Source organism: Acinetobacter sp. 24-47-39, from assembly GCF_056783825.1.
In genome coordinates this window covers 115,343-173,013 of sequence record NZ_JBWYIP010000004.1, presented here as the reverse complement: position 1 = coordinate 173,013, position 57,671 = coordinate 115,343, and the positions used below count along the sequence as shown (strand labels likewise).

Here is a 57,671-nt window from a genome sequence, read left to right as displayed (position 1 = left end):
GCTTACGAGCGTGTCACGCTTTTGAACGCGATGAAAACTATATGGTAAGGCATTATAATCGCGTAGTAATTGAATACCACCTAAACGCTTAAAGTTCGATTGAATCGATTGCTTCTTTTGAGCAAGATGTTCACGAAGTTGAGCGCGATTATTTTCTAAATGATTAATGTCAATATGATATTCAACGATTAGATCATTTGAACTGTTGTTCAATAATGCCGACAGATTAATACCACCTTTCGACACTTTTTGTTTTGCCTGATTGTTCAATTTAGCGTTAGCTGCTACAGGACTCATTTGAGCCATTGCAGTACCGACCATCAAAACACTCAAACATGCGCTTAATGATAAAGTTTTAAACATAATTGTTCTCCGTTGTTATGTTTTTAGTGCGCAGGGTAAAAAATTACACTTGATTGGCTGGATCAGTTTCTGGATCAATAGGCTTAATCGAAAAATCGCTCTTCGGATCTACTAAATCTGGAGAATCAGTAACAGGCATCTTCTCAGACTCATTTAAATCTTCGACTTGATCTTCGTTAGGCGATATTGGCGTTTGCTGTCCACTCTCAGGAGCAGATAGAGAATCAATCTGAGCGACTGAGGAAGTGTTTTGATCTGCAGGCTTAAAACATTTATACAACCCAAACAGAACAACACTCACCAAAATGATTAAAATTATGAATTTTTTCATGGTTTTTTTGTAAAGTGATAATTTTTACTCACTTTAATAGAATCGTTAAGTCAAAACAAGTATAAAGATGCCTAAAAATTAAGATTGAGATAAACGGTTAAAAAAGGCCCTATGACAAGTCATAGGGCCTTTTTTGCGCTGTAGATTCTTATATTTTAGTTATGATTCTGTTATTTATATTTTTATTGTAAGTGCTGCACACACATTTATTATTAATACGGTCCTTGTTCTTAAGGTTTCATTTCCTTATATGACTATTTTGCCAGATTCATTATGCAACACAAGTCGCAGTTTTCTGATCTTTATGTAAGAAATTGCGTACATTATGTAATCAATTTAATCTTATATGTATATAAAAAAGCCCTGTAGTCTCTCCCAAAACTACAAGGCTTAGCGGCTGTAAGTTTCCTCTTTTATCACTTACATCATTGTAAGTTCGCAGTCTCTCGACTATAAATTATTGTAATTATGCGATATTGCTCAACTTTCCGTGTTGAACCTTTTATGCAAGCAATCATCGCAAAAAATTGTACGAAGCTCTATGCGCCAATTTCTCGAATCCTTGTAAGATATTTCCTACAAAGGTTTTCTATTTTCAACCAATCGTTAAACATTAGATATAAATAAAGTGTTTAATTTATTCAATAAACCTGTTTTTCTTATTGTTTTAACGTTTATTGCCTCAAATAAAGCATCAGTATCCACCAATAAACTGACTGCTTTTTTTGCCCTCGTAATCGCGGTATACAATAATTCTTGGCTCAATAGACGTGACGCAAACTCATCTAACACAACTGCAGTGTGTTTAAATTCAGAACCTTGCGACTTATGAATGCTCAGCGCATAACAGGTTTGCATTGACTTTGGTAAACGTGATGCTGGAAACCATTGGTCAAGACTTGGAAAATATACTTCAAATTGATCAGCAAACTGGCGATGTCTGAGACATATCCCAATATCACCATTAGAAAGCCCGAGTTGATAATCGTTATATGTCATCATGACAGGGCGGCCAATATACCAAAGGTCGTGTCGTGATATCCTCATATATTGAAATAGCTCCCTCTCAATTTCATCATTCAAACAATTCAAACCCAAATATCCATGTCTCACTGCAGCTAAGACCCTATAATCATCAAATTTTTGAATAATATCAGCTACATCCTGCTGCTGATATCCATTTCTGACATAAAGGTTGAGTGCTTTAAAGTAATCCGTAAACCCCGAGCTTAATTTAAGATAATAGGCTTTTAAATCTTGATCTGAATATGCTTTATTCAAATACTCTAGTTGAACAAGATCCTCTTGAAGCTCAGCTAAATTAATCTGTTGGATTTCAGATGCTCTACAAATCTCCTTCTCAAATTTAGCCAATACCTCAACTTTAGAGCTTTGTGGTGAGCATTGATGTGACTGGATGAACCTTGCCAAATCACCGATTTTTGCACCTGCTTTGAATCTTCGACTGGTCACTAAATTGACGTGATGGTCTTTAAGCGCTTTTACTTGTTGTAAATCCGCCAATACCATCCCCACATCAACCGAGGCCAACTGCTGTGCATCCCCTAACAAGATCAAACGACATTGGTCTGGAATCGCTTCAAAAAGCATCGTCGCGAGATTGAGATCGAGCATTGAGGCTTCATCAATCACCACCACATCATAGGGTAATGGCTTTTTCAGACTGTATTTAGGTTGAGCGCTATGCCCTAAACCTAGAAGACGGTGAATCGTTAACGTATTTTGCTGCTTTAAGTGGGCAATATCCAAACCCATATTGAGCATTGCATCGTCATTTAATGAGTTTTGCAATGCTTCTTTCATTCGCTGTGCAGCTTTCCCTGTCGGTGCAGCCATTGCGATTCTTAACTGATGATTCGACTCATTTAATACAGCAATAATACGCGCTAGAGTATACGTTTTCCCTGTACCTGGACCACCCGTAATCATACTCAACGCTTGCCTTGATACCATTTCCAGAGCTTGCTTTTGAAATGGATCGGTTAATAATTTTTCATATTTTGTGCAATCTACAGGCACTATCGTTTGCTGCTTTAAACGATAAACTTGTTGAGCTAAACGCTGCTCTAATTGCCAATAGCGATATAAATACAAATAGTTCTGATCATAAACAAAAGGCGCGACCTGTTGTTCTGCAAGCTCTGCGCTCACGAGTAACCTACTTAGATCTTGGATAGCCACCCCTTTCGAATCAATACAACTATCGCCGATAGTAGATGCCATCAGCACTTGTTCAATGGTGTTAATGGATTGTTCATTTAAATCATCTGATGAAAGATACTGATTTAGGATATATTCAGCCCAAGTTGTTACCCATTGAGGAACATCAACTTTTTCATTCTGATTAATTTCCACACAGTTATCCTCATAGTTATCTACACATTTATCATCAATATTATCCACAAGATAAATCAATGATTAATAATAAATTCATTTAAATATTCATGCTATTTTGCTGTTTTTATCCTCAACAAAATAGCCCAATATTGCATCTAATCTTAGAATAAATTCTGAACTAGGACGCCAATAATTAAATCCATATTTGTCAGTGCCATTCATCCCACGTAAATATAAATAACTAGCACCACCAAGATCTCGATCGATGTTGTAGTCATCAATATGAATACTTAAATAGCGATGTAATGCCACCAAATATAGGGCTGCTTGTAGCCAATAACTTGCATTCGTCATGCTCAGCTGAATAGCTTGAGCTGAATAGTCTTCCACATGATTTCCGAGATAATTACTCTTATAGTCGGCAATGTGATAGCGCTTCCCATCATAATAAACCAAGTCAATTGAACCATTGAGGTAACGTGCTGAATTTGCAGCATTGAATTCGGGCATATCAAGCCCAAACTCTAAAAATAATTGTTGGATACGCTGAATACCAAATATTCGGTCTGCTAAAGCCAAATAGAATGGAAATTCAGCCAAATGTGCTTCAGGTACTAATTGTTTGAGTTGAAATTCAGGTTGAATCGGTGTCTCTAAAATCTCTGCTAACCATTCAGCCATCATTTCTAACAGATGTTGCTCGGCATCATGATGTTGAGGAAAATCTGATTGAAATTTAGCGAATAATTGCTCCCATAAACTCGAATAGGCATTTTTAAAACGGCGGCGAATTTCTAATGTCCAATCTCGGCGATCTTGAAAATCGATATGTTCAAAAATTTCATGTAGGAAATTTCCAGCTAATGTTCCCATCGGAAAATGAGCACGAATCCAACTCAAAGGTTGTTGATGATCCAAATCCTCAAGTTGATATGAAGTCACGAGCGTCACAGCATTGACCTCATCACTCGCATGATGTTCGATTATATCTTGAGCCGCCATACGATCTTTAATTTGTTGATGACTCAAATGTTGTGCGAGATAACTAAAACTGGTTTTGGCTCTAGGATAAAAATGAACTTGAGGAAATTTCTGCGCAATCATTTGAACAGTATGATGTTCTTTTTTTACGATTATTTTCTCAGGGCATTGCTCTAAACATGGCTCATCTAAACTGAAAGCATGCTGAAATTGGTTCGCACCATGACCACGCCAATACGCCAAACCATAAATAGATTGCTCTTTTTGATCACTCATCATTGCATAAACGCGGTGTTGTGCTCGAGTTAAGGCCACATACCATAATCGTCGATGCTCTGCCAAAGCACGTTGGTCATGTTGCTCAACCTCTAATGGTTCCAATAATTCTTCACGCTTTAACGCCACGACACGTTGTGCGACGGACTTTCCAGTTCCATGATCCTGCACTTCACGAATTGAAAAGTTAAGTTCGCTTCGATCTGACAGTTTACGATCTGCGCCAAGCAAGAATACAATCTTAAACTCCAATCCTTTAGATTGGTGAATAGTTAAAAGTTGAACGCCTGCTTGATTACTCAATTGTCTTTCAATTTCCCACTCTCTTTCCATCGGATTTGAAAGCTGTCGCATGTACCAATGATAAAGGGTATGCATACCTCTTAACTCATCACTGTTTTGGCTCAACAACTCTGAAATGTGTCGCAGATTAACCACTTCGCGTTCATTGTCATAGCTGAATTGCTCAACCAAGTTTGTCCAAACTTTGAATTCTGTGAGGAAACTTTGCCATGCTGTTAAAAAGCCTTGGCCCATCCACATTTCACGAATTTCTTCAAATTTCGTGATAAATAAACTTAAGCCATCTGCTTGAATTTGAAGTTGCAAAAAGCGATGTAAATTAAAACCCATCAATCGTGTAAGTAAAGCTCTCTTTAATTTAGCTTCATCAAATGGATTCATGATGGCTGTCAAAATTGCACCAACATCTCGAGCAATTACACTTTTGAAGACACTTTTTCGTGAAGGTCGATTCACAGGAATGCCTAACATCAATAAGTGATGATGAACTTTTTCTAAATCAGGATTGTTACGAGACAAAACAGCGATATCATCTGCCTGAAGCTCAATACGTTGCCCCTGCTTTTCGAAATATAGCTGACGTTGGGCAGCCTGATTGAGCAAATCCCGTATCTTCCAAGCAACCTGCTCTAACTCGTGTTCCTTATCATTTACTTGAATCCAACGAAGCGGAGCATAATTTTTTAAATCGGATTGGATCAATACTGGATGCGGTCGAGTACCTGCTGTAACAGGCGTATATTCAACTTGTTCACCAAAATCCATTTGTTGTTGAAACAAAGCATCGACGACTTCGACCAATGGTTTCACTGAGCGATGATTATGCACAAGTTGGTAAAAACGTCCTGCTTTAGTTTCAACATCTTGATATGCTTTTAGGAACGTGAGCATGTCTCCACCGCGGAAACCGTAGATCGCTTGCTTACGGTCTCCCACCATAATCATACAACCCTGCTTCACGCGACTTGGATGTCTCCAAATCTGCGCCAACATATCATCTTGATCTTGGTTGGTATCCTGAAACTCATCCACTAAAATAAGTGGGTAACGCGCGTGAACGTACTTTGCAAACTCCTGACCTTGCGCTCCCTGCAGTGCTTCGGCCAAAGTTCGAATTTGCTGTGAAAATGTGGTTTCTGATTTTTGCTGTAACAACTCTGGCAAACGTTGTTTTACTTGTTGTGCTAAATAATATTGTAAATAACTCTCCAAATGCTCGAGTTGTTGGTTGAGCTTGTCAAACTGTTTAAAAAACTCAGCAAGTTCAACAATAATAGGATGTTGCTCAAATGCCGCCAAAACATCGACGGGACATTTGTTGAGAACTTTTTTTCTTAATTCATTCAACTGACTAAGATGAGTGCTGAGATGCGACGCAAAAATGACTTCAATGCCTTGGGATTTAACTTGATCAAGGAATTCAGGCAACAACTGCGTGAGTGTCATTTTTAATTTATCTTGATCGCGCCACTTCTTTGCGACTACAGCATAATACTGCCCTTCAGGATCATAAAAGTCTGTTAATGAATCTAGCGTTTCAAGCTCGATCTGTATGAAGCGCTCTGCATGAGTTCTGAAAGCGTCTACATCTATGGTCGGCGCTGGCACTGCTTTGAAATAAGCAGAGGAAAAATTCAAACTCGTTTCAATTAAATCGATATAAGCATCTTGTGACTTAATTTTTTTCTTAAGCAGCAAATAATCTACAGTTGATTGAGGCTGCTGTTGAATCCATGCCCGTAATTCATCATGAATTAACTGAACCGTATATTGTTTTGCATCATTGGTGATTTGCATTCGTTCAATTTTACCGCTCTCAAATGCAAATTCACGAAGAAGCTTTTGGCTAAAGCTATCCAAGGTCCCAACAAAGAGTTCTTCAAGCTGATCTATCACCAATTTTAAACGTGCACATGCATGTGCAATCAAGCCAGAAAATTGATTTAAAATCACTTGATATAAAATATCTGATTCTAATTTTGCACGCGCCTGAACTTGATCTTGAGTTAGCTCACGACATGACTCTAAAAGTCCAAGTACCTCGATTAAACGTGCACGAATTCGACTTTTCAATTCAGCCGCTGCTTTGCGTGTAAATGTCGTCGCAATAATCTGCTTTGGTAAATATTCTTCTAATAAAATTCTGACCATGAGGCTGGAGAGCGTATACGTTTTTCCAGTCCCTGCAGAAGCCTCAATCCAATGCAATCCAGTGAAATGCATATCCACAATTGGCTGATATGAGACTATAGGCTTTTGACTCATATTTCAGCCTCCGATTGATACATATATATCGGCTGATATAAAACATAAGCAAACTGATCACACGCTTGTTTTAATAAGTGCTCAGCATCTAAATCCTGTAAAATATACTGCCAATCTCGGTGCAAATGACTTTCTTCACTGTCATTTAAACTATAACTCAGAAAGGCATCGCTTTTATTCCACTCATTTAATAGCTTATCGAAGTTATTTAACTGCTGATGACCCTCTTCATCAGTGACCCATTCTAATGCTTTTCCATCTACCGCAAGTTTCATCAGCAATGCTGCAGGTAAAACGAGAGGCTCTATTTGGGCTTGTTTATATGCCTGAATCCATTGAGAAAGCATATCCTGAGCTTGTTTCGTCGTCAGGCCAGTACACATGATGGTTTTATCGCTAAAGATTTGGATGCGCTGCATTTCAGTTGCAAGGTGATCTGGTAAGTCTCGATAACTTAACCAAAGTAAGTATTCTAACCACACATGTGCTCGTCGTTGTGCTCGTGCACTGGATGTTGAAACACCCACCCAACTCGTCTCATCCCCTTGAGGAACGGTCACTTGAAGCTGTATATCATCTATTGCTATGACGTGCTGAGTGATTTTGGTCGGCTCATCAACATAGCACTTTTGCCTTTTTAATAACTGTTGATGCTCTAACAGACTCATTTTCAAACTGACTTCTTGTAATTTGCCGACAGGAAGCTGGTCACTGAGTAATTCAGTCTGAAGCTTCGAAACATTTGGCTGCTGTTGTAAAAAGTCACGAATAGAGTATCGTGCTAATCCATCTAATAACAACGGCTCATTCACCTCAGGTAAATCCTGATCCTTTAGATTAGATACGCCTAAGGTTTTTAAATAAACACGCGCAGGAAAACAAATATCTTTGATCCATTGTTCAGCGTCCAAGACCATGATGTCCTGATTCAATTCAAGCGAGGTATTAATCCAGGCCGCTCTATGACCACGTTGATCCTGACGATTGAGGTTAGAAGCCACGGCATACCATTCATCGTCATAGCGCTGATGCTGTTGCTGAAAACCATCAGGATCAAAGGGTTGCAAAGGATGCACCGTATAGAGTGTGCTCAAATTTTGATGAACTTGAATGCCATCTATATCAATGAGAGGATTCGAGGAAGATTGATCTGATGTTTTTATGATCCACGCGAGATGTTGGAGCAATTCCTGAACACTACTTGATGGATCTCGCACTTCACCATCGGCTACATCAAAACCATTATAGAATAGCCAGAGATTATCTTTGGCCAATAACAAAGCGTCTAAAAAAGCACCTTGATCATCATCTAAACGTGATCGATCACCAATCATTGGCTTGAGTAAATCCATTAAATCAAAAGGTAAATGGCTCTCCCGATTTGGAAACTTCCCGCCATCTAAATTCATCATGACAATTAACTTATACGGTATTGGCCGAATCAAACCAATTTGACTAAATGTAATTTGTCCAGTTGGCAATGCATAATCAAGTTGCGATTCAAGGGTGCTTTGGATTTCAGTCAGAATATAGCTCAAAGGCAAACGTATGTTTTTAAGAATGGCTTGATCATGTTCTTCATAGAAATTTGCCAGCGTTAGCATTCTTATTTGCTTTTGAATAATCTCTTTAATCATCTCTAACGAGCTTACACCAGCGCTTTCAAACTCATTAACTTCTAAAATTAAACGATTGAGCCAAAATTCAACATGCTCTGACGTCTCTTGATCATTTTCGATTTCAATCGTCGTGAGCCAATCTCGACGCTCTACAAAGTGCTTATATATTTCAATGAGCGTGGCAATTAAGTGAAAATCACCCGAGTCCACTACATGAGAACTTAAGGTCTCCTGAAACATCGCATGAACTGGAACAGCCACACCCAGCGCCAAACGATCTAAGGCATACTTAAAACTGAACCGATAGTCTTGATCATACTCCGCCAATGTTTTTTGCAAATGTTGCTCATCCAAACCTCGTCGAAATCCCGCTTGTCTCAACAACGATAAGATGCGCTCAGCCCCGTTAATGTCTAAGCAATATCTCACCTGGGTCGCTGCTAAGTTCAACCAATCAGCAAAATCATCAATGGTAAATCGACTTTGTATCAGTTCAATTCGCCCTAACACTGAACGCCATGCCAATACTGTATCTAACTGCGTGATACCAGCTAGCTTTACTGGCAGATAAACACCTGTTGCAGTATTTTTTTGCGGAAACACACTCCGTATCAAAGGCTCAATTTGCTTCAGATCAGGCGCAAGAACTAAAATATCACTCGGACGGCGTGGTGCTTCTGCTGTTGACTGAGCAAGCCATCGGGTCAATTGATCTTTTAAGACTTCAAGCTGTCGTACAGCGGAATGACAAACATGAATGTGGATTGAATCGTCTGCTGGATCTAATACATAACTTTGAGCTTGAGGTTCAACCAAATGTAAAATATCTGATTGCAATTGGCTCAGTAAATGCTGCGGTGCTTCATCCACAAAAGCATCTATCCATTGCCCCTCATCACCCGAGGAAAGGTTAGACAACAGAGAAAAGTGATCACGTGCCTGCTTTCCCATTCGTGTTAATAAGGGATGTCTGGACTCACGTGCCAGCCCATTAAAGCTCAGACTAAAATTCTCAAAAAACTGCTCAACTTCATTATCAGCTGGTTTTCTTTGATGCTTTTGCTGAAACTTTTCGATATATCGCTCTTTGAGCTTTAAGTCATATTGTTTTTTCCAATTCGGATCGACACTATCCGCCCAATATTCTTGTGAGGGATTGTAATGCAAAATCAACACATCAATGTACTGACCCAAACGGCGCAAAAACTGTAATTGACTTGGTGGTAAATCCAAGAGTGTAAAAACGATCAGTTGCTGTGGTAGTTTTTTGAGGGCTATTTTCTGTTGCTGTTCATCACGAAGTACACCCCAAAAATCATGATCAATACTTTGCATTTCAACAAAGTCTTCATGAAAAATATTGAGCCATAACCAACGTTGCCAAGCCTCTAATTGTTGTGCCTGCGAAAATTTAAAACTGGAATCTTGATCATTTAAATATTGTAATTGTTGTTCAATATTGAGTGCTTCATTACGCCCCCATACCTGAATCCAATTTTCAGGACAACGACAATCATATTCACATCCTCGACGACAATCTGCTCGATAAATCATGTAATGGCTGAACAATTTTGACACTTGATCAGACACCCAATACAACATGCTCATTTTTTTTCGATATTGTTCATTTGACTGTTCAATACGTGCTGCGCTGTCATAGATACGTGTGATTAATGGGAATAAAGGATGTTCAACCTCAAGCTGATTATGCCCACACTGTATAAAAGGTTTGAGCGCTTGGAAAATACGCCACTTCATAATCAGACGTGGAATATTCGCTTTACGCACTTTATCTTTGTCACTCAGAATTTGCTGGTAGGCATACCACTGAAAGCCACGAATTCGTTGATGGAAAAATGTATTTGCACTGATGCCTTGGTGCTCAGATAACCGTTGGGTTAACCACTCTTGCATTGCCGCAGAAGGCACCACAAAATGTTGTTGCTGTAGGACTGCAAATGGGTTGTTCGTGGGACGCTTTTGAGTTGTGATGATGCCTTGTACCAAAACTTCAATGCGCTGACTTTGAATTACATGAATTCCCATAAGGTCCCTTTCACCATACAACGAATACGTTATGAAGTTGTGTGAACAAAATCATAAACATAAATTACTATACATCTTAATCTGACTATGTCACTTTTACTTTATGACTTTAATAAAACTTTCATCTCGCGCTATGTTCATCATGTGATGGATCGAGAACCATAGACTTTGATTAGGTGATAAATAAATGAAAATTGATAAAATTCCAGAAACAATCGACCCAAATTTAAATTTAGAACAAATTCGAGATGAATGTCTTGATCTCGTCAAAAAACGCTCTTATGTTTCAGCAGGTGTTGCTGTCATTCCTGTGCCCTTTTTAGATGTTGTGATTGACGTAGGTATGTTGTCAATTTTAATTCCAGAAATTAATGCTCGCTTTGGCTTAGCTCCTGAACAAATCAGCATTTTTGATCCTCAAACCAAAAAAATCCATTGGAACGAACTACGCAAACGCGGTTTCGAGTTTTCTGGTCTAGTCGTGGCTCGTACTGCCGCTAAAGCTTCGCTGAACAATATGGCAGCCAAAGTGTTGACCAAGCAAGTGACTAAGTTTATTCCATTGGGCGGTTCAATTATTGCAGCTAGCTTGGGTTATATTGTCATGAAAAAAGTGGCTGAGGCTCATGTTGAAGAAAACTATAAACTTGCCAAAAGCATTCAACAAAAACAACAAGCAAATGTTGTGAAATACGCTTAACACATAAAACCTTATACGTATAAATAAAGCCCTGTAAGGGCTTTATTTATATCTCTCACCAGTTCTAAACATCTACTTTTAATTGTTTCAAAATTGCCTTCAAAATTTCAAGGCGTGCAGTATATTTATCATTGGTAGCAATGATATACCACGGCGCATCTTCGGTATTGGTTCGATGGAGCATGTCTGCTGCAGCCAATAAATAATCATCCCAACGTTTACGATTACGCCAATCTTCAGCCGTAATTTTAAAACGCTTATGCGGTGTTTCCTCTCGTGCTTTGAAACGATTGGCTTGCTCTTCTTGACTGATAGCCAGCCAAAACTTAATGACTACTGTTTGCGTATCTACTAGATCTTTTTCAAAGCGATTAATCTCATCATATGCACGTTTCCACTCTACATCCGTTGCAAAACCTTCAACTCTTTCCACCAATACACGACCGTACCAAGAGCGATCGAAAATCGAGATTTTTTCATCTTCAAGCAGTTTATTCCAAAAACGCCAGAGATAAGGCCGCGCCAATTCATACTTTTCGGGCGCAGAAATATTATAAATGCCATATTCTCTTGGATCGAGCTTTTTCACAATACGCTTGATCGCACCACCTTTACCTGCGGCATCCATCCCCTCAAAAACGATCACCGTTTTTTGTCCTTCTGCGCGTAATGCTTCAGCGACCTTCTTGGTCAGTTTCTTGAGTTCAGCCTTATACTGATCTTTTTCAAGTGCTGCTTCATTGGGGGAGGTTAAAATTTCTGGGATATCCGCTTGATGCCATTTTGGGCGCATTTTTTGAGGATGATTTGGCAAATCTTTCAGTCGCGCTAATACAACTTCTGCGAATTTCTGATCACGACATACTTCATCTTCACAATCGATAATGACCCAGTCTTGGGTAAATTTTTGACGTAATCGTTGTACATTTTCATATTGTTTTTTATTGCGCCAATCCAGCCCATGCAATTTATGCCAACGCTGCTCCGAAGGTTCAATTTTATCTAAACGCTTCTGTAATGATTTCCACGATAAATCAAACCAAACTTTCACGACATCAACATGATTATTTTTTAAATCCTGCTCAAAGCTTTGCATTTGCTGCAAATAATTTTCGAACATGGTTTCATCAAATGGTTTTGAAACATGTAAGGATGTGGCTAAAAGATCACTATACCAATTTCCAAACATGACGATCATTTGTCCTTCAGCAGGAATATAACGTGCATAAGGTTGCCAATATGGGATATTCGGCTGAATAAGGTGAGGAGGGTCAGCTTTGACTTTCAAATATCGTGGATCGACCCATTCTCTTAATTGCTTAACCGATTCTCCTTTACCAGCTAACTCGATGCCACTTACCAACACCACTAAGCTTTTGGCATTTTTCTTACCGCGTGTATCTTTGAGTGCATATTGTGCTTCAATTAAGTCCAAATTGATCTGATCTGCATCAAATGTTTTGTTCTTATCTTCGGGTTGATCAGTATTTTTATCAGATTGTTGTTTTGGTTCAGACATAGCCCACTCAAAATTATTGTATTTTCGACAGTATACTCAAGGAACAGTATCAACTTAAATCTTCAGGTACAATTTATTGCAATTGTCTTTTCATCCATGACTGACCTGAAAGGTTTTATTTTAGATTTCAACAGTCATAGTCGAGCGCAATCCAACCTATTATGCTTTTTTCAGTCCTTTTAATTGAGCTAGAACATGTCCAAACTTGCTGCATTAGATCAACTTTTAGAACAATACAAACAACTCAATTATCATCAGGATCCGGCACTCAAACAAAGGTTAAATGATGCTCAAAATTGGCTAAAACAGCGCATACTTCACACACATGCTGAGTTATTCGCTGAAGACAAAAATAAGCTGATGGCTCAATATTTTATTAACCGTCTTTATGGTGGCCCAGAATTTGATGACCTAGCATTGCAAATCGAACGTTTACTAAAATACGCACACAAAGCTGAAAAAATCATTCCAGAAAATGCTATTAAAACCGGATTAAAGTCTGTAGGACTAGCGGTCTTGGCAATGCAATTGGATGAACAAGTTGCACAGTATTTACTCCAACATTATCCAAAAGACCAACCCATTACTGATGAAATGATGCGTGAAACTCTAGTGGCTTTAGATCAAGAGCAAGCGCGCCATGAACAACTCAATCTGTTGGATGAGCTCGGTCTGAGTCTGGACAAATACATGCGTTCATTCATCATGCACACAGCGTTTAAAATGTGTAAAGGTGCAGCAAGCAAATATAATTTTGAACTGATGTATGACTTTATTGGTGAAGGCTTTGTCGCTATGAAACCAATGAAATCGGCTGCCACCTTCATTCGGAGTTTTACTGAAAAAGAGCGAATCATTGTAAATAATGTACACTCAGGGAAAGAAAATCCCTTCCAAATCGCTTAATTAAAATTCATCAGCCAAGATTCTGATCAGCCAAAAAAGCGTAAAAGCGTCTGGTCAGAATATCGAAAATAAAAGAACATCTTCTCATTTCATGGATGAAACTTCGCTTTAATTCTGTATATTATTCATATCAATTGCATAATCTAGACTGAAAAAAACTGAAGAATCTGTCATTATGCAGTTTAATTCAGATTTAATATTATTTGTGTTCAGGAGTGACTCGAATGTCTAATGAAAATCAACAGCCTCATGCTCAGGTTGAGCCGGCAAATAATAAAGACAACGTGAGTCCTTTTTTAACAGATCCATTACCAACTGGCGCACCTCAAGGTCAGCAACAATCGCTACAAGAGCAACTGACAGATACGCCAGTACATTCTTCAGTGCCGAAATATAATTTGCCACGTGGTGCGAATACTGGAAACGTTGGACCAACGACACACTTCGGTTATAAAACCGTAAATTCTGAAGAGAAAGCGCAAAAAGTCGCTGAAGTTTTCCATTCAGTTGCCGCGAAATACGACATTATGAATGACTTAATGTCATTTGGTATTCATCGTTTGTGGAAACGTTTTGCCATTAATATGTCTGGCGTTCGCCGTGGGCAACGCGTTTTAGATATCGCTGGTGGTACTGGTGATTTAGCGAAAGTATTTAGCCGTGAAGTTGGTCCTACTGGGCATGTTGTATTATCTGATATTAATGAATCCATGCTGAATGTAGGTCGCGACCGTCTGATCGACGCGGGTTGTACCAACGTTGATTTTGTACTGGCGAATGCTGAAACCCTTGAACCTTTCGAAGATAACAGTTTTGATTTACTCACCATCAGTTTTGGTCTGCGCAATGTAACAGACAAAGATGCAGCGCTTGCAGCAATGTATCGTGTACTTAAACCAGGTGGTCGCTTACTTGTATTAGAGTTTTCAAAACCAGTCTTTGAGCCTTTCTCAAAACTCTATGATTTGTACTCATTCACTGCTTTACCAATCATGGGTAAAATTGTGGCAAATGATGCTGAAAGCTATAAATATCTTGCTGAATCAATTCGTATGCACCCAGATCAACGCACATTGAAAAGCATGATGGAAAATGCGGGCTTCCAAAACTGCGATTATCACAATTTGACAGGTGGTATTGTTGCAGTTCACCGTGGTTTTAAACTCTAACCGCAGGTAGCACTTCGTCATGTGGTCAATCTTAGCACTGGGTGCAGTTGAAAAAACCATACATCATTGGATTAATTTGGATGCGATTACTCGTATCCAATTTAACCAATTACAAGGGAAAATGCTTCGTGTTGTGATTGATACACCACAGCTTTCCGTTGATGTGTTTTTTGATGAAAATAAAGTTCGTTTAGAACCAACAGTAACAGGTCATAGCACTCAACCCTCTATTTTCGAACAGCGACCTTGGGAGCAAGCTCAAACGATTACTGAAGCAGATTCCACATTGCATGTTAATAATGTGGTCGAATTGTGCAAATTATTTCTAGCAGATGACATTGGCAATATCCCTGTTCAAGGTGACTATCGCCTTCTGCAAGACATTCAAAAAATTATACAAAATGCTGAGCCAGACCTCGCTTCGCAATTGAGTGATTGGATCGGACCTAATCTTGCAAGTCAAATCGGCAAGGTTCAATTAGCACCACAACATTTAATTAAGTCTCTTCAATCTCATCTTTTTTTTGCGGAAGACTTTTTAAAAGAAGATACTGGACTATTCGCACCACGTTGGCAAATGGACGATCTTCTCCATGGAACTCGCCAGCTTAATCAAGATATTGATCGACTAGAAGCAAAAATTCAGCTTTTAAAATCAAAATTTAACCCTTCGTAGATTTCAGGTAATTGCATATATGATTCCGCACATTAGACGTTTAATCGAACTTTGGCGTATAGCTGCGCACTATAGACTCGACACGTTGGTTCCTGCGGAAGATATTCCTGCAAAGGTTCGTCCCCTGCTGAATCTTATACGTTTGCATCCTGCTGCACTTTCTAGTCGAGAACGTAAAAATTCTTTAAAGCTTAAAGAAGCTTTAGAAGAAATGGGGCCACTCGCAATTAAATTAGGGCAGCTCCTCTCTACGCGTCGCGATCTAATTCCACCAGAAATATTACAACAATTGGTGTTATTACAAGATCGTGTTAAACCTTTCGATCTTGGAGTGGCTAAGCAAAGAATTCAAGATTCACTTAAAGCAGATGTTTCCACATTATTTGCGCGCTTCGATGATAAGCCACTAGCTGCTGCTTCAATTGCCCAAGTACATACCGCTGCTCTTCACGATGGTCGTGAAGTTGTCGTGAAAGTAACTCGCCCAAATATACGTGCTCAAATTATTCAAGATTTTGAAATTTTAGAATGGCTTGGTCACTATTTAGAAAAAAGGCTAGAAGCTGCCCGTGCTTTACATCTATCTGAAATTATTCAAGATTATCGTCAAATTATTTTAAATGAACTCGACTTGACTCTTGAAGCCGAAAATACACGACGTATGCGCCATTATTTTACTGGCTCAAGCATGATGTATGTGCCTGAAGTGTATATGGATAGTTCGGATGTAATGGTGGCAGAGCGTATCACTGGTGTGCCTATCTCAGATACTGCGACCTTTGATCGTTTAGGAATGAATCGTGCAGACTTAGCAGAAAAAGGCTTAACAATCTTTTTTACTCAAGTGTTTCGCGATAATTTTTTCCATGCAGATATGCATCCGGGTAATGTTTTCGTAGAAACGATTAATCCACAAAACCCAAGATTTATTGCGCTCGATTGCGCCATCATGGGCGAGCTTTCCAAGCATGATCAAATGACGATAGCACGTATGTTGCTGGCAGTCATGAACAGTGATTTCATGCAATTGATTCAGATTGTGCATCAAGCAGGTTGGATTCCACCAGGCACGGATCAAGATGCTTTAGCACGTGAAATGCGTCGTACAGTGGGACCTATGGTTTCAAAACCGATGCATGAGTTAGATTTCGCAGGCATATTGATCCAAGTGATGGACATCGCTCGACGTTTTCATTTAGAAATCCCACCGCAACTGATGTTATTGCTTAAAACCTTAGTGCATGTTGAAGGCTTAGGTACAGACCTTTATCCTGAATTAGATATTTGGAAGTTAGCAAAGCCAATTCTAACGGATTGGGTTAAAGCCCAAATGAATCCTCAAAAAAATATTAAAGAATTGGGACAAAAAATCCCAGACTTGTTATTGGGCGCTCAGGATTTACCGACTTTACTGATTGACAGTCTTAACGGTTTAAAAAATCAGTCTGCATGGCATGCTAAACAATTGAATGAACTTCAAACGCTGCGCTTGCAAATGGAGCATCAGCAAAAGCGTAGTTGGATTTTCGGAAGTGTAATCGCAATTCTGCTCTCAATTGCTGTGATCGCACCATGGTTTATCTCCATGATTTTAATTGTATTGGCATCCTTTATTGCCATTTGGCGTATGGTGAAATAAGTTCACTATCTCATGTCAAAACTTACTACTTCAATAGGTTTTAGTCGCTGAATTGCTTATGACACATATCCTCAAGAACACTCAACCTTGCTTGAATATTCATGTAGGTTATAAAGCAAAAAAGATCATTCAAGAACAAGGTTTACAAGCCAGTGCGGTTGATTTTGTTCCTGGAGCAGCAGGTGGTCCCAAAGGTATTGGAATTCAAGGATTGGACCAAGCTGTTTTTGGTGAGTTCTTTGCTCAAGCACCCAAAAAACGGACTTTAATTGGCTCATCCATTGGGAGTTGGCGTTTTGCAAGTATTGCAGCGCATGGTGCACAAGCAGGCACATCCAAATTAGCAGAGTTATATACCCATCTTGAATTTCGACCTAAGATGAATATTATTGAAGTTGGAGACGTCTGTCGCGGCATGCTTAAAGCCCTCCTTCAAGGTAAAACCAATCAAATTATTGATCATCCCGACTACCATCTGGCTATTTTGGCAGTAAAGTCATCGAAAAATTTTCAAAGTGATCATCCTCTTATGCTTGCCCGTGCAGTCGCTGGCATTATCGGTCTCAATACTTTTTCGAGAGCTAAAATTGGACACTTCATGCAACGTACAATTGCTCAACCACACAACGCTTCACGACTTTCACTCATCAAAAATGAATTCGAACACCTTGATTATGCGTTGACTGAAAAAAATTTAGAAGATTGGTTAATGGCATCTGCATCCATTCCATTTGTGATGCCGGCGGTCAGAAATATCGATGGTGCAGATGTCGCTGCTTATCGTGATGGCGGGCTAATTGATTATCATATCGATCTACCTTTACCGAGTCATGGGATTGTCCTCTACCCTCATTTTACAGATCAAATAACACCAGGTTGGTTCGATAAGTTCCTCAAAAAACGTAGATCTAATGCTGAATATCAAGCACGAACCGTATTGATTTCACCCTCTGAGTCTTATTTAAGATCACTTCCTTTAGGACGTCTTCCTGATCGCAAAGATTTCACACTGAAAGGGCTTGATCAAAAAAAACGAATCGAGCTTTGGAAACAGTCTGTAGCTGAAAGTCAACGATTAGGGGATGCATTCCTAGAAATGATCCATAAGCAAAACTTTGAAGAATACATGCAAGATCTTAAATAAATTAATTTCTACTCTCCCCTACAAAGATTTATTCGCTTAAACTAATGACCTACAATTTTGTAGTGTCTCATTTAATTCTGGTGAAATCCTTATGAACAATACGCAATGGCTCGATGAAGTAAAATTTAACGAACAAGGTTTAATCCCTGCCATTGCTCAGCATCATCAAACAGGTCGAGTGTTGATGGTGGCTTGGATGAATCGTGAGTCTTTGGCACTTACAGCAGAAAAAAATCAAGCTGTTTACTACTCTCGTTCACGCAGCAAATTGTGGCATAAAGGCGAAGAATCAGGTCACTTCCAAACTGTGCATGAAATTCGTTTAGATTGTGATGCTGATGTGATCGTTCTTCAAATTGAGCAACATGGTGGCATTGCTTGCCATACGGGACGTGAATCATGTTTTTATCGCCGCTTAACATCAAACGGTTGGGAAATTGTAGACGCTCAATTGAAAGATCCGAACCAAATTTATGGCGAAAAGTCTGAGAATGCGCATAGTAAAGTGATGAATGCATCAACAGCTCAAGCTGAGCAAGTCGATGTATTACATTATCTTGGTCAAATGATGGCAGAACGTAAATCTGCAGATCCTGACTCTTCTTATGTGGCAAAGCTTTATCATAAGGGTCTTAATAAAATACTTGAAAAAATTGGTGAAGAAAGTTTTGAAACGGTAATAGCTGCTAAAGATTTCAAACAAGAAGCGACGCTGGATCACCAAAATGATTTAATTTATGAAGTTGCTGATGTTTGGTTCCATACCATAGTGATGCTGGGTTACTTCGATCTTGATATTCAACTCGTTTTAAATGAGCTTGCACGACGTCAGGGTCTGTCAGGACTTGTTGAAAAAGCAAATCGCACGCATTAATTTACTCTTTAAAGCCATGTTCAAACATGGCTTTTTTATTTAATTCGGCTTTTTAAGTCGCCGAAGACTCCCCATCCAAAAAGAAGAAGATTGAACTCTCCCCTTTGTAAATTCTTGCTATACTCACTGATCATTTTTAAAACCATTGAAGATTTATCAACCTGTGTCTGTCATTGTCAAACCTACCTTAGAACAAGAAATTGCGATTCAACAAGCGCAATCTGGTCAATCCTTCAAAGTGATTGCCTATGCAGGTACAGGTAAAACAACAACGCTTAAATTAGTCAGTGATGCGATGCAACAGCGTCGCGGTATGTATCTTGCCTTTAACAAAGCGATTGCCAGCGAGGCTCAACAAAAATTTCATCAGCGCGTGGATTGTCGTACATTCCACTCTTTAGCATTTCGAAGCGTTCCACGTGGAGTGACAGATAAACTTAGACTCCCACGCTTGAGCCCGAGCTTTATTGCCAAAGAATACCGTTTGCAACCCATCACATTACGCCGACTCATGGGGGGGCGTTACGAAAAATATGCGCTTATGCCTAGTCGTTTGGCGGGCTTAGTTGCTAATGCTGTTAGTTATTTCTGTTCAACAAGCTCGCAATATCCTGCACCCCGACATATTCAAGCACCAAGTTGGCTACATGCTGACGATATTGCGGTATTACAGCAACACCTCTATCCTGCAGTCGAACGTCGTTGGTTAGAATCAATCGACCCTAATCATCAGGCTGGCATTGGGCATGATATCTATCTCAAATTATGGGCTTTATCAGATCCTTTTATACCCGCAGACTATGTATTGTTTGATGAAGCACAGGATGCTGACCCACTCATGCTAGGGATTTTACTCAAGCAAAAAAGTACGCAAGTCATCTATGTCGGCGATGCACATCAACAAATTTATGCATGGCGTGGGGCAGTCAATGCAATGCAACAAATGCCTTTACCCGAATCGCGCCTAACCACTTCATTCCGTTTTGGTGATGATATCGCTGAAGTTGCTAATCACTTATTAGGCGCACTCAATGAGACTGTTCCGTTGATTGGCAACCCCGAACTCCAATCAAAAGTCGTCAACAAGCCTCATACCAAAATGCGAGATGCGATTTTATGCCGTACTAACGCACGCGCGATGGAACTTTTACTCTCAGGATTAGTTCAAGGGGACAAAGTGAGCCTGCAAGCCGATCATGCGAAATTAAATCGCTTTGTTGACGCTGCAAGCTTACTTAAACAAGGTAAAAGAGTAACGGACGTTCCAGAGTTAGCTTGGTTTAACTCTTGGCATGATGTGCATGAATATTGTGAAACAAATGATGGTAGCGACATCAAGCCTTTGGTTAAATTGGTTGATGAACATGGTACAGATCCACTCAAACGAGCTCTTGCCAAAATCACACCGATTGAACAAGCGGACTATGTAATCTCAACCGCTCATAAAGCCAAAGGTTTAGAGTGGAATCGTGTGCATTTAGAAGATGATTACCAATTTAAAATTAATGGACTAGAACATAAAATTAGCGATGAAGAATTACGTTTACTTTATGTTGCATGTACACGAGCAAAAAGCAGCTTAAATATTCATCATATTTATGATTTAATACAACAACTCAAACTTAAATCCACGATTAAAACGAAAGCAACAGCATAATCCCCTACGATAAGTTGCAGGCAAAATATGAAAGTTCAATCTATTCAGTTACGTCACTGTTATCATTTTTCAGATATAAAAATTAAATTTGATCCAACTCAACGACCAATATCTATTATTTTAGGTGATCAGGCCTCTGGTAAAACTGCGATTATTAAAAATATTTATCAAGCTTTAACGTGGTTTGCTGCACGTGCCAAAGATTTAAGAACCGCTGGTGTAGTCATGCTTGATTCTGATATTAAGCACAAACACATTCAAGCCAAAATAGATATTTGTGTTCAATATCCCACGGATATTGGATCTATTGAACAGGCTGCGACTGTGCAACACAATGAAGATGGTTTGTGCGAATGGCAACTCTATAAAACATTAACCAGTAAAGGTGTAGGTCATAGTAAAGCGCTAACGACTCAATTAGAATCACTCGTTCATCTTTATCAACAAGCGATCAAACAAGATCCTGCTCAAGGCATGCCTATGGTGGCCTACTATCCTTCTGATCGCTTTATCAACGAAGTGAATTTGCTAAGCAAAAATAATCCTGCTGTATTACAAACACACGCAGCCTATGAACTTGCAGCACTCCCTTATACAACCTTTGCTCGGTTCTTCGAATGGTTTCGTGAAATTAGCGACATCGAAAATGCACGATTAGCACAAGTTTTTCAAAAAATTCAAACCAATCAAAAATTATCCTCTCATCATGACCAAGAGGATTTAGTTGCAAAATTATTGAATCTTGAAGCAGAGATGCAACTACCATCACTCAAAGCACTCAAGAAAGCCATCCAGACATTATTCCCATCGATCAGTGACATTTATATTGAATACACGCCCAAGATCCAATTGATGCTGGTACAAAATGGTCAAGAAATTCCTTTTTCGCAATTATCTAATTCGTATCGTCAATGGTTGTGTTTAGTAGGTGATATTGTCAGACGACTTTGTCTCCTGAATCCTCATAGTATTGACCCATGCCTTGATGGTGAAGGCATTCTATTAATTGACAATATTGATGCTCAAGTAGATGAAGATTTTGTGCAAAACGTACTCAGCCGTTTGCATGAAGCATTCCCACAAATTCAAATTATCGCATCTGCATGCTCTGAATTGATTTTAAACAATGAAGTAGATGTACAACATTTTAAGTTAGAAAATCGAAAAATTTTTGAAGTAGAACAAAACCAAATCAGGGAACAATATGATGAACTATTTGCTCAACTCATGGCTAATGATTTACAAGATGATCAAATCACTGAAGTGAGTCGATCTACTGATACGCTTGATGGCTTGCGTTTGTTTGAATACTTCAAAAATTTATCAGTGTCAGAAAAACAGCGCTTTATTGAGTATCTCCAAGCTGGGGATTTATCAAGTATTTCATCACCCTAATTGATTGGAATTAGATGAATTAATCGGGTATGACTCACTCAATTTAAACAGAAATTTAAGCTTTTTTTCGCTATAATTCTGAATTGTGTAGCTAAAAAGTTTGATGTAATTTTATACATGTAATAAAATCTACTCATTCATTTTTTAATCAAAAAATGTCTATTTCTTTGCATTAGCTTTCCAAGTTGCGCAACACAACTTGTTTTTGTTTTTAAAATTCGTTCGGCTTTCAAAGTTTAAGTAGTTGGATGACTCTTTGCCATCCTCAAGCTTTTGAAAGATAAAACTCATCATAGGTTCCGGCCTACAACTCTATGGATACGAGTGTGCTACCGATTATTATATTGTTACCATTAATACTTGGCACTTTTCTTGTCCTCTGGCTGCAAAAAATCTCTCGCGGGGCGACAGCATTAGGGGCAATTGGAGTCAGCTTAGCAAGTTTTATCTTGTTGCTGACTCAAGCCAAAGACGTCTTTCAAGGTCAAGTCCTCTCTGAACATTGGTCATGGTTACCACAGTTTGGTATCGACTTAAGCTTTAGACTTGATGCATTAGGCTTGATCTTCTCCCTCCTTATTACAGGGATTGGGACGCTCATTTATATTTATGCTTATTATTATTTAAATCATAAAAACTCTCTAAGTAAGCTATATTTCTTACTGATGCTGTTCATGGCCGCTATGCTCGGCATTTCACTTTCTAATAATTTACTTATTCTTCTTGTCTTTTGGGAAATGACCAGTATTTCGTCATTTCTTTTAGTGGGTTATTGGAGTAACTACGAAGCCGCACAGCGTGGCTCAAGAATGGCCTTAACCATCACGGGTATGGGTGGTTTAGCCATGCTCGGTGGTTTTATTCTCTTAGGTCAAATCACTGGCACATATCAAATTGATCAAATCCTCAATATGACGGCGCAGATTCAATCGAGTCATTTATTTGTGCCAGCCTTGCTCCTTATTCTTTTAGGTGCATTCACCAAAAGTGCTCAATTCCCTTTCCATTTTTGGTTGCCAAATGCAATGGCTGCGCCGACACCCGTGTCAGCTTATTTGCATTCAGCGACAATGGTGAAAGCCGGAATTTTCTTACTGGCGCGCTTAATGCCGATCTTTGTTGGTTCTGCTTTGTATCATAACCTCGTCACATTCATTGGTTTATTTACCTTATGTATGGCCGCGTTCTTTGCCATTTTTAAGGAAGATCTGAAAGGTTTGCTTGCCTACTCCACCATTAGTCATTTAGGCTTGATCGTTTGCTTACTGGGGATTGGTTCACCACTCGCTGTGGCTGCAGCTATTTTTCACATCATTAACCATGCGACCTTTAAAGCTGCATTATTCATGATCGCTGGTATTATCGACCATGAAACAGGTACACGTGATTTACGAAAACTCAGTGGTGTATGGCAGTTACTTCCATTTACAGCCACTTTAACCATGATTACCGCGGCATCAATGGCTGGTGTACCACTGACCAATGGATTCTTATCTAAAGAAATGTTCTTTACTGAACTATTAGCGAATCTCTCGGGTGGTATAGGTGTCTTCGCAGCAATTATTGCAACACTCGCAGGTTTGTTTGCTGTCGCGTATTCCGTTCGTTTAGTTCATGGCGTATTTTTTGATGGTGATTTAGGCAAAGCGATTCCAAATAAAGATGCGCATGAACCACCAATTGGTATGCGTGCACCTGCAATTTTATTAGCTACATTATGTATTGCAGTGGGTCTATTACCAGCGCTCTTAGTAGGCGATATCGTTAATGCTGGTGCACGAGCAAGCACCAACCTTCCAGCTTTTGAAGGCGTACATCTAGCAATCTGGCATGGCTTTAATGTGCCTTTATTGATGAGTGCGATTGCACTGATTGGCGGTATTCTCTTTTATTTTAGTCTTGCGAAGAACAGTAGAATTCGTGACATTGACCTTGATCCAATACTTGGCAAACTTCAAGGTAAAGTCCTGTTTGATCTCTTTCTCAAACATTTGCTCTTAAATTCGCGAAAATTAAAAAGAGCAACAGAAACAGGTTCTCTACAAAACTATTTATTGTGGATATTAATTTTTGCTGTTGCTTTAGTCTCCATTCCACTCATTGGTCAAGGTATTTATGCAGGTACACGCGAACTGACGCATGCACCATTGGTTGCAATCGTACTTTGGTTATTACTGTTTTCAGCGTGCTGGATGATGCTTTGGTTTCACCATGAACGCATTAAAGCCGTTCTTATCAGTGGAGCAATCGGTCTTGTCGTGACGATGGTCTTTGTTACGATGTCAGCACCAGACCTCGCACTCACACAAATCACAGTCGATGTTGTCACAACTGTTTTACTTCTGATGAGTCTGTCTCTCTTACCACAACTTACGCCTTATGAATCTTCACGCACTCGTCGTTGGAGAGATGCGGTGATTGCAATCATCGGAGGTCTAGGAATCGGCTGGATCACTTGGATGATTCTGACGCGCGATCACAATTCAATCTCATGGTTCTTTGTTCAACAATCTCTACCGCTCGGTGGTGGTTCAAATATTGTGAACGTAATTTTAGTTGATTTCCGTGGATTTGATACCTTTGGTGAAATCACAGTACTGGGTATTGCTGCGATTGGGACACTGTGTTTAATGGATGGAATGCGTGCTCATGGTACGACCATTACACAAGGCTTAACCTATCGCTTTAATCCATCACCGTTGATGTTCCGAATGACCGCATCTTGGGTTCTTCCGATTGCCTTAGTCGTCAGCTTATATATTTTCTTACGCGGACATAATCTTCCAGGGGGTGGCTTTATCGCAGGTCTTATTACATCCATGGCACTTGTGATTCAGTACATTGCGCTAGGTCAAGATCACACAGAACAACTCTTACGAGCAAAGTCTGGGCGTCTTTATGAAATTTGGATTGGTACTGGCTTAACTATTGCTGGTCTGACTGGGGTCGCTGCGTGGTTCTGGGGTCGACCATTCCTGACCAGTGCTCATATTTATGTAGAGCCGATCATTCTCGGAAAAATGCATTTGCCATCTGCTGCAGCATTTGATGTTGGTGTCTATGTCACAGTCGTTGGTGCAACAATGCTCATGATTTCCGTTTTAGGCGACTCACGCAACTCAAGCATCACCGGCCCTGTACCGAAGGAGTAAAGAATGATTAGTTTAGAATTTTTACTCGCCTCCGCTATTGGATTATTGGTTGCCACTGGTATTTATCTGATTTTGCGTGCCCGCACTTTCCCTGTGGTCTTAGGCTTGGCCATGATTGGCTATGCAGTGAATATGTTTTTATTCGCTATGGGGAGAATCCACCTCAATGCACCTGCTATTTTAACCAATGCCACTCAAGTTACAGATCCATTACCTCAAGCACTTGTATTAACGGCAATTGTAATCGGTTTTGCCACAACTGCTTTTATCGTGCAACTAGCATTGAGAAGTCGTTATGAATCGGGTACTGATCATGTTGACTCTAAAGAAGAAATAATCAATACAGACCCAAGAGAGGATGAGCCTTAATGATGAATTTTTATGATTTATGGCTCACCCACTCGCCAATTTTAAGTATTTTAATTCCGACATTTACTGCATTTATTTTAGTGCTATTGGGTAATCCAGGTTCAGGATCTTTAGCGCATGACTGGCGTCAACCTTGGCGTCGTGGAATCAGTTTAACATCGGTTTTTCTTGGTTTAGCGACTGCAATCATTTACTTAATTCAGGCGAACTCTGGTCAGATCTATGTGTATAGTTTAAGCGAGTGGTCAGCTCCTTTTGGCATTGTACTTGTACTAGATCGTTTGGCAGCCTTTATGCTCGTGCTCACCTATGCTCTTGCGACACCAATTATTTGGTTTGCAAGTAAAGAATGGGATGAACGTGGACGCTATTTCCATGCAATGAGCCATTTTTTACTCATGGGATTATGTGGTGCATTTCTAACAGGCGACTTATTTAACTTGTTTGTTTTCTTTGAAGTGCTGTTGATGGCTTCATATGTATTGCTTCTACATGGTCAAGGCAAAGCACGTTTCCAACTTGGTATTCACTATGTAACGATCAACCTATTAGCGTCTGCATTCTTTTTGATTGGCTTAGGGATGATTTATGGTAATACTGGTAGCCTGAATATGGCTGATGTGGGTCGAATTGTACGTACACTTGAAGGTGATCAGTACAATATGGCAGTTGCAGGCGGATTAATGCTGTTTGTAGTCTTTGGTATCAAGGCTGCAATCCTCCCTGTCGGACTATGGCTACCTAAAACTTATGCCGTCGCCACGACCCCTGTAGCCGCATTATTCACCATCATGACCAAAGTGGGTATCTATGCAATTTTACGTGTGAATGGAACCGTATTCACCGATGAGCTTTCGCGAGAAATTCTCAGCACTTGGCTGCTTCCAATTGGTTTAATTACGACTATTTATGGTGTAATTGGTGCGATTGGTGCAGAGCGAATGCGTCGTTTTGTTGGTTTCATGATCCTATCGTCTATAGGAACGATTGCAATCGCCCTTTCTCTGATGACTGCAGATGCTTGGGCTGCAGCGCTATATTACCTCGTGCATAGTACGATTATTGCCGCTGCATTCTACTTGCTATGCGGTTGGATTACTTCGCAGCGTGGTGCATTCAAAGATCATCTAAAAATCGCACCAATCATGAAACAGCAGACGCTAGTTTCGATTTGCTTCTTCATTATTGCACTCATGATGGCAGGGCTTCCACCCTTCAGTGGATTCTTTGGAAAAGTATTTATCCTTCAAGCGGCCTCTGTATCTAGCTATCAATTGCTCATTATTATTGTCATTCTGATTGTGAGCTTGCTTAGTATCATAGCTTTCACTCGTTTAGGATTCGTTATTTTATGGCGTTCAACTGTACCAGAAAATGACCCTAATCAAGAGTCTTATCATGAATATCAAAAGTTACCAAGCAAGGCACCTCCACGTAATGACACCACAATTTTTGTCTTTATTATAAGTTTAATCGCTTATGTGATATTTGCTCATCCAGTCACACAGTATATTCAACAAACTGCAAATCAGTTAAATGATTCAGAACAATATATTACTGCTGTTTTAAAAATGGATGAACGTGGTGAAGTAATTAGTGTACAACCATTTGATCCCAATTATCTTCCAGAAACAAAATACGGCGGAGAGTTTGCAGACCCAAATGCACATTATATTCCACATGTTATAAGTGAAAAATCACTTGAGGGCGAACACATCTCAGAGTTCAAGCGCCGTCAAATCAAAGAACAAGAATTGAACCAGCGACAACCTGAAGAAGCCCAATCTAAGCTTCAACCGATGGAGCAGTAAATGATACAAAAGAGCTCTCTATTTGATCGAGTTTTCCCGCATCCTTTTGTTTCTGTGATTGTGGGAATAAGTTGGCTAATGCTGGCACAAAGCGCTCAGTTTTTTGATATTTTAGTTGCCATTGTGATTGGTTTAGTCATCCCAAAATTGGTACAACCTTTTATCGTTCGCACACCCAATATTCATTGGGATTTAGCGTGCAAATTAATTTTGGTCGTACTTTGGGACATTATCATCAGTAATATCCGTGTCGCTAAGCAAGTGCTTGGACCAACTGACCGTCTTCATCCCAAGTGGTATCGTGTTCCATTAGATACTGATCATGATCAGGTCAACAGCTTATTGGCAATGATCATTACGACTACACCTGGCACAGTCAGTGCTGGAATCGACCAAGAACGCGGTGACATTTTGGTCCATTCAATTAACTCAGATGATCCCGAAGCTGATATTTTGGAAATCAAACAACGCTATGAAGCACCACTTATGGCGATTTTCCATGTGAAACAAGGAGATTCAGCATGACGATCTTACTTTATGCATTGGGAATTAGTTTGATTGGAATTACGATTTCAATGCTGCTCTGCTTAATGCGTTTAGTCATTGGTCCTTCTATGGTAGATCGACTACTCGCACTAGATACTTTATTTCTGAATGCAACCTGCTTGGTCGTGGTACTTGGAATTTTTTGGGCAAGTACTTCATTGTTCGAAGGTGCATTGTTGGTGGCAATGCTTGGATTCGTATCCACAGCAGCATTGGCTCGTTATTTTACGACAGGCCATGTGGTGGACTAGGAGAACAATATGAATACTCAGCTCATCATGGAAATCTTAGTTTCCTTCTTCCTGATCAATGGTGCCTTTTTTACACTTGTAGGTGGAATTGGAATGGTGAAATTGCCTGACCTATTCATGCGTCTGCATGCCCCTACAAAGTCGAGCACACTAGGCTTAGGTAGTTTTTTAATAGCAGCTATGATTTATTCAGCTTTTCATAGTCGCTTTGGGTTTGCTGAACTACTGATTACATTACTTGCCTTTATTACGGCGCCTGTATCGGCAAATTTAATTGCACAAGCTGCATTACATTTACGTTTACGCTCTACATCAGGCGATGTCCCCGAAGCACTAGACCGCCCTCTCCCTTGGCAGCGCCAAAGAAGAATGCGTCAGTTTAATCAAGACTCATCTAAGTAATAAAAAAACCTAGCTTTCGCTAGGTTTTTTTGTTAGCTATATAGTACAGGTTGGGGATGCTCTTGGAAGCCTTCCACTTGATATTCTTCAGCTAATTTTGCCTTCCAATGATTCACGATATCCGTATAGTCAATTTCAGAAGGATGAAAATCTTCTTTGTAATATGATAAATATTCTGGAATTAGCTCGATCATCATTTTAGAAATCAGGTAAATACCATATAAGTTTCCACTGACCTTCGGTAAGCTTTTTCGACGATCTTGCCAAAATAATCGAGTCGCTGAATAAAATGTAAGACTTGCGAAACCTGTGGTTACGCTACGCATAATATTGCGGCGCACTTTGGTATCTTTGTATACCGCTTGATAGACATCAAATGCAACTGCTCGATGTTCAATTTCTTCAATAGCATGCCACACCCAAAGCTTAGTTGCATCTTCATCTAAGGTCGACAGGACTTCAGGATGACGAAGAATATAACCACCCAATAACGCTGTAAAATGCTCAAAAGCACAGGTAATTGCTAACTGCAATTTTGGATGGGTAGTACGAATAAATTCATCGCGTCGCGCTAACCATGCTTGAAAGTTGTCAAGTTGATAATCATCACGGCGCCAAGCGTCATTAAATTCCGCATGTGCTTTTGAATGCATCGCTTCTTGACCAATAAATGCTGCAATCTGTGCTTGTAATTTGTCATCTTTCACTTTATCTCGTACATTTCGAACACTATGAACAAAGAATTGTTCACCAATTGGAAAGGTAGAAGAAAGTGCCGTCAACAAATGTGACATGACAGGAGAATTCGCGAAAAAATGGCGTCGAATGGCTTTAGGATTATAATTTAAACGTCGTACGGTAATCCCAATCGCTTTTGGACGATTTAAATAAGATTTATCTTTGGCGATTTGTGTAGTTGTCATTTTAGAGCCTATATGGATATAGCATTTCTTATTCATACTGTCAGAATAAATCAGATTTAATATTGCAAAAATAACCACACAGACAAATAAATTATATTTTTTGCCAATAAAGTCGCAAATTAAATTACAACTCCATTCTCTTTTTTAATTTAATTACATGATTCTTAAGATAGTTCTTGAATTGGATACTTTTGAATATTCAACAGGAGATTGTCAAACAAGTCATGCATATAAATGAAAAATCCTACCGAAGTAGGATTTTTTGTAAGGCGTGTTTTCGTTTAAACATCAAGATAATCTAATATACCTTCAGCAGCTTGACGTCCTTCCCAAATCGCAGTTACGACCAAGTCAGAACCACGCACCATATCTCCACCGGCAAAGATTTTCGGATTAGAAGTTTGGAACTTGTATTGTTGCTGCTCAGGAGCAACGACACGACCTGAACCATCTAAATTAATACTTACATCATTAAACCATTCTGCAGGGCTTGTACGGAAACCAAAGGCCAACAGCACTGCATCAGCAGGTAAGATTTCCTCTGAACCTGGGATCGGTTCAGGACTGCGACGACCACGACTATCAGGCTCACTGAGTTGAGTCGTCACAAATTTAACACCTGTGACCTTTCCATTCTCACCCACGATTTCGATCGGCTGACGATTGAACTGAAATTCAACACCTTCTTCTCGCGCATTTTTAACTTCACGGCGTGAACCTGGCATGTTTTCTTCATCGCGGCGGTATGCACAAGTGACAGATGTTGCACCTTGGCGGATTGAAGTACGGTTACAGTCCATAGCAGTATCACCGCCACCGAGTACAATAACTTTCTTACCTTCCACACTGATAAATTCTGAAGGATCTTTCTCCCAACCTTGGCAACGATTCACATTGGCAATTAAGAAATCAAGCGCATCATAAACACCTTCCAAATCTTCACCTGCGAAACCACCTTTCATGTATGTGTACGTTCCCATACCCATGAAGACAGCGTCATAATCAGCAAGCAATTGATCAATAGTGATGTCTGTGCCAATTTCTGTATTTAAACGGAATTCAATCCCCATGCCTGTAAAGATTTCACGACGACGTTTCATCACGTCCTTTTCCATCTTAAATTCAGGAATACCAAAGGTCAGCAAACCACCAATTTCTGGGCGCTTATCAAATACGACGGGTTTAACACCATTGCGCACCAAAATGTCCGCACAACCTAGACCCGCAGGGCCTGCACCAATAATCGCGACTTTTTTATCTGTCCATTTGACATGAGACATGTCAGGACGCCAGCCCAATGCAAATGCCGTATCATTAATATACTTTTCAGCATTACCAATGGTCACAGCACCAAACCCATCATTTAGTGTACATGCACCTTCACACAAACGGTCTTGTGGACATACGCGGCCACAGACTTCAGGCAATGTATTTGTTTGATGGCAAAGCTCTGCTGCTTGAAAAATACGACCTTCAGCAATCAGTTTTAACCAGTTTGGAATATAGTTATGTACTGGACATTTCCATTCACAGTAAGGGTTACCACAACCTAAACAGCGATGTGTTTGGTTTTTCGCAACTTCGGCTGTAAAAGGTTTATAAATTTCCACAAACTCAGCTTTGCGGACGTTGAGATCTTTTTTCTCTGGATCTTGGCGTGCGACATCCAGGAATTGAAAGTCATTATTAAGGCGTTCTGCCATGTCTCTCTCCGTGGGTAGATGCAGTATGTTGTTAGTTCAGCTGCATCTGCCTATATATCTGCAGTAGTGGAATTATTGAGGATCAGCTTGAGTTGTTTTTAATAAAGTCTGCAAGTTTGCAGCTTTCGGTTTCACCAACCAGAATTTACGGCTGTAGAAATCAAACTCGTTACGGATCTTGTACGCCCAAGCACTACCAGTTTCCTTAATATGCTCATCTAAAATGCGGCTTAAGAACTCTTTATGTTCTTCCATTGATTCGGTCGAAATACGATTAAGTTCGATTAACTCATGGTTATAATGATCAACAAAGTCATTATCTAAATCAAGTACATAAGCAAAACCACCTGTCATACCTGCACCGAAGTTATGACCAACTTTACCCAGTACCGTTACAATACCACCTGTCATGTATTCACAACAGTGATCGCCAGCACCCTCAATCACCGCGAACGCGCCTGAGTTACGAACAGCAAAACGTTCACCAGCTGTACCTGCAGCAAATAATTTACCGCCTGTTGCACCATATAAACATGTGTTACCAATAATCGCTGTTTCTTGTGTTTGGAATGGAGAACCCTTCGGTGGGAAAATTGAGATACGACCACCCGCCATACCTTTACCCACATAGTCATTCGCATCACCTTCAAGCTTGATATGCAGACCACCCGCATTCCATACACCAAGTGATTGTCCAGCAGTACCTGTCAAATTCACTTTAACAGGGTGTGCTTCCATACTTAAGTTACCATAGCGACGAGCGATCTCACCTGAAACACGTGCCCCAATAGAACGGTCACAGTTACCAATGCTAAAACTGTATTCACCACCTGTACCAGCTTCAATCGCAGGCAATATTTCTGCGATCATAGACTCAGCCAAAACACCTTTATCAAATGGTGCATTTCCTTCGACTTCGCAATATTGAGCTTTGCCTTCAGCAGCTGGATGTGATTCAAGTAAAGCACTTAAATCTAGGTGAGCATGCTTATCTGTTTCACCAGGTAGCATTTCTAGTAAATCGGTACGACCAATCAAGTCTTTCAAACTTGATACACCTAATGCAGCCAACCACTCACGTGTTTCTTCAGCGATAAAGGTGAAGAAGTTAATGAGCATTTGTGGTTCGCCGATATAGTGCTCTTGACGCAAATGATCTTGCTGAGTCGCTACACCAGTCGCACAGTTATTTAAGTGGCAGATACGGAGGTATTTACAACCCAACGCAATCATTGGTGTAGAACCAAAACCGAAGCTTTCCGCACCTAAAATAGCTGCTTTCACGACATCTAGACCCGTTTTTAAACCACCATCCGTTTGAACGCGAACTTTACCACGCAAATCATTTACACGAAGGGCTTGATGCGCTTCAGAAAGACCAAGCTCCCATGGCGAACCCGCATGATGAATCGAAGACAATGGCGATGCTGCTGTACCACCGTCATAACCAGAGATGGTAATAAAGTCAGCATAGGCTTTTGCAACACCCGCAGCAATCGTACCCACACCTGGCTCGGATACCAGTTTTACAGAGACCATCGCTTGAGGGTTAACTTGTTTTAAATCAAAAATTAACTGCGATAAATCTTCGATTGAATAAATATCGTGGTGCGGTGGTGGAGAAATTAATGTCACACCCGGTACAGAGTAGCGTAAACGTGCAATTAAGCCATTCACTTTACCACCTGGCAACTGACCACCTTCACCCGGTTTTGCACCTTGTGCCACTTTAATTTGCAGTACTTCTGCAGAAGTTAAGTAAGCAGGCGTTACACCAAAACGACCTGATGCGATTTGTTTGATTTTTGAGTTCCGGATTGTGCCGTAACGCGCTGGATCTTCCCCCCCCTCACCTGAGTTCGAACGACCACCAATTGTATTCATTGCAATGGCAATCGCTTCATGTGCTTCTGGTGATAATGCCCCTAAAGACATCCCTGCAGAGTCAAAACGCGGAAGAATCGCTTCTACAGATTCAACTTGATCCAGTGGAATTGAATTTTCTGTTTTGAGTTTAAATAAATCACGAATGGTTGCCACTGGACGATTATTTACAAGCTCAGCATATTCTTTGAAATCTTCATATTTCCCAGAACGTACAGATTTATGTAGAGCATTAATTACATCAGGATTAAAAGCGTGATATTCCTTATCAAATACAAATTTCAGCAAACCACCTTGCTCAATTGGCTTACGTGATTTCCAAGCGGTTTCTGCTAATTTTTTCAAATCATTTTCAAGATCAACAAAAGTCGCACCTTTAATACGGCTTGGAACACCTGTGAAGCATTTATTAACAACTTCTTCAGATAAACCAACAGCCTCAAATAACTGCCCACCGCGATATGAAGCAACGGTCGAAATACCCATTTTTGAAAGGACTTTCAACAATCCTTTTTCAATCCCTTTACGGAAATTCGCTTGTGCATGAATCGGATCACCTAACAACTCACCTTTCGCAATTAAATCATTAATGACGTCATATGCAAGATATGGGTAAATTGCTGTTGCGCCAAAGCCAAGCATTACGGCAAACTGGTGTGGATCACGCGCTAAAGCTGTTTCAACAATAATGTTTGCATCTGTACGTAAACCTGCATGGATGAGGTAATGATGGATAGCACCCGTTACCATCGCTGCATTCGCTGGTAAGAACCCTTCACGGATTTTCTTATCAGAAATCACCAATAGGGTTTTGCCATCACGAATTGCTTGCGCTGCTTCTTCACAAATACGTGTAATCGCGGCTTCTAGACCTTCAGTCTCTGCATAGTTTAGATCAATATCTGCAATCTCGTAGCCCTTACGACCTAAAGTGCGAATTTGATGCATTTTAGAGTTTGACAGTACAGGACTTGAAATAATTAATCGATCCGCATGCTCTGGACCTTGTTCAAATACATTTTGTTCACGACCCAAACATGTTTCTAAAGACATTACGATCGATTCACGTAATGGATCGATTGGTGGGTTAGTTACTTGAGCAAACTGTTGACGGAAGTAATCTGTTACATGGCGTACTTGACGAGACAATACTGCCATCGGCGTATCATCGCCCATCGAACCTACTGCTTCTTGACCACTTTCAGCGATTGGACGTAATAACTGATCTCGCTCTTCAAATGTCACCATAAACATTTTTTGAGCTGCTTTTAAAGCATCGCCTTTTAAGCCTTGATCACATAGATATTCTTCTAGCTCTGGGCTGCCTTGGATACGCACTGAATTTTCACGCAACCATTGACGATAAGGACGCATTTTTTTCAGATGATTACTGACGTCTTTAGTATCCAGCAATTTACCAGTGAAAGTGTCAATGACTAAGATCTGACCTGGTCCAACACGACCTTTAGATACTACGTCTTCTGGTTCATAACCCCAGACACCAATTTCTGATGCAAGTGTGATGTAACCATTCTTAGTAATTACCCAACGTGCAGGACGTAAGCCATTACGGTCAAGCATACAAATCGCATGACGACCATCTTGAATCACAAGACCTGCTGGCCCATCCCATGCTTCCATATGTTTAGAGTTGAACTCATAGAATGCACGTAAATCAGCATCTAAAGTTTCAACGTTTTGCCATGCTGGTGGAACGAGCATGCGTAGTGCACGGAATAAGTCCATACCTCCACCAACCAAGATCTCGAGCATGTTGTCTAAACTTGAAGAGTCAGAGCCAGTACGATTTACGATTGGGTTAAGCTCAGTTAAACCTGGCAAGAGTGGGTTTTCAAACTTTGGTGTACGTGCCATCGCCCAGTTACGGTTTGCTGTAATGGTATTAATTTCACCATTGTGCGCTAAGTAACGGAAAGGTTGTGCCAATGGCCAACGTGGCAATGTATTGGTTGAGAAACGCTGATGGAACACCACAATGTGAGATTCCAAACGTGGATCAGCCAAATCTGTATAAAAATCTGCAATCGCTTCAGGCATCATTAAGCCTTTATAAGAGATCACAGTTGAACAAAGTGTTGTAACGTAGAATGAACTATCTTGACTTAATTTTTGTTCAGCACGACGTCGAGCCAAGAATAACTTACGGTTAAACTCAACTTCTTCAACACCCATTGGACAGTTAACAATTACTTGTTCAAATGCTGGCAAAGACTGCATCGCAATTGAGCCTAATGCTTCATTATTGGTTGGCACTAAGCGCCATGCAATTACACGCAAACCTTCTGATTCAATTTCTTTAGTCAGCACTTGTTTTGCATGTGCAGCAATTGCAGGATCTAGGCTAAGAAAAACTGTACCTACTGCAAAAATTTCACTGAGTGTAATATCACTTAAACGTTTTGCTTCTTCACGGAAGAATTGCTTAGGCATAGCCAACAGTAGACCACATCCATCACCCGTCTTACCATCTGCAGCAATACCACCGCGGTGCGTCATACAACTTAAACTATGAATCGCGGTCTTGACCAAGTCATGACTCGCATCACCTTGCATATGGGCGATTAATCCGAAACCACAGTTATCTTTAAACTCATCCGGTTGGTATAGACCTTTAGCGGGAGCTACAGTATTAGGCGATGGCATGTGCATAGCGTACCCTTCTTCAACATGGCCCTCATTGGGCAAAACTTATCTATTCTTCAAATACGATTTCTTTATAAAACAAAGACATGATTCTGTATGTCTTTCGTTATTGAACGTCTTTTCTGATTTAATTTCACAAATGTACGAGACGATTTGCACCCATTTAAAGCAGATCAATTTGACTAAATCGCACACTAAATTAAGGTCTTCGCTCCAAAATAGGGACAATTTACTTAATCAGTGCACCAATAAAGCAAAATCTATGCCAATATTTATTTATTCCGTGCAAGCGTTTTATTTCAATTATTTTGTCATTATTAACCGAAAAGGCACCAAATTAGAACCACTTTATCGCACCAATGATGTGCAAATTTATTATGCTTTCGTTTAATTTTGCGCCATTTTATACCATTTTAATTAAATGGATCACTAATTTGAGCCTCTTGATTCCGTTTATCCGTATTATTCTTTGAATTATCGCTCGAAATAGGGTCAACATTCGATTGCGAACGTCTCACATCAACCACATTTCCTGACTGATCTTTTCTTGTAATAGTCACATTAGTTGTTGCCTTAGCAGGATCAACAACAGGGGTTGGCTTAGGACGAACCAGCAAGGACTCATCATTCAATGGCACAGCCGCAGGTCGTAATTTAACTTCGTATAATTTTGCAGTTGTCAGTTCTTCAGATCCCATGTCATTGACTTGACCCACAAACTGATTAAAGCCAGCAACTTTAGGCGCTACAGAAGGTGGTAACTTTAAATCCAATCCATTTAAAGTTGTCTTAGCAGCACCTTCCCCCATAAACAGCCCATAACCCAAAATGTACTGTTCGACTTGGTCTTCACCACTCAAACGAAAATAAATGTATGATTTACGATCAGTTTGCTTATTAAGAAAACTTTTAATTACATCTTCATTGGTAACGCGAAATAGTTCGATAAAATAATTATTTTTATTGTCTTGAATAAACTTTGTGCCTCTAAATTCAGGCAAATGGTTTCCTGAAGCAACTTTACGCGCAGTTAATTCTAAAGGTCGCACTTGATCAGTCAGCCCACCCAAATAATTTGTTGCTGCCACCTTTTCTGGTTGAATCTGAACTTGAGTTTCTTCAAGTTGCTTAGACTGAGCAACCAACTCTTTGCTATCTGTCAAAATCCAGAATACAAAAGATGCGACTAAAAACAGTATGCCACCGATCAACCAAATATATTGTTGCGCTGTGCGTGGGGATGAGTGGCGTACCGTCATGAGAAAACCTAAGATTATGCTTGATTACGTAAAATCGCTTGTTTCATTAATTCCACATCAAACTCTTTGGTAATTACTGCTTGCCCTAGCGACTTCAAGAGCACTAAACGTAATTGACCGTTCAGGACTTTTTTGTCATGAGACATATATGCCAAAAATTCATCAAGTGGAATTTGAGGACATTTTATCGGTAATTTCGCACGTTGAATGATAATTTTTGTACGTTCAAGGTCAGCTTCTGTGATCCACCCCATTAAATAAGATAAATCTGCCGCCATCACCATTCCCGTCGCCACAGCCTCACCATGTAACCACTCACCATATCCCAGATAAGATTCAATCGCATGTCCAAAGGTATGACCTAAATTCAGTAATGCACGCTCACCCTGTTCTTTCTCGTCATTGGCCACAATTCGCGCTTTGTGTGCACAAGAGCGGTACACTGCTTCAGCAAGTAATTCTGGATGTTGGGCAACGAGACCATCCATGTTTTCCTCAAGCCATGCAAGAAAATCAACATCTCCTAATAGGGCATATTTAATGACTTCAGCCAAACCTGCTGATAACTCACGCTCAGGCAATGTTTTAAGTTGCGCCATATCCGCAAGTACGACCTGTGGCTGCTGGAATGCGCCAATCATGTTTTTGCCTAATGGGTGGTTGATTCCAGTTTTACCGCCAACGCTCGAATCGACTTGCGATAGCAGCGTAGTCGGGACTTGAATAAAATACACTCCGCGTTGGAAACAAGCTGATGCAAATCCAGCCATGTCACCAATCACCCCTCCACCCAAGGCAAGCACTGTACAATCTCGGTTAAATCCTGCCTCAAGCAAGGCATCAAAAATTAAATTCAAATGTTCAATATTTTTATAACATTCACCATCAGGTAGAACACATGTCCCAACTTTTTTACTCAAACCTTCCACAGCTGATACATAGTGATCTAAATACAACGGTTTAACCGTTTCATTGGTGACAATCATGACCTGTTGCCCATGAATATAGGGTTCAAGTAATTGTTGCGGATCTAAATCACTACCAATGAAAATAGGATAACGGCGTTCACCGAGTTCAACGAATAAGGTTTGCATGATGTTATAAGCCAATAAAACAAATTTAATTCAATTCTTTTGCGACAATCACATTAAGAATACGTTGTGCCAAATCACGCGCAGCACCTTGATTCGTTTCAATAATATGATGTGCAACTTCACGATACAGCGGATCACGAATATTCAATAATTCACGTAATTTCTGTTCAGGATTTTCGACTTGTAATAAAGGTCGATTTTTATCACGGTAGGTTCTTTGAAGTTGTATTTCTACGGGAGTATAAAGATAAATCACAATACCTCGATCTTTTAGATAAGATCGATTAATCGACTGAGTAACTGCGCCGCCACCCGTCGCAACAACTAAATTTTGTTTTGATGTTAAATCATCAATTACCAGTGACTCACGATGTCTGAATCCCTGTTCACCCTCTTTCTCAAAAATCCATGGGATGGTCGCCCCAGTTTTTCTTTCTATCTCATGATCACTATCAAGAAACTCTCGATGAAGTAAATCTGCAAGATGTCGACCAACGGTTGTTTTACCAGCTCCCATGGGCCCTACCAAATAAATATTCGGTAGGGTTTCAAACTCTTTGCTTGGCAAGGAGTCACCTATTGAATTGCTTTCATTGAAACTATATTAATTGTTTCTAGTTTGCCTGTCATTAACAATTCTTGGTGTCACAAAGATTAATAACTCACGCTTATTCTCTGTTTTACTGTCTTTACGGAATAGACGACCAACAGCAGGAATATCACCAAAGAAAGGCACCTTGGTTTGGTTAAAAATCGTTTCTTGCTCGAAAATACCACCTAACACCACAGTTTCACCGTTGTTCACGAGTACATTGGTATCAATTTGATTTTTATTCAAAATGATTTCACCATTCTGTGCATAACCTGCTGGTGAATCACTGGTAATGTTCAATTTCATTTGAATTTTACCATCAGGCGTAATACTTGGAGTTACCTCTAAGCTTAACAACGCTTCTTTAAAGGAAGTCGTCGCCGTTGCAGCACCACCTGCAGTTTCAGTGGTTTGGTAAGGAATTTCCTGACCCGAAGCAACTTTCGCTTGCTGCTTGTCAGCAGTGAGAACTTTTGGTGTAGAAATAACCTCACCGTAGCCATCAGCTTGTAATGCCGACAACTCAAGATCCAGCATAAAATCAGACATATTGATTAAACCAAATGCAATTTTACCGGCAGCCCCAGCCACACCTAAATCCACATTTAAGTTATCAGGACGTTGAATATTATAACGACCATCCTCACTTGGTGATTTTAAATCCCACAGCGTTTGATCACTACCACCAACCAAAAGATCATTATTGGTTGCAACACCTTTCGATACTACACCCCATTTCACACCCATTTCTTTGGTGAAATCTGTTGTCGCGCGTACAATACGAGCTTCGATCATGACTTGTTTTACAGAAACATCCAATAAATCAATCATCTTGCGAATTTGATCAATTTTTTGAACTGTATCGTTAATGATCAATGTATTGGTACGTGGATCAATTGAAACTGTACCACGTGGACTTAATAATGACCCGACACTGTCCCCCAATGGGTCAGTTGTTGAGTTTGTATTATTACCATTAGAAGAACGACTGTTACGACCTTCAGTAATCAACTTTTCAATATCTTCAACTTTGGCATAGCTCAATTGAATATATTCGGTTTGCAATGGTGCCAATTTCACACTTTGTGCAATGGCTTTCGCCTCTTCTTCTTCGGCTTTAATCAATTCTGGAACCGGTGCAATCCAAATTACATTTCCGTTGCGACGCTTATCCAAATTCTTGGTTTTCATTACAATATCAAGCGCTTGATCCCAAGGCACATCTTTTAAGCGTAATGTAATATTCCCTTGAACTGAATCCGAAGTCACCATATTAATGCCGGTAAAATCAGCCAACAATTGTAATACGCGGCGCACTTCAATATCTTGGAAATCGAGAGAAATCTTATTGCCTGTATATTTCGGTGTACGATTTTGGCTGCTTAAGCCTTTTTTCTCTTCTGGACGTTTTAGACTGATCGTTAACTTACCATCTGTTTGATAAGCCATATATTCGAAGCTACCGCTCGATTGAATGGAAATTACACCATTCGACTTATCATTATAAGCATCTACTGTAGAGACAGGCGTCGCAAAATCATTAACGTTTAAACGGCGCACCAAATGCGATGGAATTTTGTTACCGAGGAAACGCACCACAACTTTGCTACCTTGCTGTTGTACATCTACTGGTGTATCTGCTGTTTTTAAATTCAGTACAACTTGTCCCTCACCTGCACTACCGCGCTCAAAACCAATATCTTGCAGTCCTTGTTGTACTGCTTGATAAGCGACAGGCGCTGGCGGTGTATACGCAACAGGCTGCTGATAAACAGGAGCTACTGGAGGTGGTACAGGTGCTGCAACTTGCTGACGAACCACTGGCACAGGTGGAGCGGCAGGTCTTAAAACCGTAGGCGTTGGTGCAGTTGGTTTCAATACCTGCTGTGCTGCAACAGGAATCACAGGTGTAGGCGTTACAGGTGTCGCTGCCACAGCTGTAGCCGTAACAGGTGTAACGTTATTCGTCAGATTAGGACGTATAACTGGCTTTAAAACACTTGGTTTAGTCGCTGGTTCTGGTGCTTTGGCTTGGGTAACCACTGGCGCCGCAGGTATTGCCACTTTCGCAGAGTTCGGATTATTTATTTTTAAAATAAAGGTATTGCCTTCAACACGTGTCGTGTAGCTCCCCTTCTGCGTTAAATTGACAGTTAACCGTGAACGCTGATCATTAGAAATGACTTCAACTGAGTTTGCTTCAGTGGTCGACACAGGTATTTTAGTATTCGCCAGTGTTTGACCTGCCTGCATAAAATCCAAAACGAGTCGAGATGGATTTTCCAATTGATACGATTGTGGCTGTGGAGGTAATCCGTTAAACATGACACGAATTTCTGTTCCTTGACCTGGCACCTGCAAAGGCACAATATTAGTCATCGTAGTTTTAGCCGCCGCTGCCTGCATAACAGCTATAGAAACAGTGGTCATAGCGAATTGACGAAGAAAACGGTTCATATAATGTCGATCCCCACCCCAAAAATTTTGCATACTCTTTTTCATTGTTATTCCTTATCTCGTCTTAACCAACAGGCCCAAGCAACACTAAGCTTCTTGGTCTTTCGATATAACCATCTCGACCATCTGAAACAATTTCAATCAGATCGATTTGAGTCGGCGTTATCTTCACGATGCGCCCTTGGTTCATCCCCATGTAATTACCACGTTGCACACGTTCAATCTCACCATCAGGGGTTTGAATCAAAGCGAGAATCTGGCCATTGTTACGTTTTAAACTTCCTTTGAAGTTTAACGTTTCCAATGCATAGCTTTCTAAAGGCTGTGGTTGACGATTAAAATTAGGATAAACACGTTTACCCGACATGATTCTTAGCTCTGTTGCCAATGAGTTTGGCAAGAATGGACTTCGAAGTTGATGCGCCGAGTAAAGAAAATTTGGAACTGGATTAAATACAGGTGCCGGTTCTATGGGTAAAGGCGGCTGGCTACGAATATTCGCCATTTCTTGATTGACCGCATCAATACGCGAATCACATCCCACCATAGTCGTTGCAATAACTAATCCGCACAAAAGCTTAAATGATTTCATTATTGTCCTCCTGCTGGCATATCAGCTGGTGGAACAACCGCTGAACCTACCGTATCTTCAGTCGATGCAACATAACGATATGTTTTGGCTTTTAATGAATAATTGATCAGTGGAATATCAGATTTTTTATCTGTACTTGGCGTCGCTGTAATCACAAAATCATGTAACGTTACGATACGCGGTAAAGACGCAATTCCACTCACAAAACGCCCAAATGAATGATAATCACCTGTCGTTTCTATCGAAATTGGCTGCTCAATAAAGAATTCTTGAGCCACTTCATTTTCGAGACGGATATTTTTAAATTTGAGCCCTGAATTCACACCTGTTAAGTTGATGTCCTCAACTAAACTTGGAATTTCTGTTTCTTTTGGCAATTGTTGTAATTGCTCATTGAAATTCATTTCCATTTGTTGCAACTGTGCTTGGTATTGCTGCAAATTACGGAGCTTAGAATCCTTTTCTTTAAACTCTGTCAGTAAATTTGCCTCTTGTGCTTTAGCAAGATCAATGGATTCAAGTTTTGGTTTAATCACCAAAAAGTAACCAATAGCACAAACAAATAGGAAAATAAAAATCCAACAGGTAATTTTTACAGACAGTGGCCAACTACCGTAGTTATTGGAGTCCAAAGTATTAAATTGCTGAAAGAACTTTTCAACAGTCATGGACTTCTTTTTTGGTGCAGTGACATCTGAATCAAAGTCATTTAAATCATTACGACTCATGGTGCACCTCCCACATTATTCGCGTCCATCTCTGATGTCGGTTGAGCAATCGCACCCAAGTCGACAGTCACGATAAATGTACCGTATGACTCTTCAACTCGAGGGATTACCGAACTTGGTGCTTTTTCCTTCACTTCTGGCGCAGCCAAGAATGAATTCATAAATGCATTTCGGTACCACTGGGAAGCTTCTAAACCACGTAATAACTCTGCTACCGCATTCGGACTTTCTGCTTTACCTTCGATGGTAAATTTATTACCAGTACGGGTAAATTTCGTCAGATACACCGTTTCAGGAACAACACGTACCAATTCATCTACTAAACGCACAGTAACAGGTCGTTGACCTTCAAGACCTTGAATCAGTTTCATCCGCTCAATCACTGCATTTCGACGTTCTTGCAATCCTTCCAAGGATTTTAATTGAACGTCTAAACTTTGATTGGTGCTTACAATAAGTTGGTTTGCTTGTTCTTGGTCTTGCAATTTATGATTCAAGAAGAACCAAGCTGCTAAAACCGATAAAATCGCAAGTAATACCACTGCGATACAGATATAAACAAATTGCTTTTTTCGCTGTTCTCTTAGCTCTTCGCGCCAAGGGAGTAAATTAATTTTAGCCATTAATCAAAACTCCTCAATGCCAAGCCACACGCCACCAATAATGATGGTGCATCATTTTCTATTTTTTTCAGGTCGATTTGAGGAGAAAAGCCCATTTGTAAAAATGGATTAGCAATAGTGACACGATATCCCAATTTTTGTTGCATCATTTTTGCAAGACCTGGGATATTGGCATTACCACCCGCCAATAAAATATGATCAATCTCGTTAAATTGAGAAGAAGAGAAAAAGAACTGTAATGAACGCGCTGCTTGTTGAATCACTGCATCAAGGAATGGCATTAAAACTTCTGTTTCAAAGTCATCTGGTAAGGTGTTATCTTTTTTAGCACGCCCAGCTTCATCATAAGATAAGCCATAACGATTTTGCACATCTTGAGTCAATTGCTTACCGCCAAACACTTGTTCGCGCGTGTAAATAATTTTGCCATTTTGCATGACTGACAAAGTCGTCATGGTATGACCAATATCAAGAACGCCAACAAGATTTGCACCAATCGGCAATGTATCTGCAAAGACTTCAAAACTACGTTCCAGTGCATAGCTTTCAACATCGGCAACTTTTGGGGTAAGGCCGACCAAATCCAATACTTCAATACGAGAGTCCACGTTTTCAGTACGTGTCGCAACGAGTAGAACGTTCACTCTGTTTGGATTGTTTAATCGCTCAGGAAGCACTTCAAAGTCTAAACTGACTTCGTCAAGTGGGAATGGGATATATTGCTCAGCATCCATACGAATCTGAACTTCACGCTCATCATCGCTCATGTCGGCATCCATCTCGATGACCTTGTGAATCACCATAGACGTAGGCACTGCAAAAGCAGCATTCGTTGATTGCGGATTTGCAATATTAATCGCGCGCTCTAAAGCATCAGCCACGTTATCCTGATTGAGGATGTTTTTTTCAACAACACTTCCATCAACCAATGGACTTAACCCGTAACTTTCAACCCAATAGCGACCGTTTTTAACTGATAGCTCTAATAGCTTAACAGAGGTCGAACTAACATCTACCCCCACTAACCCCTTATTTGGCTTACGATATAGTCTAAGCACAATGCAATTCCTATTATTTTTTTGTCCCCAACAACAGCACAATACAAACTAACTACACTTGGTCTAATTTTTTTGCGGATATAATAACTCAACTAACATTCCGTTAAATGAGAAGCTATACTGACCTTCTATTAGTTTGCCTTTAGCACCTATTAAAACTTACTTGTTATGAAAAAGCTATCTTGTTGTGGACAGATTCACCCTTTTTTTTTGCTGATTATCATTATCTTAGTCACAATTCCAATGGGATTTTATGGAATGTATCTCTATATTGCACCATCTTTGCCAGAGATGACTGCTTTTAAGAAGGCTCCATTATTAAAACCGCTGCAAGTTTATACAGCAGATAACCAATTAATCGCAGAATATGGTGGCAAACTTTCTGTTCCAGTTGAATATGAGCAAATCCCACAAGATTTTATTCATGCTTTTTTAGCTGCAGAAGACTCTTCTTTTTTTGAGCATAGCGGTATTAGTTTTAAAAGTTTAGGACGTGCAGTCAGTGAATCGATCACGGGTTCTGACATTCAAACTGGTGGTTCTACAATTACCATGCAGGTGGCTAAAAACTATTATTTAACACCAGAACGAACTCTCAAGCGCAAACTCACCGAAATTTTCTTAGCACGTAAAATTGAACAAAAATTATCAAAAGAAGAAATTCTTACTCTCTACGTCAATAAAATTTTCCTCGGTAAAAATGCTTATGGCATCGCCGCAGCAGCAAAAATTTATTACAACAAGAATTTAGACGATCTTTCAATTGCCCAAATGGCAATGATTGCAGGATTACCTAAAGCACCCTCTAAGTATAATCCTGTGGCCAATCCTGAACGTGCGTTAGAACGTCGCAATTGGATTTTAGGTCGTATGCTACAGTTGGGTTATATTAGTCAAATTGAATATGAAGATGCAGTATCAGAGCCTATCGCTTTGGACATGCCTGATCGCGGTATTAACAATAAATTCCCTTATGTCGGTGAAATGGTTCGTTCTGAACTCGTCAAAAAATTTGGCGATCTCGCGATCGATTCAGGATATAAGGTTTACACCACTATTGATTACAATCGTCAAGCCTTTGCCGAAGAAGCAGTTCGTGTTGGTTTAGAAAGTTATGACCGTCGTCATGGATGGCGTGGCCCAGAAGCCCATGACAAACCATTAAAAGACTTTGTACCATTTGCAAACACCTATCCTGCTGAAGTCACTAAAGTTTTAAGTAATTCTTTTGAAGCAACTTTACAAGATGGTTCATCAGTCACTGTTCCTTGGTCTGGCATGTCTTGGGCGAGACGCTATCGCAATGCCAATAGTGTGGGTGGTGCACCGAGCAATGCCTCACAAATTGTAAAAGTCAAAGATATTGTTCGTCTACGTCCAAATCAAAATCGTAGTATGTGGTCCTTGGTACAGGTGCCTCGTGTACAAGGTCAGTTAATTGCACTTAACCCAAATGATGGTTCCATTGTCGCGATCGTTGGTGGATATAATTTTTATCAATCGAAATTTAACCGTGCACTGCAAGGTTGGCGTCAACCTGGCTCTATTATCAAACCATTTGTCTACTCGCTTGCACTTGAACGAGGTATGACGCCGCATACCATGGTTAGTGATAATCCCATTACCATTGGTAAATGGTCACCACGCAATTCTGATGGGCGCTATCTGGGGATGATTCCATTACGTCGGGCTTTATATTTGTCACGTAATACTGTCTCTGTTCGCCTTTTACAAACAGTCGGTCTAGAACGTACTCGCCAATTGTTTATGGATTTTGGTTTGCAGGAAGATCAGATTCCACGTAACTACACGATTGCATTAGGAACACCTCAAGTACTCCCTGTGCAAATGGCAACAGGCTATGCCGCGATTGCCAATGGCGGTTTCCGCGTGCAACCTCACTTCATTAGCCGTATTGAGGATGCTTACGGCAAAGTGATTTATCAAGCCAATCCAGAATACGCATGTATTTCATGTATTAAATCTCAGAAGCAAGATACAACCTCTGCTGAAGCAACAACACCAGACGACGAAATTATTGAAGTTACCAATCAGTCTTTAGAGGATAAGCAACCCACTTTAACCGATGAAGAGCGCAGCCAATATCGTCAAGCACATCGAATTTTAAAATCCAGTTCAGCATTTGATATGGCGAATATTTTACGAGACGTAATTCAGCATGGTACTGGTCGCGCAGCATTAAAAATTGGTCGTGGTGATTTAGGAGGTAAAACAGGAACAACCAATGATGCAAAAGATGCTTGGTTCGCTGGCTTTAACGGCAATCTAGTCGCAGTTTCATGGGTAGGTTTCGACCAACCGACTACGCTAGGTCGTCGTGAATATGGGGGTATCGCTGCTCTTCCAATTTGGAGTGACTTTATGGAGAAGTCGCTTGCCAATACACCATATGCTTGGGTAAGTTTAGATAAAAATGCAAAAGCTCCTTTAACTCGAGAACAACGTGGTCGTGTACATACATTAAACCATGAGCAAAAAGATAAAACTCCACCTTTAGCTCGTCCAATTTATCGCCCTGCTCCAGTGGTAGCACCAACGAATGATCGCGATTTTGATGATCTACCAGATAACGATCAACCGTTAACGCCGACGTCGTCGACACCACCGGATATGAATTCAACACCACAAGTTAAACGAGATTCAATCGAAAATTTGATTAATCAAGTTCAATAACCAAAATAAAGCCCTCTAAAAGAGGGCTTCTTTTAACTTTTCTTTTTTAAAATATAGATCTGAAACTCCGCACTCAGTTCAAATTTTTCAACTTGCTCTAATTGCTCACGCCGTTCAGGTTTGGCCTTATAAGCATATGGCGTCATTGCGATAAGACACTTTAGGTCATTTTGGTTCAACACCAATGGTGCCTGAATTAAGCTTTCATCAATTAACTCAAAGTGCTCGCTCAACTGTGCTACAAATTTATGTGGCTCATGTGCCTTAACTTCTTCAAATAGTGCTTCCCGCATTTTATATAAATGTTGTGGACCTGGGGTAACAACCATTAAATACCCCGATGGTTTTAATACACGTAATATTTCCGCCTCGGGAATAGGACTAAATAAACTGGTACATAAATCGATGGTCTCGCTTAAAACAGGCAACACAGCCCCCGTACCCACAACCCAAGTGACATTTTGATTTAATTTTGCTGCTACCTGAACTGCAGTTTTAGCAATATCCACCCCCACAACTTGTATCGCTTCAGCTTCCATTGCATTGGTGTAATATCCTTCACCGCAACCAATATCTAAAAGATTTTCAATACGTAATTCTCGGATTTTAGCAACGACAGCTTGCTGTAATGGCGCATAAAATCCCGCTGATAAAAACGACCGTCTAGCTTGAACAGACTCGGGGGTATCCCCAGGATTTTTACTATGTTTATGCTGTACGACATGCAAATTCACATAACCTTGCTTTGCAATATCGTAACTATGATTACTCTTGCAGCGCCATGTTTTCCCCTCAAGCGCCAATGCCTCGCGACAAACAGGACACATCAACAGATTCATCATTTTCTCCAAAATATTTTAGCGATGAAAAAAGCCGGCATAAGCCGACTTGATCTCATTTGATTCTTGCTTAGCGCAATTTTAAGGTCATTAGACCTAAAACTACCAGCATAATTGTGATAATCCAGAAACGGATGACCACCTGTGTTTCACGCCATCCTTTCTTTTCATAGTGATGATGTAACGGCGCCATAAGGAAAACACGTTTATTTCGCATACGAAGCGAACCGATTTGTAAGAATACAGAAACTGCTTCGACTACAAATACACCCGCCATAATTGCAAATACAATTTCCTGACGTACCATCACCGCAATAGTTCCCAGCATCGCTCCAAGCGACAAGGCACCAACATCTCCCATAAATACTTGTGCAGGATGCGCGTTATACCAAAGGAATGCTAAACCTGCACCTATCATTGCAGCACAAATAACAACGAGTTCAGATGAATATTTCACATAGGGAATATGTAAATAATTTGCAAAACGAACATCACCCGCCAAATAAGCAAACACCCCTAGGCCCGCCGCAACCAATACAATTGGCATAATTGCAAGACCATCTAAACCGTCAGTCAGGTTAACAGCATTCGACGCACCGTTAATCACTAAATAAGTGAATATGATAAAACCGATCCCTAAAGGGATTACCGATAAAGGAATTGTAAGATCTTTAAAGAAAGGGATCAGCAAATCCAACATATTCGCAGTGTGTACAGGATTAGTTTGCTGAGTCGCAATTACGTAGAGTGATATCCCTGCACCCAAAGAAGCGACAGATGTCCAAAAAAACTTCTTACGCGCTGGCAAACCTGCATTGTCTTTATAACGGATTTTAATCCAATCATCCGCCCAACCTACGGCGCCAAATATCACCATCACGCCAAGCACAATCCAAACATAAGGGTTTGAAAGATCTGCCCAAAGTAAAGTTGAAATCCCAATAGAAAGCAAAATAAGGAGACCACCCATGGTTGGTGTTCCCATTTTTTTGGCATGGTTTTCCGGAGCGAAAGAACTTACCGCTTGGCCATATTTTAAAGCTTGTAACTTACGGATCATGACAGGACCAAGGACTAGACCTATCGTGAGTGCTGTCAAGACACTGAGCAGCGCACGTAATGTTAAATAACGAACCACTTGGAACGAGCTGTGATAGCCGGAAAGTTGTTCAAATAACCATAACAGCATTTAGAGTTTCTCCATCAAATCTGCCATCAACGTTTCCATATGGGTATAACGAGAACCTTTGAATAAGAAACTCATTTTTTGCGGTTGATGTGTTTCGATTAGACTAATTAAAAATGGTAGAGCTTGCTCTTGATTGAGGAAAGCTTGTAACTTTTTCCCGTACTGAGTACTACGTGCGCCTTCCTGTGTTGCTGGTGCAAACTCACCAACAGCAACAACAAAGTTGAGTCCGCGAATCGAAACCAAATCTCGCCCGAGTAAATAATGTTGTTGAGCAGCAGTCGGACCTAACTCACCAATATCCCCAATCACCATGACACGAATACCTTCTTGCTTTGCAAGCACTTCACCCGCTGCACGCATCGACGTCGGATTGGCATTGTATGTATCATCGATAAATAAAAAATCATTTTTTTGAATAAAATTCAAACGCCCCTTTGCACCCACAGCTTGTTCTAAACCCGTGACAATATCATCCAAGCTGATATTTAATGACAATGCAAATGCAGCAGCAGCCAAAGCATTTTGAACATTATGCTCACCAGCAAAAGGTAAATCCACGGGTTGGACACCTACAGGCGTATGTAATTTAAATTGTGCACTTTGTGGATTCAGCTGAATATCTGAAGCATAGACATCACCACCTTCTCCAAAACTTAAAGTTTTTGTTGTTTTCACACTTTGACGGATCTGATCTACATAATCATCAGCTGCTGGTACGATCGAAGTTTCTGAAACATGACCATAGATTTCAGATTTAGCTTTACAAATTCCGTCACGCCCACCGAACTCACCAAGATGAGCCGTACCAATATTAATAATACCCGCAACATGAGGTTGAACGAGCTTCGAGGTATAGTCAATTTCTCCTTGATGACTTGCTCCGAGCTCCATCACTGCATATTCATGATCTGGTCGAAGCTCCAATAGCATCATAGGCACACCCAGATCATTATTGAGATTACCTCGCGTGATCAATGTCGGTGCTTTGCGAGCAAGAATACTTCCAAGCATTTCTTTAGTGGTGGTTTTGCCGCTACTACCAGTTAGTGCAATAACTTTTAATTGCGCATGTTGAGCGCGACGAAATGCACCAAGCATACCTAATGCTAATCTCGTATCTGTTACCACCAACTGACAAATATCAATATCTAAAGGCCGCTCAACAATCGCAATCTGACAGCCTTTTTCAGCCACTTGTTGAACAAAGTTATGCGCATCAAAACGCTCACCTTTCAGCGCTAAAAAAGCATCCCCCGACTCCGCATGACGTGAATCTGTCAAAATACGCTTTACTTCTCCAGTCGGTTTTTTATCATTCAACCAATACCCTTGAGTAGCAGCAACTAGATCAGACAAAGCCCATGGGACAAGTGTCGCAGTACTTGTAGTAGATGTGTGCATAATGATTCCTTAGTCTGCTGGATAAGATGCTGGCTCAGTCGCATGCTGACCCTTAATGGCTGCTTGGACTTCTACCACATCATCAAACCAATGACGGACACCATCAATCTCTTGATAATTTTCGTGGCCTTTACCTGCAATCACAACAATGTCACCTGCTTTCGCTGTTTTCACTGCAAACTTAATCGCTTCACGACGATCATGAATTTCATGAACCTCTCTGTTCAAAAATTCAATTCCAGCCTTCATGTCAGCAAAAATTTGTTCTGGGTTTTCAGTACGTGGATTATCTGAGGTGAGCAATACAACATCTGCATGATCTAAAGCAGCCTGTGTCATTAATGGTCGTTTACCGCGATCACGATCACCACCGCACCCAAACACAGCCCATAATTGCTGTGAAACATGACGTTTTAATGTTTGAAGAACCTGAACTAATGCATCAGGAGTGTGCGCATAATCCACGACAAACAAACGATCTTGATCACGCAACACTTGCATACGCCCTGGCGCGCCTTTTAGCTGAGGAACTAAAACGACTAACTGAGATAAATCTAAACCCGCCTGTTCAACAGAGATTAAGCTCGCAACTACATTTTCAATATTAAAATGACCCAATAACGGACTATGCACTAAATAGCTTTGGGACTTGGTCACCAATTTAAAATGAACCCCGTCTAAACTATATTGAATCTCTTCAACACGGTAATCCGCGGGTTGAGTGGTGGAGTAAGTTAAAATTTTAGGTTTTGCTGGATTTTGCTCCGCCGCTTTGAGCATGATATTTGCGTAAGCATCATCGATATTGATAATTGCAACTTTAAGACTCTCAAACTGAAATAAGCGTGATTTAGCTTCTGCATAGGCCTCTAAAGTCTTGTGATAATCCAAATGATCGCGACTTAAATTACTGTAAGCTGCAATTTCAATTGCCGTTCCATTGAGACGCCCCTGTTCAAGACCATGGGAGCTTGCTTCAATAGCAGCAAACTTAGCTCCCTGCTGAGCATAAGTATGCAATTGATTTTGCATATGCAACGCATCTAACGTGGTATGTGTAGATGCTTCAAGGTGAGGTAAAATCCCATTCCCTGTCGTCCCCATCACCGCACATGGGTGTTTGCTTAACACCAATAGCTCTGCAACAAGCCTTGAAATGGTCGTTTTACCATTGGTTCCCGTGACAGCCAATACTCGAAGTGGATTTACTGGCTGTGTCAGTTGCAAATAATCTTTCTGCCATTGTCCCATGAGCATACGCACATTCGGAACGATCAAACTTGGCGTTAAACCTAAATCTTGTTCTGAAATAATAGCCAAAGCACCAAGATCTAGTGCCTTCTGTGCATACTCTGCAGTTTTTTCAGGTTGAGAAAGACTAGTCAAAGCAATAAACACTTGTCCCGCTTCAACTTTACGACTATCTAATTGGAAGCCATTAAATGCTTGTTGCATCCATTCTGCTGGATGATCTACAGCGTAGATTTGTTGAAATGTAATCGACATTCATCACCTATGGAATGGATTTTGGAGTATCTAAGGGTTTATCCAATGGTACGTTTAATAGTCTCAGCGATTCCTGCATTACTTTTGCGAAAACAGGTGCTGAGACAGTACCACCGTAATATGTGCCTTTTGGATTTTCGACCACGACGACCATCGCCAAACGTGGATCACTTACAGGTGCAACACCTGCAAATAAAGCTCGATATTCATTGGTCGAATAACCTTTACGGTCAGCACGTAATTTGTGTGCTGTACCCGTTTTACCTGCAACGCGATAACCTGGTATTTGAGCACGAGTCGCTGTACCGCCTGGCAATGTTGCTGTCTCCATCATTAACAAGACTTGATCCGCAATTTTAGGATCAATCATTTGTTCACCTTGAGGAGCTTTATCCAACTTGTACAAACTTAAAGGGACTTTCTTCCCTTTATTTGCCAACATGGCATAAGCGTCTGCCAATTGCAGTACCGTGGCATTGAGACCATATCCATAGGACATGGTTGCAACTTCTGAAATATTCCATTTACTTGGCGGTAAGATCAGACCTGGACTTTCACCAGGGAATTTAACAGCCGAACGCTGTCCAAAACCAAGACGCTTATAGAACGTTGGTAAAGTCGGATAAGGCAAAGACAAGGCAATTTTCGCTACACCTACGTTGGAGGATTTTTGAATAATGCCACCTAAAGTAAGCGCTCCATAATTATGCGTATCACGAATTGTATGATTACCGACACGCATCGACCCTGGCGTGGTATTAACGACTGAGTTTGCAGTGTACTTACCACTTTCAAGCGCCATCGCCACCGTTAATGGTTTCATCGTCGAACCTGGTTCAAACGAGTCAACTGCACCGCGATTTCGCATTGCATCTTTATTGGATAAACTTTTTTTATCATTCGGGTTATACGACGGCCAACTGGTCATCGCTAGAATTTCACCGGTTTTGACATCGACCGCAATTGCTGTAGCAGAACGTGCATTATTTGCTACACCTACCGCGGTAAGCTCTCGATACATAATATATTGCAATCGAGAATCAATACTCAGTGTAATATTTTCCCCAGCTTCAACTTCTTTAATAACTTCTGGAACTTGAACACGGTTACCATGCTTATCACGTACAATTTTCTGTTCGCCATTGACCCCTGCAAGCCGCTTATTCAGCTGCATCTCCAAACCTTCAATCCCTGTTCCCTCGGTATTGGTTAAACCAATGATTTGAGAGTTGGGTTGTGGTTGTGGGTAATAACGTTTATATGATTTTTCAGAATATACGCCAGCAAAATTGCGTTGTGCTAACAGAGCCGCTTGAGCAGGTGGTACTTCTTTTTTCAATACTAAATAACGTGAACGAGCTCGATCTTGAACACGCTTTTTGAGGTCAGCTCGATCCAGCCCAACTGCATCTGCTAGCTCATCTAAATTCAGGTTTTCCTGTGGTAACTGATTTTTTAATTTTCGACTGGTTGGATTCTTTTTTAACTCTTCAGTAATTTCATCAAAAGTTGCTTTAGTTTCAAAATAATGTTGAGGATCAATCACCACCTTCATAATTGGTGTACTAATTGCCAAGGGAACGCCATTACGGTCGCTAATAACCCCTCGCATCGCACTTAATTTTTCAGTACGTAAAATTTTAGCGTTGGCTTTATTTTGCAAAAAGTCTTTGTTCACAATTTGAACATAAAAGGCACGTGCAACCAATACCACAAAAAATATCAGGACTAAGCCCCACATTAAATAGAAACGCCACATATCTACAGCAACGGTTCTTTTCTGTGTAATTGGCTGCTGTTTTTTACGTGTTTGTTTTGTTTTGCTTTTATCAACCATTCAGCGTGCCTATTGATTTTTCGCGGTTTCAGCAGGAAGTGAAATCACCACAGTCTGTGATGTTGGTGGTGAATACATACGTAATTGTGTCACTGCACGTGTCCCAATCTGTGCAGTCGCTCCAAATGTCTGTTGCTCAATAAGTAGACGACCCCATTCAGCATTGATGTCTTCAAGCTCACGCATATGCGTATTGAATTCACGAAAATCTTGACGATAAGAATAGACCTGATAGACCACCATAAATGCGCTCACCATGACCATAGCGGTTAAAATGCTATAGATCAGTATTTTTTTTCGCACCAAGGGCGTTGCTACAGGTTCCTGTTGTTCTACGTCTTTTTCCTTTTTCATTATTCGCCTTTAAAATTTATTCGCTCTGCAACTCGCAACCAAGCACTTCTAGAACGCGGATTTTGTTTCACTTCTTCTTCACTCGCACGTACGCGATCAATTTTTTTCAAGCGACGAGTTTCTTTAGGTTTCTGAGGCAAGCCCCAACCATCATCCTCAGCTAAAGTCGACTCTTTTTGAATAAATTGTTTAATAATTCGATCTTCTAAGGAATGGAAACTGATGACCGCTAATCGACCTCCATTATGAAGCATATCCAGCGCTTCAGGTAAAAAAGCATGCACATCTTCTAATTCTTTATTGATTTCAATTCGAATTGCTTGGAATGTACGTGTCGCAGCATGCTTATTCTTTTCCCATTTCGGATGGGCAACTTTTACAATTTCAGCCAATTGACCTGTAGTCTCAATATAACCTGCTGCTTTAATCGCTTTCGCAATGCGGCGGCTATATCGTTCTTCACCATATTGAAAAATAATATTCGCTAAATGCTCTTCATCAACTTCAACCAACCATTGCGCTGCAGTTAAGCCTTGAGAGTTGTCCATTCGCATATCCAGTGGACCGTCTTTCATAAAGCTGAAACCACGTTCGGCCTGATCAAGTTGTGGTGATGACACACCTAAATCTGCCATAACACCATCGACAGTATCAACACCGCGTTGATTTAAGGCTGTTTTAATATCTGCAAAACTTGCATGAATAATGGTAAATCTTGGATCTTCTTGTTCTAACTGAGCAGCCACAGCCAAAGCCTGCGGATCTTTATCAAAGGCATAGACACGAGAATGTTCATCTAATTTGGACAAGAGAAGTCGAGTATGACCTCCTCGACCAAAGGTGCCATCTACATAAATCCCTGTATTACGCCCACCCAATAGAGCATCTACAGTTTCATGAAGTAATACAGAAATATGCGACATAATAACGTTTCAGAACATCTAAAAATTTAACTGCACATTATTACCTTGTTTTAATAAAGCTCCAAACGACTTTTTGTAGGTAAATTTTACTTTCTATAGGCAAAACCGTTTCATTCACTGGAATGTTCAAATAAAAAAGCCTCACTTAGAGGCTTTTTTATTGAATTTCAATTACTTCGGTATATTAACGACGGCTGTTATAAATCTGATCAAAAATCGCACCATTCACAAAATGTGCTTGTTGTGCTTTTGCCCAACCACCAAAAACCTCATCAATGGTAAATGTTTTTAACTTAGGAAATTGTTTTGAGTATTTTGCTAACACTTCAGCATTACGCGGACGATAGAAATGCTTAGCAGCCATCTCCTGACCTAATGGTGAATATAAATAGTTGATATAGCCAGTTGCCAACCATTTATTGCCATTTTTATCTACAGTACGATCAACGATGGCAACAGAAGGCTCTGTTAAAATCGAAATAGATGGATAAACAATATCAAACTGATCTTTGCCCAAGGCTTTTTGAGTGACCAGTGCTTCATTTTCCCAAGTGAGCAACACATCGCCAATTTTACGCTCAGCAAATGTCGTCATAGAAGCGCGCGCCGCAGAGTCCATCACTTTGACGTTATGGTACATCTTGCCAACAAAGTCTTTTGCTTTCGCTTCATTACCACCTGGTTGTTTGAGTGCATAACCCCAAGCTGATAAATATACCCAGCGTGGTAGACCACCTGTTTTAGGGTTTGGTGTGATGATTTCTACACCCGGCTTAACAAGATCTTGCCAATCCTGAATTTTTTTAGGGTTACCTTTACGCACCATAAAAACAATGGTTGATGTATAAGGTGCAGAGTTATAAGGGAACTCTTTTTGCCATCCTTTATTGATTTGACCCGATTTCACGATCTCTTCAATATCATTTGCCAAAGCCAAAGTGACAACGTCACCTTTCAAGCCATCAACCACAGAGCGTGCTTGTTTACCTGAGCCACCATGAGATTGTTTAAAGTTGACTTTCACTCCAGTTCTTGACTGCCAATATTGACCAAATGATTGATTAAACTCATCATAAAATTCACGAGTCGCATCATAAGATACGTTCAGGAAATCACGTTGTGCTGCTTGAGAAGACAAACTGAACGATAAACCTGTTGCGAGTAAGCCCGCTGTAAGCAAAGCTTTAAATTGAATTTTCATAGTCAAAAATCTAGATATACATAATTAAGCTAAATATATGAAATAAAATCATATTCATCAATTTAATTTGGAGATGTGATTTACGTTATGTCGCCGCCATTTTTTTCAAGCTTATGAATTAATTCATAAATCATCTTAAATACAGCCTATATTCAAATATATAGTATTTTATGTATTCCTTATAAAAAAAATGGATAGCATGTCGCGATCCATTCACATAAGTTCTAAAAATAGATTATTTTTCTGCTGAAATTTGGTCGTAAATCGCGCCATTTACAAAGTGCGTTTGCTGCGCTTTCGCCCAACCACCAAATACTTTATCGATGGTAAATAATTGTACCTTTGGAAATTTAGCACTGTATTTAGCTGCGATTTTTTCATTACGTGGTCTAAAATTATGTTTAGCTGCTAATTCCTGCCCCAAAGGTGAATACAGATAGTTAAGATATCCTTTTGCGAGATTACGATTCCCATTTCTATCAACGGTTTTATCCACGATGGCAACAGAAGGCTCAGCTAGGATTGAAATGGATGGATAAATAATTTCAAATTTATCTTGACTCAAACCTTGCGTCGCTAAGAGCGCTTCATTTTCCCAAGACAGTAAAACATCACCAATTCCACGTTCAGCAAAGGTCGTGAGTGATCCACGGGCTCCTGAATCTAACACTTTGACATTTTTGTATAGTCGTTTGACTAATTCACGAGCTTTCGCATCATTTCCAGCAGGCTGTTTAAGCGCATAGCCCCATGCAGATAAATAAATCCAGCGTGGCGCACCACCTGTTTTTGGGTTCGGGGTAATGATCTCAACACCAGGTTTGACTAAATCATTCCAGTCTTTGATATTTTTTGGATTGCCCTTTTTTACTAAAAAAACAATGGTAGATGTATAGGGTGCTGAATTATTTGGAAATTCTTTTTGCCAATTTTTATTGATATAACCTGCTTTTACAATTTCTTCAATATCATTTGCAAGTGCCAAGGTCACAACATCTGCTTGTAATCCTGTTGCTACAGCACGTGCTTGTTTCCCAGATCCACCATGAGATTGCTTAAATTGCACGTCTTGACCAGTACGTTTTTTCCAAAACTCACCGAAACTTTGGTTATATTCTTGATAAAATTCGCGAGTGGGATCATAAGAAACATTTAAAAATGATATATTCGCCTGTGCAGTCATACTGAACAACAATGCCCCAATACTCATTGTGCCCAATAATTTATTGAAAAAGTGCTTATTCATTAAAATCTCTTTTTTATTACATTTATGAATTGCACTATATTTTTTATTTACTTCAGTCACAATGTATTCAATAGATGAATTAAATCATTGTAAATATCTAAATTTTATATACATTTTATTCATATGAATTGCATTTTTATCACTTATAC

At 40.2% G+C, this 57,671-nt stretch carries 41 protein-coding genes and 2 pseudogenes (1 of these 43 cut by a window edge); 16 read left to right on the top strand and 27 right to left on the bottom strand.

Annotation, left to right across the window (positions count from 1 at the left end):
* The 5 genes from AC1M9C_RS05840 to AC1M9C_RS05820 form a co-directional block, all read right to left on the bottom strand.
* Window positions 1-366, bottom strand: the 5' end (the start) of a protein-coding gene (locus AC1M9C_RS05840) for a S8 family peptidase (RefSeq protein WP_481953369.1). The gene continues 1,104 nt to the left of window position 1, outside the view; only the first 366 of its 1,470 coding nucleotides appear in the window; it begins with the start codon at window positions 364-366; its stop codon lies off the left edge, out of view.
* A gap of 40 nt (window positions 367-406) precedes the next feature.
* Window positions 407-694, bottom strand: a complete 288-nt coding sequence (locus tag AC1M9C_RS05835) for a hypothetical protein (RefSeq protein WP_035264045.1) — start codon at window positions 692-694, stop codon at window positions 407-409.
* Window positions 695-1,300: 606 nt separating this feature from the next.
* Window positions 1,301-3,070 (bottom strand): exodeoxyribonuclease V subunit alpha, encoded by a 1,770-nt coding sequence (gene recD / locus AC1M9C_RS05830; RefSeq protein ID WP_481953364.1) that lies wholly within the window; start codon window positions 3,068-3,070, stop codon window positions 1,301-1,303.
* Window positions 3,071-3,157: 87 nt separating this feature from the next.
* On the bottom strand, window positions 3,158-6,877 hold the full coding sequence (locus AC1M9C_RS05825) for a UvrD-helicase domain-containing protein (RefSeq protein ID WP_481953363.1): 3,720 nt from the start codon (window positions 6,875-6,877) through the stop codon (window positions 3,158-3,160).
* Complete coding sequence (locus AC1M9C_RS05820; RefSeq protein WP_481953362.1) at window positions 6,874-10,542, bottom strand: exodeoxyribonuclease V subunit gamma; 3,669 nt, start codon at window positions 10,540-10,542, stop codon at window positions 6,874-6,876. Before AC1M9C_RS05820 ends, AC1M9C_RS05825 begins: the two co-directional genes overlap by 4 nt.
* 187 nt (window positions 10,543-10,729) lie before the next feature.
* Between AC1M9C_RS05820 and AC1M9C_RS05815 the strand changes: the two genes are divergently transcribed.
* Window positions 10,730-11,242 (top strand): hypothetical protein, encoded by a 513-nt coding sequence (locus AC1M9C_RS05815; protein WP_481953361.1) that lies wholly within the window; start codon window positions 10,730-10,732, stop codon window positions 11,240-11,242.
* Window positions 11,243-11,306: 64 nt separating this feature from the next.
* On the opposite strand, the gene pap is transcribed toward AC1M9C_RS05815, so the two are convergent.
* The gene (gene pap / locus AC1M9C_RS05810; protein ID WP_481953360.1) at window positions 11,307-12,761 is read right to left on the bottom strand and encodes a polyphosphate:AMP phosphotransferase; all 1,455 of its coding nucleotides are present in this window, start codon (window positions 12,759-12,761) and stop codon (window positions 11,307-11,309) included.
* 195 nt (window positions 12,762-12,956) lie between these two features.
* Here pap and AC1M9C_RS05805 point away from each other — a divergent pair, with 195 nt between their 5' ends.
* The 14 genes from AC1M9C_RS05805 to AC1M9C_RS05740 all read left to right on the top strand — a co-directional run bounded on the left by AC1M9C_RS05805 (window position 12,957) and on the right by AC1M9C_RS05740 (window position 28,752).
* On the top strand, window positions 12,957-13,667 hold the full coding sequence (locus AC1M9C_RS05805; protein ID WP_035264035.1) for a DUF8198 family protein: 711 nt from the start codon (window positions 12,957-12,959) through the stop codon (window positions 13,665-13,667).
* 224 nt (window positions 13,668-13,891) lie between these two features.
* The gene (ubiE, locus tag AC1M9C_RS05800) at window positions 13,892-14,836 is read left to right on the top strand and encodes a bifunctional demethylmenaquinone methyltransferase/2-methoxy-6-polyprenyl-1,4-benzoquinol methylase UbiE (RefSeq protein ID WP_035264034.1); all 945 of its coding nucleotides are present in this window, start codon (window positions 13,892-13,894) and stop codon (window positions 14,834-14,836) included.
* 19 nt (window positions 14,837-14,855) lie between these two features.
* The gene (locus AC1M9C_RS05795; protein ID WP_481586747.1) at window positions 14,856-15,512 is read left to right on the top strand and encodes a ubiquinone biosynthesis accessory factor UbiJ; all 657 of its coding nucleotides are present in this window, start codon (window positions 14,856-14,858) and stop codon (window positions 15,510-15,512) included.
* A gap of 19 nt (window positions 15,513-15,531) precedes the next feature.
* Complete coding sequence (locus AC1M9C_RS05790; protein WP_481586746.1) at window positions 15,532-17,151, top strand: ABC1 kinase family protein; 1,620 nt, start codon at window positions 15,532-15,534, stop codon at window positions 17,149-17,151.
* A 58-nt stretch (window positions 17,152-17,209) separates the two neighbouring features.
* Entirely contained in the window at window positions 17,210-18,295 is a 1,086-nt protein-coding gene (locus AC1M9C_RS05785) for a patatin-like phospholipase family protein (protein WP_481586745.1), read from the top strand.
* A gap of 91 nt (window positions 18,296-18,386) precedes the next feature.
* The gene (gene hisIE / locus AC1M9C_RS05780) at window positions 18,387-19,169 is read left to right on the top strand and encodes a bifunctional phosphoribosyl-AMP cyclohydrolase/phosphoribosyl-ATP diphosphatase HisIE (protein WP_092767251.1); all 783 of its coding nucleotides are present in this window, start codon (window positions 18,387-18,389) and stop codon (window positions 19,167-19,169) included.
* Between the two features lie 163 nt (window positions 19,170-19,332).
* Complete coding sequence (locus AC1M9C_RS05775) at window positions 19,333-20,826, top strand: UvrD-helicase domain-containing protein (RefSeq protein WP_481586744.1); 1,494 nt, start codon at window positions 19,333-19,335, stop codon at window positions 20,824-20,826.
* Between the two features lie 27 nt (window positions 20,827-20,853).
* A complete protein-coding gene (locus tag AC1M9C_RS05770; RefSeq protein ID WP_481953359.1) occupies window positions 20,854-22,221 on the top strand; it encodes an AAA family ATPase in 1,368 nt (455 codons plus the stop codon).
* A 314-nt stretch (window positions 22,222-22,535) separates the two neighbouring features.
* Complete coding sequence (locus AC1M9C_RS05765) at window positions 22,536-25,373, top strand: monovalent cation/H+ antiporter subunit A (protein WP_481953358.1); 2,838 nt, start codon at window positions 22,536-22,538, stop codon at window positions 25,371-25,373.
* Window positions 25,374-25,376: 3 nt separating this feature from the next.
* On the top strand, window positions 25,377-25,742 hold the full coding sequence (locus AC1M9C_RS05760; protein WP_035264007.1) for a Na+/H+ antiporter subunit C: 366 nt from the start codon (window positions 25,377-25,379) through the stop codon (window positions 25,740-25,742).
* Window positions 25,742-27,553, top strand: coding sequence for a monovalent cation/H+ antiporter subunit D (locus AC1M9C_RS05755; protein ID WP_481586741.1), 1,812 nt, complete (start codon window positions 25,742-25,744; stop codon window positions 27,551-27,553). Before AC1M9C_RS05760 ends, AC1M9C_RS05755 begins: the two co-directional genes overlap by 1 nt.
* Window positions 27,554-28,078, top strand: a complete 525-nt coding sequence (locus tag AC1M9C_RS05750; RefSeq protein ID WP_481586740.1) for a Na+/H+ antiporter subunit E — start codon at window positions 27,554-27,556, stop codon at window positions 28,076-28,078.
* Entirely contained in the window at window positions 28,075-28,350 is a 276-nt protein-coding gene (locus tag AC1M9C_RS05745; protein ID WP_035263999.1) for a monovalent cation/H+ antiporter subunit F, read from the top strand. Before AC1M9C_RS05750 ends, AC1M9C_RS05745 begins: the two co-directional genes overlap by 4 nt.
* A gap of 9 nt (window positions 28,351-28,359) precedes the next feature.
* Window positions 28,360-28,752, top strand: a complete 393-nt coding sequence (locus AC1M9C_RS05740; RefSeq protein ID WP_481586739.1) for a Na+/H+ antiporter subunit G — start codon at window positions 28,360-28,362, stop codon at window positions 28,750-28,752.
* Between the two features lie 32 nt (window positions 28,753-28,784).
* Here AC1M9C_RS05740 and AC1M9C_RS05735 read toward each other — a convergent pair whose 3' ends face one another.
* The 12 genes and pseudogenes from AC1M9C_RS05735 to AC1M9C_RS05680 all read right to left on the bottom strand — a co-directional run bounded on the left by AC1M9C_RS05735 (window position 28,785) and on the right by AC1M9C_RS05680 (window position 44,329).
* Window positions 28,785-29,675 carry a metal-dependent hydrolase gene (locus AC1M9C_RS05735; RefSeq protein WP_481586738.1) on the bottom strand — a complete coding sequence of 297 codons (891 nt, stop codon included), beginning with the start codon at window positions 29,673-29,675 and terminating at the stop codon, window positions 28,785-28,787.
* Window positions 29,676-29,956: 281 nt separating this feature from the next.
* Window positions 29,957-31,378, bottom strand: a complete 1,422-nt coding sequence (locus tag AC1M9C_RS05730; protein ID WP_481586737.1) for an FAD-dependent oxidoreductase — start codon at window positions 31,376-31,378, stop codon at window positions 29,957-29,959.
* A 72-nt stretch (window positions 31,379-31,450) separates the two neighbouring features.
* The gene (gene gltB, locus AC1M9C_RS05725) at window positions 31,451-35,926 is read right to left on the bottom strand and encodes a glutamate synthase large subunit (protein ID WP_171076729.1); all 4,476 of its coding nucleotides are present in this window, start codon (window positions 35,924-35,926) and stop codon (window positions 31,451-31,453) included.
* 413 nt (window positions 35,927-36,339) lie between these two features.
* On the bottom strand, window positions 36,340-37,185 hold the full coding sequence (locus AC1M9C_RS05720; protein WP_481586736.1) for a hypothetical protein: 846 nt from the start codon (window positions 37,183-37,185) through the stop codon (window positions 36,340-36,342).
* Between the two features lie 14 nt (window positions 37,186-37,199).
* On the bottom strand, window positions 37,200-38,279 hold the full coding sequence (gene aroB / locus AC1M9C_RS05715; RefSeq protein WP_481586735.1) for a 3-dehydroquinate synthase: 1,080 nt from the start codon (window positions 38,277-38,279) through the stop codon (window positions 37,200-37,202).
* Between the two features lie 25 nt (window positions 38,280-38,304).
* Window positions 38,305-38,847: a shikimate kinase AroK gene (gene aroK / locus AC1M9C_RS05710; RefSeq protein ID WP_035263975.1), complete on the bottom strand. Its 543-nt coding sequence runs from the start codon at window positions 38,845-38,847 to the stop codon at window positions 38,305-38,307.
* Window positions 38,848-38,883: 36 nt separating this feature from the next.
* Window positions 38,884-40,614: pseudogene (locus AC1M9C_RS05705) on the bottom strand (type IV pilus secretin PilQ); the annotation flags it as partial.
* Between the two features lie 324 nt (window positions 40,615-40,938).
* A pseudogene (locus AC1M9C_RS05700) lies at window positions 40,939-41,373 on the bottom strand (AMIN domain-containing protein); the annotation flags it as partial.
* Between the two features lie 19 nt (window positions 41,374-41,392).
* Entirely contained in the window at window positions 41,393-41,920 is a 528-nt protein-coding gene (locus tag AC1M9C_RS05695) for a pilus assembly protein PilP (protein ID WP_481586734.1), read from the bottom strand.
* Window positions 41,920-42,648 carry a type IV pilus inner membrane component PilO gene (locus AC1M9C_RS05690; protein ID WP_035263971.1) on the bottom strand — a complete coding sequence of 243 codons (729 nt, stop codon included), beginning with the start codon at window positions 42,646-42,648 and terminating at the stop codon, window positions 41,920-41,922. Before AC1M9C_RS05690 ends, AC1M9C_RS05695 begins: the two co-directional genes overlap by 1 nt.
* A complete protein-coding gene (locus AC1M9C_RS05685) occupies window positions 42,645-43,271 on the bottom strand; it encodes a PilN domain-containing protein (RefSeq protein ID WP_035263969.1) in 627 nt (208 codons plus the stop codon). Before AC1M9C_RS05685 ends, AC1M9C_RS05690 begins: the two co-directional genes overlap by 4 nt.
* The gene (locus tag AC1M9C_RS05680) at window positions 43,271-44,329 is read right to left on the bottom strand and encodes a pilus assembly protein PilM (RefSeq protein WP_035263966.1); all 1,059 of its coding nucleotides are present in this window, start codon (window positions 44,327-44,329) and stop codon (window positions 43,271-43,273) included. Before AC1M9C_RS05680 ends, AC1M9C_RS05685 begins: the two co-directional genes overlap by 1 nt.
* A 168-nt stretch (window positions 44,330-44,497) precedes the next feature.
* Between AC1M9C_RS05680 and ponA the strand changes: the two genes are divergently transcribed.
* Window positions 44,498-47,023, top strand: coding sequence for a penicillin-binding protein PBP1a (gene ponA, locus AC1M9C_RS05675; RefSeq protein WP_481586733.1), 2,526 nt, complete (start codon window positions 44,498-44,500; stop codon window positions 47,021-47,023).
* A 32-nt stretch (window positions 47,024-47,055) separates the two neighbouring features.
* On the opposite strand, the gene AC1M9C_RS05670 is transcribed toward ponA, so the two are convergent.
* From AC1M9C_RS05670 to AC1M9C_RS05630, 9 genes are all read right to left on the bottom strand, one after another.
* Complete coding sequence (locus AC1M9C_RS05670) at window positions 47,056-47,862, bottom strand: putative RNA methyltransferase (protein ID WP_481613123.1); 807 nt, start codon at window positions 47,860-47,862, stop codon at window positions 47,056-47,058.
* 70 nt (window positions 47,863-47,932) lie between these two features.
* Window positions 47,933-49,051 (bottom strand): phospho-N-acetylmuramoyl-pentapeptide-transferase, encoded by a 1,119-nt coding sequence (mraY, locus tag AC1M9C_RS05665; RefSeq protein ID WP_092767279.1) that lies wholly within the window; start codon window positions 49,049-49,051, stop codon window positions 47,933-47,935.
* Complete coding sequence (locus AC1M9C_RS05660; RefSeq protein ID WP_481953357.1) at window positions 49,052-50,455, bottom strand: UDP-N-acetylmuramoyl-tripeptide--D-alanyl-D-alanine ligase; 1,404 nt, start codon at window positions 50,453-50,455, stop codon at window positions 49,052-49,054.
* Between the two features lie 9 nt (window positions 50,456-50,464).
* Window positions 50,465-51,961, bottom strand: a complete 1,497-nt coding sequence (locus tag AC1M9C_RS05655; protein ID WP_481586730.1) for a UDP-N-acetylmuramoyl-L-alanyl-D-glutamate--2,6-diaminopimelate ligase — start codon at window positions 51,959-51,961, stop codon at window positions 50,465-50,467.
* A gap of 7 nt (window positions 51,962-51,968) precedes the next feature.
* Window positions 51,969-53,798, bottom strand: a complete 1,830-nt coding sequence (gene ftsI / locus AC1M9C_RS05650) for a penicillin-binding protein PBP3 (protein WP_481586729.1) — start codon at window positions 53,796-53,798, stop codon at window positions 51,969-51,971.
* Window positions 53,799-53,807: 9 nt separating this feature from the next.
* Window positions 53,808-54,152, bottom strand: a complete 345-nt coding sequence (gene ftsL, locus AC1M9C_RS05645) for a cell division protein FtsL (protein WP_035263955.1) — start codon at window positions 54,150-54,152, stop codon at window positions 53,808-53,810.
* On the bottom strand, window positions 54,152-55,075 hold the full coding sequence (gene rsmH / locus AC1M9C_RS05640; protein ID WP_481586728.1) for a 16S rRNA (cytosine(1402)-N(4))-methyltransferase RsmH: 924 nt from the start codon (window positions 55,073-55,075) through the stop codon (window positions 54,152-54,154). The genes ftsL and rsmH overlap by 1 nt, the downstream gene beginning before the upstream one ends.
* A gap of 184 nt (window positions 55,076-55,259) precedes the next feature.
* Entirely contained in the window at window positions 55,260-56,276 is a 1,017-nt protein-coding gene (locus AC1M9C_RS05635) for a sulfate ABC transporter substrate-binding protein (RefSeq protein WP_481953356.1), read from the bottom strand.
* A 235-nt stretch (window positions 56,277-56,511) separates the two neighbouring features.
* Window positions 56,512-57,486 carry a sulfate ABC transporter substrate-binding protein gene (locus tag AC1M9C_RS05630; protein WP_481953368.1) on the bottom strand — a complete coding sequence of 325 codons (975 nt, stop codon included), beginning with the start codon at window positions 57,484-57,486 and terminating at the stop codon, window positions 56,512-56,514.
* Between the last annotated feature and the right edge of the window lie 185 nt (window positions 57,487-57,671).

Coding starts and splice junctions, on each gene's coding strand:
- AC1M9C_RS05690 (WP_035263971.1), bottom strand. CDS start 42,648: ATGAGTCGTAATGATTTAAATGACTTTGATTCAGATGTCACTGCACCA.
- mraY (WP_092767279.1), bottom strand. CDS start 49,051: ATGCTGTTATGGTTATTTGAACAACTTTCCGGCTATCACAGCTCGTTC.
- ponA (WP_481586733.1), top strand. CDS start 44,498: ATGAAAAAGCTATCTTGTTGTGGACAGATTCACCCTTTTTTTTTGCTG.
- AC1M9C_RS05785 (WP_481586745.1), top strand. CDS start 17,210: ATGACACATATCCTCAAGAACACTCAACCTTGCTTGAATATTCATGTA.
- AC1M9C_RS05735 (WP_481586738.1), bottom strand. CDS start 29,675: ATGACAACTACACAAATCGCCAAAGATAAATCTTATTTAAATCGTCCA.
- AC1M9C_RS05825 (WP_481953363.1), bottom strand. CDS start 6,877: ATGAGTCAAAAGCCTATAGTCTCATATCAGCCAATTGTGGATATGCAT.
- AC1M9C_RS05770 (WP_481953359.1), top strand. CDS start 20,854: ATGAAAGTTCAATCTATTCAGTTACGTCACTGTTATCATTTTTCAGAT.
- AC1M9C_RS05630 (WP_481953368.1), bottom strand. CDS start 57,486: ATGAGTATTGGGGCATTGTTGTTCAGTATGACTGCACAGGCGAATATA.
- pap (WP_481953360.1), bottom strand. CDS start 12,761: ATGTCTGAACCAAAACAACAATCTGATAAAAATACTGATCAACCCGAA.
- AC1M9C_RS05720 (WP_481586736.1), bottom strand. CDS start 37,185: ATGACGGTACGCCACTCATCCCCACGCACAGCGCAACAATATATTTGG.
- AC1M9C_RS05820 (WP_481953362.1), bottom strand. CDS start 10,542: ATGGGAATTCATGTAATTCAAAGTCAGCGCATTGAAGTTTTGGTACAA.
- aroB (WP_481586735.1), bottom strand. CDS start 38,279: ATGCAAACCTTATTCGTTGAACTCGGTGAACGCCGTTATCCTATTTTC.
- AC1M9C_RS05635 (WP_481953356.1), bottom strand. CDS start 56,276: ATGAAAATTCAATTTAAAGCTTTGCTTACAGCGGGCTTACTCGCAACA.
- AC1M9C_RS05730 (WP_481586737.1), bottom strand. CDS start 31,378: ATGGCAGAACGCCTTAATAATGACTTTCAATTCCTGGATGTCGCACGC.
- AC1M9C_RS05755 (WP_481586741.1), top strand. CDS start 25,742: ATGATGAATTTTTATGATTTATGGCTCACCCACTCGCCAATTTTAAGT.
- AC1M9C_RS05740 (WP_481586739.1), top strand. CDS start 28,360: ATGAATACTCAGCTCATCATGGAAATCTTAGTTTCCTTCTTCCTGATC.
- AC1M9C_RS05765 (WP_481953358.1), top strand. CDS start 22,536: ATGGATACGAGTGTGCTACCGATTATTATATTGTTACCATTAATACTT.
- hisIE (WP_092767251.1), top strand. CDS start 18,387: ATGAACAATACGCAATGGCTCGATGAAGTAAAATTTAACGAACAAGGT.
- AC1M9C_RS05790 (WP_481586746.1), top strand. CDS start 15,532: ATGATTCCGCACATTAGACGTTTAATCGAACTTTGGCGTATAGCTGCG.
- AC1M9C_RS05685 (WP_035263969.1), bottom strand. CDS start 43,271: ATGGCTAAAATTAATTTACTCCCTTGGCGCGAAGAGCTAAGAGAACAG.
- AC1M9C_RS05805 (WP_035264035.1), top strand. CDS start 12,957: ATGTCCAAACTTGCTGCATTAGATCAACTTTTAGAACAATACAAACAA.
- AC1M9C_RS05695 (WP_481586734.1), bottom strand. CDS start 41,920: ATGAAATCATTTAAGCTTTTGTGCGGATTAGTTATTGCAACGACTATG.
- AC1M9C_RS05795 (WP_481586747.1), top strand. CDS start 14,856: ATGTGGTCAATCTTAGCACTGGGTGCAGTTGAAAAAACCATACATCAT.
- AC1M9C_RS05750 (WP_481586740.1), top strand. CDS start 27,554: ATGATACAAAAGAGCTCTCTATTTGATCGAGTTTTCCCGCATCCTTTT.
- AC1M9C_RS05670 (WP_481613123.1), bottom strand. CDS start 47,862: ATGAATCTGTTGATGTGTCCTGTTTGTCGCGAGGCATTGGCGCTTGAG.
- AC1M9C_RS05745 (WP_035263999.1), top strand. CDS start 28,075: ATGACGATCTTACTTTATGCATTGGGAATTAGTTTGATTGGAATTACG.
- rsmH (WP_481586728.1), bottom strand. CDS start 55,075: ATGTCGCATATTTCTGTATTACTTCATGAAACTGTAGATGCTCTATTG.
- ftsL (WP_035263955.1), bottom strand. CDS start 54,152: ATGAAAAAGGAAAAAGACGTAGAACAACAGGAACCTGTAGCAACGCCC.
- AC1M9C_RS05835 (WP_035264045.1), bottom strand. CDS start 694: ATGAAAAAATTCATAATTTTAATCATTTTGGTGAGTGTTGTTCTGTTT.
- AC1M9C_RS05760 (WP_035264007.1), top strand. CDS start 25,377: ATGATTAGTTTAGAATTTTTACTCGCCTCCGCTATTGGATTATTGGTT.
- ubiE (WP_035264034.1), top strand. CDS start 13,892: ATGTCTAATGAAAATCAACAGCCTCATGCTCAGGTTGAGCCGGCAAAT.
- AC1M9C_RS05655 (WP_481586730.1), bottom strand. CDS start 51,961: ATGTCGATTACATTTCAACAAATCTACGCTGTAGATCATCCAGCAGAA.
- gltB (WP_171076729.1), bottom strand. CDS start 35,926: ATGCCATCGCCTAATACTGTAGCTCCCGCTAAAGGTCTATACCAACCG.
- ftsI (WP_481586729.1), bottom strand. CDS start 53,798: ATGGTTGATAAAAGCAAAACAAAACAAACACGTAAAAAACAGCAGCCA.
- AC1M9C_RS05815 (WP_481953361.1), top strand. CDS start 10,730: ATGAAAATTGATAAAATTCCAGAAACAATCGACCCAAATTTAAATTTA.
- AC1M9C_RS05660 (WP_481953357.1), bottom strand. CDS start 50,455: ATGCACACATCTACTACAAGTACTGCGACACTTGTCCCATGGGCTTTG.